General features: G+C 61.5%; 55 protein-coding genes (1 of these 55 running past the window's edge). 14 read left to right on the top strand and 41 right to left on the bottom strand.

From position 1 onward, the window contains the following. Window positions 1-110 precede the first annotated feature (110 nt). From lipA to leuS, 14 genes are all read right to left on the bottom strand, one after another. Complete coding sequence (gene lipA, locus I6L40_RS18325) at window positions 111-1076, bottom strand: lipoyl synthase (protein ID WP_041209955.1); 966 nt, start codon at window positions 1074-1076, stop codon at window positions 111-113. Further along, complete coding sequence (gene lipB, locus I6L40_RS18320; RefSeq protein ID WP_033112719.1) at window positions 1073-1750, bottom strand: lipoyl(octanoyl) transferase LipB; 678 nt, start codon at window positions 1748-1750, stop codon at window positions 1073-1075. Before lipB ends, lipA begins: the two co-directional genes overlap by 4 nt. 63 nt (window positions 1751-1813) lie before the next feature. Continuing rightward, window positions 1814-2077 carry a DUF493 family protein YbeD gene (gene ybeD / locus I6L40_RS18315; protein ID WP_005348100.1) on the bottom strand — a complete coding sequence of 88 codons (264 nt, stop codon included), beginning with the start codon at window positions 2075-2077 and terminating at the stop codon, window positions 1814-1816. A 282-nt stretch (window positions 2078-2359) separates the two neighbouring features. Then, window positions 2360-3556, bottom strand: coding sequence for a D-alanyl-D-alanine carboxypeptidase family protein (locus I6L40_RS18310; RefSeq protein ID WP_033112718.1), 1197 nt, complete (start codon window positions 3554-3556; stop codon window positions 2360-2362). Between the two features lie 187 nt (window positions 3557-3743). Then, on the bottom strand, window positions 3744-4730 hold the full coding sequence (locus tag I6L40_RS18305; protein WP_071912999.1) for a septal ring lytic transglycosylase RlpA family protein: 987 nt from the start codon (window positions 4728-4730) through the stop codon (window positions 3744-3746). Next, window positions 4669-5670 (bottom strand): lytic murein transglycosylase B, encoded by a 1002-nt coding sequence (mltB, locus tag I6L40_RS18300; RefSeq protein ID WP_216994681.1) that lies wholly within the window; start codon window positions 5668-5670, stop codon window positions 4669-4671. The genes I6L40_RS18305 and mltB overlap by 62 nt, the downstream gene beginning before the upstream one ends. Next, the gene (gene rodA / locus I6L40_RS18295; protein ID WP_041209958.1) at window positions 5670-6773 is read right to left on the bottom strand and encodes a rod shape-determining protein RodA; all 1104 of its coding nucleotides are present in this window, start codon (window positions 6771-6773) and stop codon (window positions 5670-5672) included. Before rodA ends, mltB begins: the two co-directional genes overlap by 1 nt. Further along, entirely contained in the window at window positions 6766-8688 is a 1923-nt protein-coding gene (gene mrdA / locus I6L40_RS18290) for a penicillin-binding protein 2 (RefSeq protein WP_041209959.1), read from the bottom strand. Before mrdA ends, rodA begins: the two co-directional genes overlap by 8 nt. A 99-nt stretch (window positions 8689-8787) precedes the next feature. Then, entirely contained in the window at window positions 8788-9255 is a 468-nt protein-coding gene (gene rlmH, locus I6L40_RS18285) for a 23S rRNA (pseudouridine(1915)-N(3))-methyltransferase RlmH (RefSeq protein ID WP_005335166.1), read from the bottom strand. A gap of 21 nt (window positions 9256-9276) precedes the next feature. After that, window positions 9277-9618: a ribosome silencing factor gene (gene rsfS, locus I6L40_RS18280; RefSeq protein WP_033112713.1), complete on the bottom strand. Its 342-nt coding sequence runs from the start codon at window positions 9616-9618 to the stop codon at window positions 9277-9279. A 97-nt stretch (window positions 9619-9715) separates the two neighbouring features. Next, window positions 9716-10366 carry a nicotinate-nucleotide adenylyltransferase gene (gene nadD / locus I6L40_RS18275; protein WP_041209960.1) on the bottom strand — a complete coding sequence of 217 codons (651 nt, stop codon included), beginning with the start codon at window positions 10364-10366 and terminating at the stop codon, window positions 9716-9718. Further along, on the bottom strand, window positions 10360-11397 hold the full coding sequence (holA, locus tag I6L40_RS18270; protein ID WP_071913003.1) for a DNA polymerase III subunit delta: 1038 nt from the start codon (window positions 11395-11397) through the stop codon (window positions 10360-10362). The genes nadD and holA overlap by 7 nt, the downstream gene beginning before the upstream one ends. Then, complete coding sequence (gene lptE / locus I6L40_RS18265) at window positions 11397-11879, bottom strand: LPS assembly lipoprotein LptE (RefSeq protein ID WP_043850182.1); 483 nt, start codon at window positions 11877-11879, stop codon at window positions 11397-11399. Before lptE ends, holA begins: the two co-directional genes overlap by 1 nt. Before the next feature lie 97 nt (window positions 11880-11976). Further along, window positions 11977-14553, bottom strand: a complete 2577-nt coding sequence (leuS, locus tag I6L40_RS18260) for a leucine--tRNA ligase (protein ID WP_216994680.1) — start codon at window positions 14551-14553, stop codon at window positions 11977-11979. Between the two features lie 145 nt (window positions 14554-14698). Between leuS and I6L40_RS18255 the strand changes: the two genes are divergently transcribed. Continuing rightward, on the top strand, window positions 14699-15187 hold the full coding sequence (locus I6L40_RS18255; protein ID WP_041209964.1) for a zinc ribbon-containing protein: 489 nt from the start codon (window positions 14699-14701) through the stop codon (window positions 15185-15187). Between the two features lie 74 nt (window positions 15188-15261). Here I6L40_RS18255 and I6L40_RS18250 read toward each other — a convergent pair whose 3' ends face one another. From I6L40_RS18250 to fldB, 3 genes are all read right to left on the bottom strand, one after another. Further along, entirely contained in the window at window positions 15262-16602 is a 1341-nt protein-coding gene (locus I6L40_RS18250) for a TldD/PmbA family protein (protein WP_216994679.1), read from the bottom strand. After that, window positions 16602-18002, bottom strand: a complete 1401-nt coding sequence (locus I6L40_RS18245; protein WP_216994678.1) for a TldD/PmbA family protein — start codon at window positions 18000-18002, stop codon at window positions 16602-16604. The genes I6L40_RS18250 and I6L40_RS18245 overlap by 1 nt, the downstream gene beginning before the upstream one ends. A gap of 243 nt (window positions 18003-18245) precedes the next feature. After that, window positions 18246-18764: a flavodoxin FldB gene (fldB, locus tag I6L40_RS18240; protein WP_033112705.1), complete on the bottom strand. Its 519-nt coding sequence runs from the start codon at window positions 18762-18764 to the stop codon at window positions 18246-18248. A 217-nt stretch (window positions 18765-18981) separates the two neighbouring features. Here fldB and xerD point away from each other — a divergent pair, with 217 nt between their 5' ends. Then, window positions 18982-19881 (top strand): site-specific tyrosine recombinase XerD, encoded by a 900-nt coding sequence (gene xerD / locus I6L40_RS18235; protein WP_216994677.1) that lies wholly within the window; start codon window positions 18982-18984, stop codon window positions 19879-19881. Window positions 19882-19956: 75 nt separating this feature from the next. Here the strand turns inward: xerD and mscL are convergent, their stop codons facing one another. Beyond that, window positions 19957-20367 (bottom strand): large-conductance mechanosensitive channel protein MscL, encoded by a 411-nt coding sequence (gene mscL, locus I6L40_RS18230; RefSeq protein ID WP_215801779.1) that lies wholly within the window; start codon window positions 20365-20367, stop codon window positions 19957-19959. Between the two features lie 318 nt (window positions 20368-20685). Here mscL and I6L40_RS18225 point away from each other — a divergent pair, with 318 nt between their 5' ends. Beyond that, window positions 20686-21333, top strand: a complete 648-nt coding sequence (locus I6L40_RS18225; protein ID WP_050490132.1) for a disulfide isomerase DsbC N-terminal domain-containing protein — start codon at window positions 20686-20688, stop codon at window positions 21331-21333. Continuing rightward, complete coding sequence (gene recJ / locus I6L40_RS18220) at window positions 21299-23029, top strand: single-stranded-DNA-specific exonuclease RecJ (RefSeq protein ID WP_216994676.1); 1731 nt, start codon at window positions 21299-21301, stop codon at window positions 23027-23029. The genes I6L40_RS18225 and recJ overlap by 35 nt, the downstream gene beginning before the upstream one ends. 99 nt (window positions 23030-23128) lie before the next feature. Here recJ and lnt read toward each other — a convergent pair whose 3' ends face one another. The 5 genes from lnt to miaB form a co-directional block, all read right to left on the bottom strand. Continuing rightward, window positions 23129-24673, bottom strand: a complete 1545-nt coding sequence (gene lnt, locus I6L40_RS18215; protein WP_216994675.1) for an apolipoprotein N-acyltransferase — start codon at window positions 24671-24673, stop codon at window positions 23129-23131. A 140-nt stretch (window positions 24674-24813) separates the two neighbouring features. Continuing rightward, a complete protein-coding gene (corC, locus tag I6L40_RS18210; protein ID WP_033112698.1) occupies window positions 24814-25698 on the bottom strand; it encodes a CNNM family magnesium/cobalt transport protein CorC in 885 nt (294 codons plus the stop codon). A gap of 99 nt (window positions 25699-25797) precedes the next feature. After that, window positions 25798-26262 carry an rRNA maturation RNase YbeY gene (gene ybeY / locus I6L40_RS18205; protein ID WP_041209973.1) on the bottom strand — a complete coding sequence of 155 codons (465 nt, stop codon included), beginning with the start codon at window positions 26260-26262 and terminating at the stop codon, window positions 25798-25800. Then, window positions 26259-27308 carry a PhoH family protein gene (locus tag I6L40_RS18200; RefSeq protein ID WP_208737832.1) on the bottom strand — a complete coding sequence of 350 codons (1050 nt, stop codon included), beginning with the start codon at window positions 27306-27308 and terminating at the stop codon, window positions 26259-26261. The genes ybeY and I6L40_RS18200 overlap by 4 nt, the downstream gene beginning before the upstream one ends. Window positions 27309-27362: 54 nt before the next feature. Beyond that, window positions 27363-28796 (bottom strand): tRNA (N6-isopentenyl adenosine(37)-C2)-methylthiotransferase MiaB, encoded by a 1434-nt coding sequence (gene miaB, locus I6L40_RS18195; protein ID WP_033112695.1) that lies wholly within the window; start codon window positions 28794-28796, stop codon window positions 27363-27365. A 267-nt stretch (window positions 28797-29063) separates the two neighbouring features. Here miaB and I6L40_RS18190 point away from each other — a divergent pair, with 267 nt between their 5' ends. From I6L40_RS18190 to I6L40_RS18175, 4 genes are all read left to right on the top strand, one after another. Next, the gene (locus I6L40_RS18190; RefSeq protein WP_216994674.1) at window positions 29064-30227 is read left to right on the top strand and encodes an FAD-dependent oxidoreductase; all 1164 of its coding nucleotides are present in this window, start codon (window positions 29064-29066) and stop codon (window positions 30225-30227) included. Window positions 30228-30359: 132 nt separating this feature from the next. Next, a complete protein-coding gene (locus I6L40_RS18185) occupies window positions 30360-30926 on the top strand; it encodes an isochorismatase family cysteine hydrolase (RefSeq protein WP_124241850.1) in 567 nt (188 codons plus the stop codon). A 119-nt stretch (window positions 30927-31045) separates the two neighbouring features. Then, on the top strand, window positions 31046-31696 hold the full coding sequence (locus I6L40_RS18180; protein ID WP_216994673.1) for an excalibur calcium-binding domain-containing protein: 651 nt from the start codon (window positions 31046-31048) through the stop codon (window positions 31694-31696). 197 nt (window positions 31697-31893) lie between these two features. Beyond that, window positions 31894-32832 (top strand): sensor domain-containing diguanylate cyclase, encoded by a 939-nt coding sequence (locus I6L40_RS18175; protein ID WP_216994672.1) that lies wholly within the window; start codon window positions 31894-31896, stop codon window positions 32830-32832. Window positions 32833-32919: 87 nt separating this feature from the next. On the opposite strand, the gene I6L40_RS18170 is transcribed toward I6L40_RS18175, so the two are convergent. After that, window positions 32920-33828, bottom strand: coding sequence for a LysR family transcriptional regulator (locus tag I6L40_RS18170; protein ID WP_216994671.1), 909 nt, complete (start codon window positions 33826-33828; stop codon window positions 32920-32922). A gap of 115 nt (window positions 33829-33943) precedes the next feature. Here I6L40_RS18170 and I6L40_RS18165 point away from each other — a divergent pair, with 115 nt between their 5' ends. Next, window positions 33944-34189 carry a hypothetical protein gene (locus I6L40_RS18165; protein ID WP_216994670.1) on the top strand — a complete coding sequence of 82 codons (246 nt, stop codon included), beginning with the start codon at window positions 33944-33946 and terminating at the stop codon, window positions 34187-34189. Between the two features lie 8 nt (window positions 34190-34197). Next, window positions 34198-34875 (top strand): HAD-IA family hydrolase, encoded by a 678-nt coding sequence (locus tag I6L40_RS18160; protein ID WP_216995451.1) that lies wholly within the window; start codon window positions 34198-34200, stop codon window positions 34873-34875. 82 nt (window positions 34876-34957) lie between these two features. Here the strand turns inward: I6L40_RS18160 and I6L40_RS18155 are convergent, their stop codons facing one another. From I6L40_RS18155 to I6L40_RS18140, 4 genes are all read right to left on the bottom strand, one after another. Next, window positions 34958-35560 (bottom strand): nitroreductase family protein, encoded by a 603-nt coding sequence (locus I6L40_RS18155; protein WP_005335120.1) that lies wholly within the window; start codon window positions 35558-35560, stop codon window positions 34958-34960. Window positions 35561-35744: 184 nt separating this feature from the next. Continuing rightward, window positions 35745-37106: a C4-dicarboxylate transporter DcuC gene (gene dcuC, locus I6L40_RS18150; protein ID WP_042029811.1), complete on the bottom strand. Its 1362-nt coding sequence runs from the start codon at window positions 37104-37106 to the stop codon at window positions 35745-35747. Between the two features lie 54 nt (window positions 37107-37160). Continuing rightward, complete coding sequence (gene rihC / locus I6L40_RS18145) at window positions 37161-38078, bottom strand: ribonucleoside hydrolase RihC (protein ID WP_338429206.1); 918 nt, start codon at window positions 38076-38078, stop codon at window positions 37161-37163. Between the two features lie 16 nt (window positions 38079-38094). Further along, window positions 38095-39909, bottom strand: a complete 1815-nt coding sequence (locus I6L40_RS18140; protein WP_216994669.1) for an adenine deaminase — start codon at window positions 39907-39909, stop codon at window positions 38095-38097. Between the two features lie 135 nt (window positions 39910-40044). On the opposite strand from I6L40_RS18140, the gene I6L40_RS18135 reads away from it, so the two are divergent. Beyond that, the gene (locus I6L40_RS18135) at window positions 40045-40986 is read left to right on the top strand and encodes a LysR family transcriptional regulator (protein WP_216994668.1); all 942 of its coding nucleotides are present in this window, start codon (window positions 40045-40047) and stop codon (window positions 40984-40986) included. A gap of 268 nt (window positions 40987-41254) precedes the next feature. Beyond that, window positions 41255-41731, top strand: a complete 477-nt coding sequence (locus tag I6L40_RS18130) for a YMGG-like glycine zipper-containing protein (RefSeq protein ID WP_071913044.1) — start codon at window positions 41255-41257, stop codon at window positions 41729-41731. 66 nt (window positions 41732-41797) lie between these two features. On the opposite strand, the gene I6L40_RS18125 is transcribed toward I6L40_RS18130, so the two are convergent. The 5 genes from I6L40_RS18125 to I6L40_RS18105 all read right to left on the bottom strand — a co-directional run bounded on the left by I6L40_RS18125 (window position 41798) and on the right by I6L40_RS18105 (window position 46746). Then, on the bottom strand, window positions 41798-42754 hold the full coding sequence (locus I6L40_RS18125) for a D-2-hydroxyacid dehydrogenase (protein ID WP_042029806.1): 957 nt from the start codon (window positions 42752-42754) through the stop codon (window positions 41798-41800). Window positions 42755-42886: 132 nt separating this feature from the next. Continuing rightward, entirely contained in the window at window positions 42887-43651 is a 765-nt protein-coding gene (locus I6L40_RS18120; RefSeq protein WP_071913046.1) for a DUF3530 family protein, read from the bottom strand. Window positions 43652-43785: 134 nt separating this feature from the next. Beyond that, the gene (efp, locus tag I6L40_RS18115; protein WP_005335100.1) at window positions 43786-44352 is read right to left on the bottom strand and encodes an elongation factor P; all 567 of its coding nucleotides are present in this window, start codon (window positions 44350-44352) and stop codon (window positions 43786-43788) included. A 45-nt stretch (window positions 44353-44397) separates the two neighbouring features. Next, a complete protein-coding gene (gene earP, locus I6L40_RS18110) occupies window positions 44398-45606 on the bottom strand; it encodes an elongation factor P maturation arginine rhamnosyltransferase EarP (protein ID WP_071913048.1) in 1209 nt (402 codons plus the stop codon). Window positions 45607-45702: 96 nt separating this feature from the next. Then, window positions 45703-46746, bottom strand: a complete 1044-nt coding sequence (locus tag I6L40_RS18105; protein WP_071913050.1) for a GMP reductase — start codon at window positions 46744-46746, stop codon at window positions 45703-45705. A 395-nt stretch (window positions 46747-47141) separates the two neighbouring features. Between I6L40_RS18105 and I6L40_RS18100 the strand changes: the two genes are divergently transcribed. Then, entirely contained in the window at window positions 47142-47636 is a 495-nt protein-coding gene (locus I6L40_RS18100) for an ATP-dependent zinc protease (protein ID WP_041209987.1), read from the top strand. A 38-nt stretch (window positions 47637-47674) separates the two neighbouring features. Here I6L40_RS18100 and I6L40_RS18095 read toward each other — a convergent pair whose 3' ends face one another. From I6L40_RS18095 to I6L40_RS18065, 7 genes are all read right to left on the bottom strand, one after another. Beyond that, on the bottom strand, window positions 47675-49111 hold the full coding sequence (locus I6L40_RS18095; RefSeq protein ID WP_071913051.1) for an ATP-binding protein: 1437 nt from the start codon (window positions 49109-49111) through the stop codon (window positions 47675-47677). Beyond that, window positions 49108-49794, bottom strand: a complete 687-nt coding sequence (locus I6L40_RS18090) for a response regulator (protein WP_071913053.1) — start codon at window positions 49792-49794, stop codon at window positions 49108-49110. The genes I6L40_RS18095 and I6L40_RS18090 overlap by 4 nt, the downstream gene beginning before the upstream one ends. A gap of 83 nt (window positions 49795-49877) precedes the next feature. Next, on the bottom strand, window positions 49878-50510 hold the full coding sequence (locus I6L40_RS18085) for a tetratricopeptide repeat protein (RefSeq protein ID WP_071913055.1): 633 nt from the start codon (window positions 50508-50510) through the stop codon (window positions 49878-49880). Between the two features lies 1 nt (window position 50511). Continuing rightward, window positions 50512-51372, bottom strand: coding sequence for an SDR family oxidoreductase (locus I6L40_RS18080; protein ID WP_071913058.1), 861 nt, complete (start codon window positions 51370-51372; stop codon window positions 50512-50514). 18 nt (window positions 51373-51390) lie between these two features. Continuing rightward, window positions 51391-52044, bottom strand: a complete 654-nt coding sequence (locus tag I6L40_RS18075) for a TenA family transcriptional regulator (protein WP_043850156.1) — start codon at window positions 52042-52044, stop codon at window positions 51391-51393. After that, window positions 52041-53519: an AMP-dependent synthetase/ligase gene (locus tag I6L40_RS18070; RefSeq protein ID WP_071913060.1), complete on the bottom strand. Its 1479-nt coding sequence runs from the start codon at window positions 53517-53519 to the stop codon at window positions 52041-52043. Before I6L40_RS18070 ends, I6L40_RS18075 begins: the two co-directional genes overlap by 4 nt. Next, on the bottom strand, window positions 53516-54187 hold the full coding sequence (locus I6L40_RS18065; protein ID WP_071913062.1) for a thermostable hemolysin: 672 nt from the start codon (window positions 54185-54187) through the stop codon (window positions 53516-53518). Before I6L40_RS18065 ends, I6L40_RS18070 begins: the two co-directional genes overlap by 4 nt. Before the next feature lie 133 nt (window positions 54188-54320). Here I6L40_RS18065 and I6L40_RS18060 point away from each other — a divergent pair, with 133 nt between their 5' ends. After that, entirely contained in the window at window positions 54321-54968 is a 648-nt protein-coding gene (locus I6L40_RS18060) for a class I SAM-dependent methyltransferase (protein ID WP_071913064.1), read from the top strand. A 31-nt stretch (window positions 54969-54999) separates the two neighbouring features. Here I6L40_RS18060 and I6L40_RS18055 read toward each other — a convergent pair whose 3' ends face one another. Next, window positions 55000-55287, bottom strand: partial view of an FAD-binding oxidoreductase gene (locus tag I6L40_RS18055; RefSeq protein ID WP_071913066.1) — the final stretch only. The gene runs 1101 nt beyond the window's last position; 288 of the gene's 1389 nt are visible here — the last part of the coding sequence; its start codon lies off the right edge, out of view; its stop codon occupies window positions 55000-55002.

The raw sequence follows: 55287 nt of genomic DNA, 5'->3' as shown, positions 1-55287 counted from the left end.
CCCAGAGATGAACCATAAAAAGAGCTGAGCCATAAAAAAGAGCGCCTCGGGGCGCTCTTTTTGTTGCTGCTGGCGAGAGGAGGTTTTTTTGACCCCTCTTTGCTGCGAGGTTATTTGACCTCTTCGCCCTTGGCTTGCAGATCCGCGTGGTAGGAGGAGCGCACGAAGGGGCCGCAGGCAGCATGGGTAAAGCCCAGCTCCATGGCGACATCTTTCAGCTCGTCGAACTCTGCGGGCGGCACGTAGCGCTTCACCGGCAGGTGGTGGCGGCTCGGCTGCAGATACTGGCCCAGAGTCAGCATGTTGACGCCGTGGGCGCGCAGATCTTTAAGCACCTCGACGATCTCTTCGTTGGTCTCGCCAAGGCCCATCATCAGACCGGATTTGGTCGGTACGTGGGGGTGCATCTCCTTGATACGGCGCAGCAGCTCCAGCGACCACTTGTAGTCGGCACCCGGGCGGGCAACGCGATACATACGCGGGGCAGTTTCCAGGTTGTGGTTGAACACATCCGGCGGGGTCTCGCGGAACACCTCAAGGGCCTGCTCCATCCGGCCGCGGAAGTCCGGGGTCAGGATCTCGATGCGGGTCTGCGGGCTGTGCTCGCGGATCTCGCGGATGCAGTCGGCGAAGTGCTGGGCACCGCCGTCGCGCAGATCGTCGCGGTCCACCGAGGTGATCACCACGTACTTGAGGTTCATCTCCTTGATGGTCAGCGCCAGCTTCTTCGGCTCTTCCGGATCGAGGGGGAGCGGACGGCCGTGGGCCACGTCGCAGAAGGGGCAGCGACGGGTACAGATGGCGCCCATGATCATGAAGGTGGCGGTGCCATGGTTGAAGCACTCCGCCAGATTGGGGCAGGAGGCCTCTTCACATACCGAGTGCAGCTTGTTCTTGCGCAGGGTGCTCTTGATGTGCTCGATCTTCTGGCTGGAGGGAGGCAGCTTGATCCGCATCCAGTCCGGCTTGCGAAGAAGTTCCTCGTTGGGATCCGGCATGAATTTCACCGGGATCAGGGCCATCTTGTCGCCATCGCGCAGCTTGACGCCCGGCTCCATACGAACGGGTTTGCTCATGATTCACTCTCGGTGTTTGTTATTGTTTGATAGCCAATCAGGCGGGCCAGCTCGGCCACCAGAATGGATTGCGCCTCGGCCACGCTTTGCGGGCCGCCCAGGGCGCTGGTCTGGGTCATGGCCATGCCCGCATAGCCGCACGGATTGATGTGCAGGAAGGGGGTCATGTCCATGTTGACGTTGAGGGCCAGCCCGTGGAACGAGCACCCCTTGCGGATGCGTAGACCCAGCGAGGCCAGTTTGGCCTCCATGCCGAGGTCGTTTTTCACATAGACCCCGGGAGCATCAGCCTTGGCGTAGGCCGCGATATCGCTTTTCGCCAGGGTGTTGATGATGGCCGTCTCCAGCGCAGTCACCAGCTCGCGCACCGAAAACTTGCAGCGGCGCACATCCACCAGCACGTAGAGCACCAGCTGGCCCGGGCCGTGATAGGTCACCTGACCACCGCGATCGCTCTGCACCACCGGGATATTGCCCGGGTTGAGCAGGTGTTCGGCCTTGCCGGCCTGACCCTGGGTGTAGACGGGGTCGTGTTCGACCACCCAGAACTCGTCCGGGGTGTCGCCGGTGCGGTTGTCGGTGAAGGCTTTCATGGCGTCCCATACCGGCTGGTAGGGGCGGCGACCCAGATGTCTGACGATAAGCGTGTTCTGGGCGGGGATCCCGGATGACATGGCTTCCTCACGGCGGCTCAATGGCCAAAAACAGTCGCCCCGCAGAACGGGGCGAGAGAGACATTACAGTACGTACTTCACCAGCTCGATCTTGCCAAGGGCGGTGTACATCGCTTCGATGTGCTCCTTGCTCTGGGCAGTCACGGTCACGCGAACCGAGTGGTAGTTGCCCTTGGAGCTGGGCTGGACGGTCGGGCTGTAGGTGCCGGGGGCGTGCTGCTGCAGCACTTCAACCACCATGTCCGGCAGCGCCGGGTCGGCAATGCCGAGTACCTTGAACGGGAATTTGCAGGGAAACTCCAGCAGTTCGTCAAACTTGGTATTCATTTACTCACCTTTGGGTGTCTTCATGGCGTCGTCACGGGATGACGCACTCTTGTTTGGCGCTTGGCCGATGGCCCGCGAGGGCCGCCATCTCAAGTCTATATGGGCATGGCCCGTGCCGGGATCAAGGCCCGGATCGTCAGACATGAGTGGGGGTGGTGCTTTTTACCACAAATCGGCATGGGGCGGAACCTGCAGTTTACAGGGTTATTCACTGGCTGGAGCCACCAGAAACAGCAGCGGCGCCTGTTGGCGCCGCTGTATGGTGAGGATTGTGCGTCCCGATTACTTGAACCAGCTGGAAACCAGCATCACCAGGTAGTCCCACAGACGGCTCATCAGGCCACCCTCTTGTACATCTTCCAGGGCAACCAGCGGAACCTGCTTGATCTCTTTGTCACCCTGTTTCAGGAACACGGTACCGACGCGCTGACCCTTGGCCAGCGGCGCTTTCAGTTCGCTCTCAAGCTGGAAGTCCGCTTTGAGGTTGTTGCCCTGACCGCGGGTGACCAGCACGGAGATATCCTTGTCGACACCCAGTTTCACTTCCGGCTTGTCGCCCATCCAGATCTTCTGGGTGACCAGTACGGTGCCCGCCTTGTAGGGGGTCAGGCTCTGGAAGAAACGGAAGCCGTAGGTGAGCAGCTTCTTGCTCTCGGCGGCGCGAGAGGCTTCGCTGTTGGCACCCAGCACCACGGCGATCAGACGCATGCCTTCGTTGTTGGTGGCGGAGGAGACCAGGTTGTAGCCGACCTGGCTGACGTGGCCGGTCTTGATGCCGTCAACTTGCAGGGATTGGTCCCACAGCAGACGGTTGCGGTTGTGCTGGGTGATGCCGTTGAAGACGAAAGACTTCTGGGAGTAAATCTTGTACTCCTCCGGCAGGTCGCGGATCAGCGCCTGACCCAGACGGGCCATGTCGTGAGCGGTACTGTAGTGACCTTCCGCATCCAGACCGTGCGGGTTCATGAAGTGGCTGTCTTTCATGCCGAGCTTGGCGGCCCAGCTGTTCATCAGGCTGGCGAAGGAGTCGGTGCTGCCGGCCAGGAATTCGGCCATGGCGACGCAGGCGTCGTTGCCGGACTGGATGATGATGCCCTTGTTCAGGTCATCGACGGAGACCTGCTTGCCCACCTCGATAAACATCTTGGAGGAGTCGGAGTAGTTCTTGGACCAGGCGTTCTGGCTGATGGTCACCATGTCGGTACGCTTGATGTTCCCCTTCAGCAGCTCCTGGCCGATGATGTAGGAGGTCATCATCTTGGTCAGACTGGCGGGCGGCAGGCGCTCTTCGGCGTTCTGCTCGGCCAGCACCTGGCCGGAGTAGTAGTCGATCAGAATATGGGCCTTGGCGGAGATCTCGGGTGCGGCGGGAACAACAACCGGGTTGCTGTTCGGAGTAGGAGCCGGCATCGGGGTATTGGCCTGAGCGGTGGCGCTGATCAGTGAGGCCAGAAGAACTGAACGGGCAAATTTGGACATCTTGAAATTCCTGCGATCCAGATGGGGATAAAATGCGGGCCTAACTATACCAGATGCGCCCGCAGGTTATAGCCCGACATGGCGATCAGAACTGGTTTTTTATCCATCACTTGACGCCAGCACGCCATAAAACGACGTGATGGCGGTAAGTAAGCGGTTAGTCACACCCGCAGCAAAAGGGTAACGATCAGGGAACGATAAAGGCCTGTTCGAGGCCACCCTGACGCACTTTTTCCAATGTTGCGGCTTGCTGGTCGGCCGCAACAGGGCCAATCAGAACCCGGAAAATGGCGCCATGGCTATCGATCCGGTAGGGGAGGCCATAACGCTGGGTCATCACCTTGCCCATCGCCTCGGCCCGCTGCTGGGAGCCGCTGGCCAGTACCTGGATCATCTTGCCGTCACCGCTGCTGGCAGGGGCTGCCGCCTTGGCCGGAGCCGGTTTGGCCGGTGCCACTTTGGCTGGTTTGGCGGCGGGGGCCTTGACGGGCGCCGCTTCTGCGGCCGGCGCAGCCATGGCAAGCTCGGTCGGTTGACCGATGAAGCCATCCTGTGACATCGCCTGAGGTGCAGCGGCGGCAGCCGGGGCGGTTGGCGTCATCTCGATGGGCTTCATCGGCTCCATGATCACCATCTGATCCGGGGTGTCGTTGATGAGTTCGAGCCGCACCCGCGCCTCGCCCCCCTCGATCATCTCGAGCTGTTTGGCGGCGGCGGGGGAGAGGTCGATGAGGCGGCTGCTGTCAAACGGGCCGCGATCGTTGACCCGCACTATGGTCTCCAGCCCGTTGTCCAGATTGGTGACCCGCACGTAGCTTGGCAGCGGCAGGTTGCGGTGGGCGGCGCTGAACAGCTTGCTGTCCTGCACGTCGCCATTGGCGGTCTTCTGGCCATCGAGGGAGGGAGAGAGCCAGCTGGCTGTGCCCTCTTCGCTGTAGTGCTTGATATCGCGCCACACCTCGAATTTCTCCTGGCCGCGCCAGTAGTCGCGGTTGCCGCTGGTGCTCAGGGGCTCGGGACGCGGGATGGCGCCGGTGGCTTGCGGGATCTCGATAACGGGCGGTTTGCTGGCGGGCGGCAGATCGACCGGGGCGGACTGTTCCGGCTGGCTGCTACTGCAGGCGGCCAGCAACAAGCTCAGGCTGAGCGGGAGGAGTTTGTGACGAAGATGCATACGCTTCCTGAATGGCTTGGCTAAGTTGATACACCGCCATCGCGTAGAGCGGGCTGCGATTGTAGCGGGTGATCACATAAAAGTTATGCCGTGCGACCCAGTATTCCGGTCCATCGGCTTGATCAAATGCCAGTAACTTGACCGGCGTCTGCGGGGCCAGCGGCGTGGCGAGCTCAATCCCTGCCGCCGCCAGTTCTGACCACTGTTGTGTCAGCTCGGGCTCTCGCCTGAGCAGGGGATCAACCGCCATCAGCCCGATCTGGGCCGGCTCGACCACCGCTTCGCCCCAGCGCCACTGGTGGCTGGCGAAGTAGTTGGCCACGCTACCGATGGCATCGGCCGGATTGGCGAAGAGATCCCGTTTGCCATCGCCGTCAAAATCGACGGCGTAGTGGCGATAGCTGGAGGGCATGAACTGCCCCATCCCCATGGCCCCGGCATAGGAGCCCTTGAGGGTATCGAGTTGCCACCCCTCCTCTTTAGCCAGCAACACCAGCTGGGCAAACTCCTTGGCAAAGAAATCGCTGCGCTCGGGGTAGTGAAACCCCAGGGTGTAGAGGCTGTCCAGCACCGGATGACGGCCCATCTGGCGACCGTAGAAGGTCTCGATACCGATGATGGCGACGATAAGCGAGGCCGGTACCCGATAGGTCTGCTCGGCTCGCGCCAGCGTGGCGGCATGCTGCTGCCAGAACTGCAGGCCATCCCGGATGCGATCCGGGGTGACGAACAGCGGCCGGTAGCGGTGCCAGGGCTTGGCCTCCCACGGCCGGCTGATGGTGTCGAGCACCTCCTGCCTTAGCCGGGCGCTGGCCACTGCCGCCTGCAACTCGGCTAACGGCACTTGCTGCTGTTCGGCAAGTCGAGCGAGCCCGGCAGGTTCGACGGCCGCCTCTGCCGTAAGGGAAACGAGCGAGAGCAAAAAACCAGCCAGACGCATCAGGCAAGCAGTCTTCTATGAGTCTGGATGGACATCAGTATGCCAAAACCGGCCATCAGGGTCACCATGGAGGTGCCGCCATAGCTCACCAGCGGCAAGGGCACCCCTACCACCGGCAGGATGCCGCTTACCATGCCCATGTTGACGAACACATAGACGAAGAAGGTGAGTGTGATGGCGCCACCCAGCAGCCGTTCAAAGCTGTTCTGGGCCTGCATCGAGATAAACAGGCAGCGGCTGATGACGTAGAGATAGAGCACCAGCAGCAGCGCTACACCCACCAGACCAAACTCCTCGCTGAATACCGCGAAGATGAAGTCGGTGTGGCGCTCGGGCAGAAACTCCAGCTGGGACTGGGTGCCCTGCAGCCACCCCTTGCCAAAGACGCCGCCGGAGCCGATGGCAATCTTGGACTGGATGATGTGGTAGCCGCGGCCGAGCGGGTCTTTCTCCGGGTCGATCAGCATCATGACCCGCTGGCGCTGATAGTCGTGCATCAGGAAGAACCAGAGCACCGGCATAAAGGCTGCAATCAGCAGCACCGCCAGTCCGATCAGCCACCAGCTGAGCCCCGCCAGGAAGATGACGAAGAAGCCGGAGGCCGCCACCAGAATGGAGGTGCCAAGGTCGGGCTGGGCGGCAATTAGCAGGGTCGGCAGCAGCACCATGATGAGGGCAATCACCACGTGGCTGAGTTTGGGGGGCAGCGAGTGACGGCTGAGCCAGGCGGCCACCATGATCGGCATGGAGAGCTTCATCACCTCGGAGGGCTGGAACTTCATAAAGCCCAAGTCGAGCCAGCGCTGGGCCCCCTTGCCAATATGGCCGAACACGTCCACCGCGATGAGCAGCAGCACTACCCCGACAAACAGCGGCACCGACCAGCGGGCGTAGAGGGAGGGCGGCAGCTGGGCCATGCCGATCATCAGGGCGAAGGCGAGTCCGCCGCGCACCAGCTGGCGCACGATGGAGTCCATATCCTGGCCGGAGGCGGAGTAGAGCACCACCATGGAGAGGGCAATGACGGCCAGCAACCCCAGCAGCAGGGGCAGGTCGATGTGCAGCTTGTACCAGATACTCTGCTGGCGGGCTGAATTACTCATTGGTAGCAACCTCACTCGGTTTGGACGGCTTTTCCGGTGCCGGTGGCAGTTGTGGTTCGGGCGGCAGCAGGAAGGCATCCATCATCTGGCGTGCGATGGGGGATGCGGCACGGCCACCACCACCACCAATGGAGTTCTCCAGCACCAGCGCAACGACCGCCTTGGGGGCTTCAAAGGGGGCGTAAGCGACGAATAGCGCATTGTCGCGATGCTCCGCCTTGACGGTTTTGATGTTGTAGACCTGGTTCTCTTTCAGACCGACCACCTGAGCGGTGCCCGACTTGCCGCCCGAGGAGTAGGGGGCCTTGGCAAACGACAGGCGACCACTGCCTTCGCTGCCATGGTTGACGCGCCACATCCCCTCTTGCGCCACTTTCCAGAAGCTGTCGTTCTTGAGCTTGAGGGCGATGTTGGGGTTGACCGGGGCATCGACCACGCCCGCCTGCGAGGCGGTACTCTTGAGCAGGTGCGGGGTGACGTCGTGACCGTTCTGGGTCAGGATGCTGATCGCCTTGGCCAGCTGCAGCGGGGTGGCGCTCCAGTAGCCCTGACCGATACCGATGGAGATGGTGTCACCCTGATACCAGGGCTGGCGCCAGCGAGCCATCTTCCAGTCGCGGGACGGCATGACCCCCTTGCTCTCCTCATAGAGGTCAACCCCGGTGTACTGACCGAAGCCGAACTTGGTCATGTAGCTGTGGATCTTGTCGATGCCGACCCGGTAGGCGAGATCGTAGAAGTAGGTGTCGGCCGATACCTCGATGGCGCGATAGACATCGAGCCAGCCATGACCCCAGCGGCGCCAGTCGCGGAACTTCTTGGTGGTACCGGGAATGGAGAAGCTGGGGCCACCGAAGTAGCGATAGCCCGGGGTAATGGCCCCTTCGTTGAGGCCCATGATGGACATCATGGGTTTGACGGTGGAGGCGGGAGCATAGATGCCCTGGGTGGTGCGGTTGACCAGCGGCCGCGCCGGATCGTTGAGCAGCGCCGAGTAGTTGGGGCCCGAGATACCGGTCACGAACAGGTTGGGGTCGTAGCTCGGGCTCGACTCCATGGCCAGAATGGCGCCGGTCTTGGGATCCATCATCACGATGGCACCACGCTGGCCGGCCAGCAACTGCTGGGCCTTGAGCTGCAGCCGCACATCGATGTTGAGGTAGATATCCTTGCCCGGAACCGGTGGCTGGAACTTGAGGGTGCGGACAATCCGGCCGCGGTTGTTGACCTCGACCTCCTGATAGCCCGCCACGCCGTGCAGCTCATCCTCGTAATACTTCTCCACCCCCTGCTTGCCGATATCCTTGGTGGCTGCGTAGTTGGCGAGTTTGTCTTCCTTGTCGAGGCGCTCCACGTCGCGGGTGTTGATCTTGGCCACATAGCCCAGCGCATGGGTGAGGGTGTCGCCAAACGGGTAGTAGCGCTTGAGGTAAGCCTCGATGCTGGCACCCGGGTAGTTGTGCTGGTTGACCGAAAAGAGCGCCACCTGATACTCGGTCAGCTTCTCGTAGAGGGCGACCGGTTTGAAGCGGCGCTGGCGCTTCACTTCGGCCAGAAACTTCTCTTTTGTCCCCTCCGGCAGACCCAGCAGGGCGACCAGCTCATCGGCGGTTTTGGCCAGATCCGGCGTCTCTTCGGGGACAATCTCCAGACTGTAGACGGGGCGGTTTTCCGCCAGCAGCACGCCGTTGGTGTCATAGATGAGGCCGCGCGGCGGCGCCACCGGCACCACCCGGATGCGGTTGGAGTTGGAGCGGGTCTGGTAGGTGTCGTAGGACTCGACCTGCAGGTAATAGAGATTGCCCAGCAGCACCAGCATCAGCACGACGATGCCGATGTAGGCTACCAGAGTGCGCCGGAAGAACAGATTGCCCTCGGCACTGTGATCGCGCATCTCGATGCGTTGTTTCAGCATGCCTTTACCTCAGAACCATTGGGGCAATAACAGCAGGAGCGGCATTGTTCACTCTCTGTGATTCGCATGTGTGTCGGGGAGGGTGAGCCACATCCTGGCTCACTCCCTGTGATACGGGTGATTGGTGGTAATGCTCCAGGCTCGGTAGAGGCTCTCTGCGACCAGTACCCGCACCAGCGGGTGGGGCAGGGTCAGCGGCGAGAGCGACCAGCTCTGCTCGGCGGCTGCCTTGCACTCCGGTGACAAGCCTTCCGGCCCGCCTACCAGCAGGGCGACATCGCGGCCATCGAGCTTCCACGCCTCCAGCTGGGTAGCCAGCTGCTCCGTGGTCCATGGCTTGCCCGGAATATCGAGGGTGACGATGCGCGAGCGGCCAGCGGCAGCCAGCATGGCTTCCCCCTCTTTTTGCAGAATGCGGGGAATATCGGCATTTTTGCCCCGTTTGCCGGCGCCAATCTCCACCAGCTCGAACGGCATGTCTTTCGGGAAGCGGCGGCGATACTCTTCAAAGCCATGCTCTACCCAGGCGGGCATCTTTGTGCCCACCGCGATCAACTGAATCTTCATGTCGGTACTTTGCTGCTCTCGTTATTGCGTGTTCACTTGAGCGGCACCGCCCCACAGTTTTTCCAGCTGGTAGAAGTCACGATGTTCATCCTGCATCACATGCACGATCACCGATCCCATATCTACCAGTACCCACTCTCCGCTCAGCTCGCCTTCCACGCTCAGCAGGTCGAGCCCGGCATGACGGGCTTCACTGGCCAGATGGTTGGCGATGGCGCAGACGTGACGGTTGGAGTTGCCGGAGCAGACGATCATGGTGTCAGTGATGCTGGATTTGCCGCGTACATCGAGGGTGATGATATCGCGGCCTTTCATGTCATCAATCTTGTCGATGATAAAGGCGTGAAGTTCTTGGCCTTGCAATGAGTCTCTCCTGTATTCCGGCGCCTGACAGCGTGAGGGCGGCGGATTATATCATGGTCACTCCCGTTTCATACCGGAACGGGACAGCTGGGAAGTCTTACCGGCAGATGGCGCGGTAGAGCCCCTGTTGATCAATATAGTGCGCAACCGGCTCGGGCAAGAGGTAGCGGGGATCTTCTCCCGCCGCCAGCAGCTCGCGCAGCCGGGTAGCAGACAATTCAATGGGTTGGTTGCTGGCCAACCAGATATGGCCTGCCCGTTGCCGGTGCAGTGCGGCTACCTCTTTGACCTGATGACGGGCCAGCAGTTCAGCCAGTTCGGCCGGATAATCGGGTTGCCAGCCGGGGCGGGTGCTCACCACCAGATGGGCGTAGTCGAGCAGCTCCCGCCAGCGGTGCCAGCCGGGCAGGCCAAGCAGCGAGTCCATCCCCATCAAAAAGCAGAGCGGCGTATCGGGCAGCTCCTGACGTAGCTCGATCAGGGTATCGATGGTGTAGGAGGGCTTGTCACGCCAAAGTTCCCGCTCATCCACCACGAAGTGGCGGTTCTCTGCCGCCGCCAGCCTGACCATGGCCAGACGCTGCTCGCTGGAGCAGTGCGGGTTGGCGCGGTGGGGCGGTATATGGTTCGGGATCAGCCGCACTTCCGCAAGACCAATGGCATCGCGCGCCTCGATGGCGGGGCGCAGATGGCCGATATGGATAGGGTCGAACGTGCCCCCCAGCAGGCCAATAGGCGCCTTTAGCATGGCGCACTCTCCATCGCCAGCGGCAGGGGCGTGCCGTCACGAAAGCCGAGGGCTATGGTCTGCAGCATCAGCCAGGCCTGCTCGGTATCAAAGCGGCGCTGGGCGTCATCCAGTTGTGCCATCAGCTGCCACAGCTGCTGCAGCTTGGCAAACGGCAGTCGGGTCAGCGCCTGTTGAATGAGCTGCTGGCGGCTTTGCCAGATGCGCAGGCGGCTGAAGTGTTCCCCCAGTGGCTGGCCGTTGCGCATCGCCAGCGACAGTTCGGTCAGCTGCTCCAGCTCGCGACAGAGGGTCCATGCCAGCATCCCCGGCTCGGTGCCTTCGGCCCGCAGAGCGGCCAGAATGCGCTGGGCCCGGTTCACTTTCCCTTCCAGCAGGGTATCGACCAGCTGGAACGGGGTGAAGTGGGCGTGGCGGATGATGGTCTCCTGCAGATAGGTGACGCTGATGGGCTGGGGCGGCGAGAGCAGGGTCAGCTTCTCGATCTCCTGGCTCGCGGCCAGCAGGTTGCCCTCGTAGGAGTGGCACATAAAGTTGATGGCATCGGGCAGCGCCTTGAGGCCAAAACGCTGGAAGCGGGCGCTCATCCAGCGTGGAAAGAACTTGGGCTCCGGGTGGTTGACCGGCACATAGGTGCCGATCTGGTAGAGCTTGTCGAACCAGGCTGCCTTCATCTGGGTCTGGTTGAGACGACCGCCGCTCAGTACCAGCAGCAGATCTGGGTGGAGCTGCTTGCCAATGTCGCTGATACGGGCAGCGAGATCCTTGTCGACCTTGGCGGGCAGTTCCAGTTCAATGATTTGGCGGGCAGAAAAAAGGCTCATCGCCTGACAGGCGTCGTAGACCTGATTCCAGTCCAGCCCCTGTTCCACCACGAAGGTGTGGCGTTCATCGAATCCCTGCTTGCGGGCGACCTGACGGATGGCGTCGATGGCTTCCAGTCGCAACAGGGGCTCGTCACCAAAAACGAGATAGCAGGGCCGAAGCCCTGCTTTGAGGTGGTCACCAAACTGTTCAGGGTAGATCCGCATCAGAAGCTGACCTGACTCAACTGCCGGATCACCTGATTGGCCGCCTGCTCCTGCATCTCGCGGTTGAGCTGCTCCTGCTCACGGGAGGAGGCGAGGGCTGCATCGGGCTTGTTGAGGAAGCTGCGGTTGAAGTTGATGGGGAAAACCTGAGTCGGTTTGCCCGGCACCGAGACGGTGAACTGGGTGCTGAAGCCCATCACATACTCGGTATCGACACCCTGTGCGTTGACCGAGGCGACCTGATTGCTGGCTCCGATACCACCCAGGGTCAGTACCGGGATCCCCTCCTTGTCGGCCAGGGTAACCCCTGATGCCTTGAGGCGGGTGGTGACCATCCGGTAGAAGTCGCTCTTGTTGTCGCCCACGACCTTCATGGTCTTCAGCTCGGCCGGAATGCCGGTGCCACGCATGTGAAAACCGCAGCCTTGCAGCAGTAGGGCTGCCAGCATGATAGCCATCCAGCGGGTGAAGATGGTGCCCATAGAAAATCCTCTTTGCATTAAGGGAAAGCGGCGGGCGCAGGGCCCGCCGTTATCATCCGTTTGCTGTTACAGATTGGCAACGCTCGTTGGCGACCGATCAGTTGGCGACAATGTTGAGCAGCTTGCCCGGTACATAGATCACCTTGCGCACGGTCAGACCGTCGGTGAACTTCTGCACGGATGCATCGGCCATAGCCAGCTTCTCGACATCAGCTTGGCTGATCTCGGCCGGAACGGTCAGCTTGCCGCGCATCTTGCCGTTGATCTGCACCACGACCAGCTTCTCGGTCTCGACCATGGCCGCTTCATCGGCCACCGGCCATGCAGCGTGATCCACGTCGTCGCCCTTGCCCAGCATCTTCCACAGCTCGAAGCCGATGTGCGGGGTGATGGGGTAGAGCATGACCACCACCGCTTCCAGCGCTTCCTGCATCAGAGCGCGGTCCTGCTCGTCGTTGCCAAGTTTGGAGAGATTGTTCATCAGCTCCATGATGGCGGCAATGGCGGTGTTGAAGGTCTGACGGCGACCCACGTCGTCGCTCACCTTGGCGATGGTCTTGTGCAGTTCGCGGCGTACCGCTTTCTGCTCGTTGGAGAGGGCAGCCAGATCCAGCGCAGCAACGGCGCCACCGGAGACGTGCTCGAAGGTGGTACGCCACAGGCGACGCAGGAAGCGCTGGGCACCCTCTACGCCGGAGTCGGACCACTCCAGGGTCATCTCGGCCGGGGAGGCGAACATCATGAACAGACGGACGGTATCGGCGCCATAACGCTCGACCATCAGCTGCGGGTCGATGCCGTTGTTCTTGGACTTGGACATCTTGGTCATGCCGGAGTGGATCACTTCGCGGCCTTCATTATCGATGGCCTTGGTGATGCGACCCTTCTCGTCACGCTCTACCTTGACGTCGGTCGGGCTGACCCAGACGTTACCGCCTTTTTCGTCCTTGTAGTAGAAAGCGTCGGCCAGCACCATGCCCTGACAGAGCAGACGCTTGAACGGCTCGTCGCTGTTCACGAGACCTGCGTCACGCAGCAGCTTGTGGAAGAAGCGGGCGTAGAGCAGGTGCATACAGGCGTGCTCGATGCCGCCGATGTACTGATCCACCGGCAGCCAGTGGTTGGCAGCCGCCGGGTCCAGCATGCCCTTGTCGTAGTCCGGAGAGCAGTAGCGCGCGTAGTACCAGGAGGACTCCATGAAGGTGTCGAAGGTATCGGTTTCGCGGAACGCTTCCTGACCGTTGTAGGTGGTCTTGGCCCACTCGGCGTCGGCCTTGATCGGGCTCTGGATACCATCCATCACCACATCTTCCGGCAGCAGTACCGGCAGCTGGTCTTCCGGCGTCGGCACCACTGTGCCGTCAGCCAGAGTCAGCATCGGGATGGGAGCACCCCAGTAGCGCTGACGGGAGACACCCCAGTCGCGCAGACGGAAGTTGACGGTGCGCTTGCCCTTGCCCAGTGTTTCCAGCTTGTTGGCGATGGCATCAAAGGCGCCCTGGAAGTCGAGACCGTCAAACTCGCCGGAGTTGAACAGTACGCCCTTCTCGGTGTAAGCGGCTTCGCTCACGTCGACGTCGCCATCAACCGGCTTGATGACCGCCTTGATGTCGAGGCCATATTTGGTGGCGAATTCGAAGTCACGTTGATCGTGGGCCGGAACCGCCATCACGGCGCCGGTGCCATAGTTCATCAGCACGAAGTTGGCGACCCAGACCGGTACCTTGCGGCCATCCAGCGGGTGCATGGCGTAGAGGCCGGTGGCCATGCCCTTCTTCTCCATGGTGGCCAGTTCGGCTTCGGCTACCTTGGTGTTCTTGCACTCTTCGATAAAGGCGGCCAGTTCCGGATTGTTTTCGGCGGCCTGCAGGGCCAGCGGGTGGCCAGCGGCGATACCGACATAGGTGACGCCCATGAAGGTGTCCGGACGGGTGGTATAGACCTCCAGCTGATCAGCATGACCCTCGATATTGAAGCTGATGTTGACCCCTTCGGAGCGGCCAATCCAGTTGCGCTGCATGGTCTTGACCATCTCTGGCCAGCCTTCGAGGTTGTCGATATCGTTCAGCAGCTCTTCGGCGTAGTCGGTGATCTTGATGAACCACTGGGGGATCTCTTTCTGCTCCACCGGGGTGTCACAGCGCCAGCAGCAGTTGTCGACAACCTGCTCGTTGGCCAGCACGGTCATGTCGTTCGGGCACCAGTTGACGGAGGAGGTCTTCTTGTAGACCAGACCCTTCTCGTAGAGCTTGGTGAAGAACCACTGCTCCCAGCGGTAGTAGTCCGGCTTGCAGGTGGCGACTTCACGATCCCAGTCATAACCCAGACCCAGCATCTTCAGCTGGTTCTTCATGTATTCGATGTTTTCGTAGGTCCAGGGGGCCGGCGCCGTGTTGTTCTTGATGGCGGCGTTTTCCGCCGGCAGACCGAACGCATCCCAACCGATGGGTTGCAGCACGTTCTTGCCATTGAGGCGTTGATAACGGGAGATCACATCACCTATGGTGTAGTTGCGAACGTGCCCCATGTGTAGACGACCAGACGGATAGGGGAACATGGAGAGGCAGTAGAACTTCTCTTTGTCTACTTTTTCCACGGCCTTGAAGGTTTTCTTGGCATCCCAGTGCTTCTGCACTGCTGGTTCGATTGATTGGGGAACGTATTGCTCTTGCATTGGTGACATCCGGATCTGTGAAATGAATAGATAAATCAGCTGGGAAATCGCAATAGAATACCCATATCCTGCGGCGGCAACAACCGCCAGCATCCGTCAAGCCTGAAGCCGGGCCAGAAAGGGATTTAGCAGAGGAGTAACAGCCATGGACAAACGTCAAAAAGGGTATGAAACCTTCATTGCCGAACTGCAAAAGCAGTGGCAAGAGACAGAGCAGTTCCAGGGGGAGCGCCTCAACCGGATGATTGCCCGCGTTCAGGCCTATCTGGAAGCGGCCAGCGACCTCACTCAGGACGAACTGGCGCTGATCGCCGAGTATGTGAAGCGGGATCTGGGCAACTATGACGAGGGGCGCAAGGATGAGCAGGTGGAGGAGTCTGCCTTTATGCTGGCGCTCAAAGATACCGCCTGGTCCTGGTTGGCGGATGTGACTGACCGTGCCCAGGTGGAGTGGCGCGAGCTGGCCGACGAGCTGGAGCACAAGGGCGTCTATGAGGCGGGCGACTGGGTGGGGCTCGGGGTCATGGTGTGCGACCAGTGTGGTTGGCGCCATACCGTGCTCCATCCCGAGCAGCTCGATACCTGCCCCGAATGCGGCTGCGCCGAGTATCACCGCGAACCGCTCTCACCCTGAGTCATGCCATCAATGCGGACGAGATAACAAGCAAAAAGGCGCCATCAGGCGCCTTTTTCTATTGATGGGCTGGATTACTTGCCCGCGACGGAGAGTCCGCCAAAACGGATAAGCGGGGCGTAGAAGCCCTTGCCATCGTTGTGGTGCAGAGTATCGCCGACCGCTTCCAGCTCGCCCAGCAGGCGGTAGAAGTTGCCCGCCACCGTGATGCCGCGTACCGGCTGCAGGCGAACCCCATCGCGGCAGAGGAATCCTGACGCGCCAAAGGAGAAGTCGCCGCTCACCGCATCGGCCCCCGAATGCAGACCGTCCAGCTTGACCAGCTCCAGATAGTCGCCGCTCTGCACCTCCGCTTCGCTGTGGGGGCCGGCGCCAAATACCAGATGGCGAGCGGTCACATCGAGGGCACTGCGGGCGCCGCGGGCGGCCGAGCCGTTGCTGGCGACTCCAAAGTGGCGAGCGGTGGCGCTGTTGTGGAGCAGGGTTTGCAGCTCACCGTCGCCAATCAGCAGCAGATCCGAGGTGGCAGCTCCCTCGCCATCAAACGCCTTGATGTTCATGCCGCCCGGCATATAGACCCGGCTTTCCAGAGTGAGCCAGCGTGACGCCACGCTCTGCCCCACCTTCTCCCGCCAGGGGTTGATCCCCTGCTGGGCCCACTTGCCCGACAGCACCCCCTGGAAGCAGCCAAACAGACTGGCGAAGCAGTTGGTACTGAAGATGACGCTGTAGCGACCGCTCGGCACCGCTTCACCGGGCAGCAGACCATCGGCGATGGCGTAGATTTGCTCGATCAGGGCCTGACTGTCCAGCTCGTCGAAGCGACGGCCATACTGCCCCTGCGAGTGCATCGACTGGCGGCCATCCCGTTCGACCAGAGCCGAGGTGTAGCAGCCGACGCTGAACTCGCCGTGCTGGCAGAGGGTGCCCTGACTGTTGGCGAGCCAGAGCTGGCTCTCCCCTTCGAAGAAGCTGTTGTAGGGCGCGCCGCTCACATCGGGCATGGCCAGCATGTCTGACTCCAGGCGCAGGGCCAGGGCGATCTTCTCCTCAACCGGCGTGGTATCGGGCTGATTGATCTCGGCGCAATCTGTGGTGAGCCGGCTATTGGCCACCGAGATGCGCTGATCCGGATCCACCTTGGCAAAGCGGCTGGCATCGAGCGCATCTTGCAGCATGGCATCGAGCGCCGCCTCATCGAGCGCTTCCGAGTAGGCGATGCCGACCCGGCCCTCTTTTATCAGGCGAATGCCAAGCTGCTGACTGCTGGTCACCTTGTATTCGCCGAGCTCGCCCTTGTCGGCCTTGAGGGAGAAGGCTCTCTCCTGATTGGCGATGATGTCCGCTTCGGCGTTGAGATCGGCCACCTTGTCCAGCAGGCGGGTGAGCAGTTGGTTCATGTCGATGGTGCTCATCAGGCGTTCCCTCCCACCAGAATATTGTCCACTTTCAGCGCCGGCTGGCCCACCGAGGTGGGGACCGAGCCCGAGACCGAGCCGCACATGCCGGCGGCCAGCGCCAGATTGCTGCCCACCATGGAGATCTCTTTCAACACCTGCGGGCCGGTACCGATCAGGGTGGCCGACTTGAGCGGTCTGGTGATTTTGCCGTGCTCGATGAGGTAGGCCTCCTGCACGTTGAAGTTGAATTCACCGGTGCCGGGCTGTACCGAGCCGCCCCCCATCTTTTTGGCGTAGATGCCGTGCTCCACCGTGGCCAGCATGTCGTCGAGGCTGTGGTTGCCCGGTTCGATATAGGTGTTGCGCATGCGCGAGGTGGGGGCGTACTTGTAGGATTCACGCCGACCCGAGCCGGTACGGGCATAACCGGTTTTGAGGGCGCCCATTCTGTCCACCAGAAAACCGGTCAGCACGCCGTCCTTGATGAGCTGGGTATGCTGGGCTGCCATCCCCTCGTCATCGACGTTGATGGAGCCCCAGACGTTGCCTTGCAGCCCTTCGTCCACCGCATTGACTACCGGATTGGCGATGAGTTGGCCCATCTTGTCGTGGAATACCGACGCTTTCTTGGCCACCGAGGTGGTCTCCAGCAGATGGCCGCACGCCTCGTGGAAGATAACGCCGCCAAAGCCGTTCTCCATGATGACCGGCAGGGTACCGCTCGGGCAGGGGGCTGCCCCCAGTTTCACCAGTGCCTGACGGGTGGCGGTGAGCGCCAGCTCGCGCGGATCGATGCGTTCGGCATGCTCCCACCCCATCAGGGCGCCCGGTGCCTCATAGCCGACGCTCTGCTCGCTCCCTTCGCGGGCGATGGTCTGGGCCATGATGCGGTTGTAGTGGCGGCGATCGGCCACCTGCAGCCCTTCGCTGTTGAAGATCTCCACCTCCTGCTCCCAGCCCAGCACGTTGCCGGAGAACTGGCTCACCTTGTCGCTCTCGGCGCGGGCCACCGCATCCATGGCGTGCAGATAGGCGATCTTCTGCTCCAGCAGCTTGTCGGCCGACAGCGGCAGGGCGACCGGGTTGCGATCGGTCAAGCGGGTAAAATCGAAGGCGGTGGCGGTCACCACCGGGTCGCGGCGGTCTTTGGCTGCCAGCAGGGTGACGATACGCAGCAGCTCATCGCGGCTGGCCAGATTGGTGTAGCCGTAGAGCACCTTGTGGCCATAGCAGAGGCGCACGCCGATGCCGAAATCGAGGCCACCGCTGATGTTCTCTATCTGGCTGGAGAGCAGGCTGAGCTGGCTGCGGCGCTTGCGCTCGACAAACAGCTCGGCGAAATCGGCCCCGAGTGCCAGTGCGTGATCGAGCACGTCGCGGGCGATGGCGGGGGCCAACAGGGAGAGTGGCGTCATAGGATCTCCTTTTCTGGGCGGGTCTCAGCCTTCGCGACCCGGATTCGAGCGTGATGGTGTAGCAGCCCCATTGTTGCAGAGCGTTACTCAAATGTCGCTATGGCGTCAGCGGATGATACCGATTGAAAAAATCGATGCGATAACTGCGACCGCATTGGCGGCAAAGGAGGATTTAAGAGAGCGGAGAGAAGGGGGAGGAAGCCGGCATCCGCACAGGCTGGGATGCCGGACAGGCAGCGCGGGTCAGAGCAGCTCGTGAATTTCAGTCAGGATCTGGTCGACCCACTGCTCGATGCGGGAGTCGGTCTGGTCATACTGGTTGGCATCGTCGAGGGCCAGGCCGACGAAGTGGCGGCCATCATCGATCAGCGCCTTGGAGGCATCGAACTCGTAGCCTTCGTTGGGCCAGTAACCCACCAGCTTGACCCCTCTGGGCACCAGCTGATCGTGCAGCATGCCGAGGGCATCCTGGAACCATTCGCCATAACCCAGCTGGTCGCCGAGGCCAAACAGGGCGACGATACGCCCCTCCAGATGGAGGTCGCCAATATCTTCCCAGCGGGACTCCCAATCCTCCTGCAGCTCGCCGAAATCCCAGGTGGAGATGCCGAGGATCAGCACCTCGTAATCCTCCATCAGGCGCAGGGAGACATCCTTGATGTTGTGGATATCCACCAGCTCGGGGCCGATAAGGGCGCGGATCTTCTCGGCAGCCATCTCGGTGTAGCAGGTGGTAGAACCGTAAAACAGACCAATCTTCATCGCTCTTTATCTCTTTTGGCGCTTTCTCGCTTGCTCGTGTGGGCTGCACCTGTTGGCAACACGATGGGCAACATAAGGGGAGGGCGCCAGTCTAGCAGATTGGCTGCGCTCCTTCACCGCCCGATATCACGGGCAGATCAGGTCGCGGCAAGCGGCTTGCGCATCCGGCAAGCAGAGGCGTTACAATGGGCCACTGTTCTTCTGACTGCGACCGACCATGAGCAAGCCCGAGCCACATCCCCTGATTGAACCCTTTCTCGATGCCCTCTGGCTGGAGCGGGGCCTCTCCGACAACACGGTCAGCTCCTATCGTACCGATCTGGAAAAATTCTCCCTCTGGCTCGATGGGCAGGGCAGCTCCCTGCTGCTGGCGGGGATGGACGAGATCCAGCACTACCTCGCATGGCGGGTCGATCATCAGTTTGCCGCCAGCAGTACGGCCCGCTTTCTGTCGGCCCTGCGCCGCTTCTATCAGTACCTCAACCGCGAGAAGCTGCGCAGCGACGACCCCACCGTACTGCTGGAGGGGCCCAAGCTGCCCAAGAAGCTCCCCTCCGATCTGAGCGAAGCGGAAGTGGAAGCGCTGTTGACGGCGCCGCTGGTGGATGATCCGCTGGAGCTGCGGGACAAGGCGATGCTGGAGCTGCTCTACGCCACCGGCTTGCGGGTTTCCGAGCTGGTGGGGCTGACTGCCGAGCATGTCAGCCTGCGGCAGGGGCTGGTGCGGGTGGTCGGCAAGGGCAACAAGGAGCGACTGGTGCCCATGGGCGAGGAGGCGATGTACTGGCTGGAGCGCTACTACCGGGAGGGGCGAACCTTGCTGCTCGGCGGTACCAGCTCGGATGTGGTCTTCCCCTCCAAACTGGCCCGGATGATGACCCGCCAGACCTTCTGGCACCGCATCAAGCTCTATGCCCAGCGGGCCGGGATCAACGGCGAGTTATCCCCCCATACCCTGCGCCACGCCTTTGCCACCCACCTGCTCAACCACGGCGCCGATCTGCGGGTGGTGCAGATGCTGCTGGGCCATGCAGATCTCTCCACTACCCAGATCTACACCCATGTCGCCAACGAGCGGCTCAAGGCGCTGCACGGCGAGCATCACCCGCGGGCCTGAGCGGGTTGGGTGGCCAACAAAACAAAAAACCGCCTGCGGGCGGTTTTTTTATGAATACACGACGGGAAGTGACGCTTATTTGCCTTGCTGGGCTTTCAGCAGGTCGCGGATCTCGGTCAGCAGCTCCTGCTCCTTGGTCGGTGCTGCGGGGGCGGCTGCTTCCTCCTCCTGCTTTTTCTTCAGGGTATTGATGGCCTTCAGCCCCATAAAGATGGCGAAGGAGATGATCAGAAAATCGATGATGGTCTGGATGAACTTGCCGTAGGCAATGACCACGGCAGGAGCGCTGCCTTCGGCAGCCTTCAGGGTGACTGCCAGGTCGCTGAAGTCCACGCCGCCCAGGATCAGGCCGATAGGCGGCATGATCACGTCACCGACGAAGGAGGAGACAATCTTGCCAAAGGCGGCACCAATAATGATACCGACCGCCATATCGATCACGTTGCCTCTGGATGCAAAGGCCTTGAACTCTTGTATCAGACTCATTCTTTCCTCCGAAATTAAGCACGCTAGCGTAGCGGTCGCGCCTTGTTCTGGCGGCGATCCGCTATCGGGAGCAGGGTAGCAAGAGCACATGCCACCTGTTCTCCCTGACTAGCTTGCTGAGGTTGGCTCTGCTTGGCAATCAGGGGGGCGTGATTTTTTGGTTCAACCTGATATTAATTTTTCGATAAATAGCAGGTTGAATGCTGAACTGTGCTGCTGTACTTTGTTGAGTCCATTCATTCATGCCACGTGAGTAAAAGAGTGAAGTATTTACTACTGGGAATGATGCTTTTGTGCACATTTACTGCCAAAGCGGGGATGGATCCCCAGGCCTTGAAAACAGCCATATCCACCAGGCTGGGGATATCCGTATATACGGTGGATCAGACGCCTATTGCGGGCCTGTATATGCTGGGCACCTCCAAGGGGGTGCTATATAGCGATGCCAAAGGGGATTATCTGGTACAGGGGGTCATGCTGGACATGACCCGGGACATGAAGAACCTGACCATCTCCGGCATGCGCACTCAGCGTCGACTGGGATTGGCGCAGGCAGCCCATGATCCCATTGTGCTCAAGGCCCGGGATGAGCGTCATCGGGTCGCGTTGTTTCTTGGCGAGAAGGATGCGGCACGGCGTCAGCTACCCGGGACTCTGCAGCATCTGCAGGCATCCGGGGTGAGCATCGCGATCTATCCGGTCATTGACCATGCCGAGCGAGCCACCGACTGGTGCAGCGATCCCCTGCTGCAAAATTCGCCCTTCAAAGCTTATTTGCCTCAAAAGGAATGTAGTGAGACCCTTATCCAAAATATTGGCCTGAGCCAATGGTTGGGGGTAAAGGTACTGCCGGCCTGGATCTCCTCTGAAGGAGATCTGGTGCGGGGTTACCAGAGCCCTGAACAACTGCTCAAGATACTGGATAATTTTGATGCCTCTGCACATTCGTCGTCGTCCGCGAGTTGATGATTCCCATCTGCCCGCCAACCTGCATCCGCTGCTTCGCCAAATCTTCGCCAGCCGTGGCGTAGACGATCCCGTCCTGCTCGAGCGCAGTGCCAGCTCGCTGCTGCCACCCCAGCGCCTCTATGGCATGGAGCAGGCGGTGCCGCTGCTGGCCGACGCGCTGGCCGCCCAGAAACGGATCCTCATCGTCGGTGACTTCGACTGCGACGGCGCCACCAGCTCGGCGCTGTGCGTGCTGGCCCTGCGCGCTATGGGTGGCCGTCACATCGATTTTCTGGTGCCCAACCGCTTCGAGTTCGGATACGGCCTTACCCCCGAGATCGTCGAGTTGGCGGTGGCCCGCGGCGCCGAGTTCCTGATCACGGTGGATAACGGCATCTCCAGTATCGCCGGGGTGGCGGCGGCCAAGGCGGCCGGCATGCAGGTACTGGTTACCGATCACCATTTGCCGGGTCAGGAGTTGCCTGACGCCGATGCCATCGTCAATCCCAACCAGCATGGTTGCGACTTCCCCTCCAAGTCGCTGGCCGGGGTCGGGGTCGCCTTCTACCTGATGGCGGCGCTCAACACTCACCTCAAGCAGTCCGGCTGGTATGAGCGGTTCGGCATCGTGGCCCCCAATGTGGCGGATTACCTCGATCTGGTGGCCCTCGGCACTGTTGCCGACGTGGTGGCGCTCGACGGCAACAACCGCATTCTGGTCCATCAGGGCTTGCAGCGGATCCGCGCCGGTCGCTGTCGCCCCGGCATTCAGGCGCTGGTGGATGTGTCGGGCCGCGATGGTCGCCGCCTCACCGCCGCCGACCTCGGTTTTGCGCTGGGGCCGCGCCTCAACGCGGTGGGACGCCTCGATGACATGTCGCTCGGGGTCGCCTGTCTGCTCTGCGATGATCTCAATCTGGCGCGCCAGCTCGCCTCCGAGATGGACAGCCTCAATCAGGAACGCAAGGAGATCGAGCAGGGGATGCAGCAGGAGGCGCTTGCCACCCTGGAGCAGATCCGGTTTCGTGATGGCGAGGTGCCGTCGGGCATCGTGCTGCACCGCAACGAGTGGCATCAGGGAGTAGTGGGGCTGGTGGCCTCCAAGGTGAAGGAGAAGTACTACCGCCCGGTCATCGCCTTTGCCGAGAGCAGCGACACCGAGCTCAAGGGCTCCGGTCGCTCCATCCCCGGGGTGCATCTGCGCGATGCGCTGGAACTGCTCGACACCCGCCACCCGGGGCTGATGGGCAAGTTTGGCGGCCACGCCATGGCGGCGGGGCTGACCCTGCCCAAGGCCAATATCGAGGCGTTCGGTCGGGCTTTCGAGGCAGTCATCAGCGAGCTGGTGACCCCCGAGCTCTTAACCGGGGTGTTGCTCACCGATGGTGAGCTGCTGCCGGATGAGCTCAATATCGAGCTGGCGGAGCTGATCCGCGCCTCCGGCCCCTGGGGTCAGGCCTTCCCCGAGCCGCTGTTCGACGGCGAATTCGTGCTGGTACAGCAGCGGCTAGTCGGGGAGAAGCACCTCAAGATGATGCTGACTACCGATTCCGGTCACGCAGTGGATGCCATCGCCTTTGGCGTCGATCTCAAGCGTTGGCCCGATGCCTCGGTGAAACGGGTGCGGCTGGTCTACCGGCTCGACGTCAACGAGTGGCGCGGCAACCGCAGCGTGCAGCTGCTGGTGGAGCATCTGGAGGCCGCCGGTCTCTGAGCTGATAACTTTTTGGCTGTAGATAGCGGTAGGTAAGCAGAAGCTGGTAAGAAAAAGAGGCGCCCATGGGCGCCTCGTTTGTTATTCAGTGCAGATGACTCAGAGCTCGCGGGCCCAGGGGTGCGCCTTGGGGCGCAGCGCCAGGGCCAGACCCAGCAGCAGCACGGTCATGCCGTAGAGGGGCCAGTTGCCAAAGCGCATATAGGGGGTGGCACCGTGAGCCGGGCGTACTTCGCTGCGCAGTACACCCGCTTCGAACTGCGGGATCTGGCCGATGATGCTGCCATCGATCTCGGTAACGACAGTGATGCCGGTGTTGGTGTCGCGCAGCAGCGGACGAGCCAGCTCCAGCGCACGCATCCGGGCGATTTCCATATGCTGCCAGGGGCCGATGCTGGTGCCGAACCAGGCGTCATTGGAAACGGTCAGCAGGAAGTCGGTATCCGGGTTGACGTTGCGGCGCACCTCTTCCGGGAAGATGATCTCGTAACAGATGGCGGCGGCAAACTTGAGCCCCTTGGCGATCAGGTTCGGTTGCACCTCGTCACCCCGGCTGAAAGAGGACATCGGCAGGTTGAAGAAGGGGGCGATGGGGCGCAGCAGATCTTCAAACGGCACGAACTCGCCGATAGGCAGCAGGTGGTACTTGTTGTAGCGGTTGGGGTGGCCGTAGAAGTAGGACTCCTTGCCATCCGCATCCTGTACCCCCATGCCGAGCACTGTATTGTAGAAGCGTTGCTGCTTCTCGTCGTAGTGGATGATCCCCGCCAGCAGGCCGGTCTCGTTCACCTTCATCGCCTTGTCGAGGTTCTCCAGATAGGGGCCCATGGTCTTTTCGAGGGCCGGGATCGCCGATTCCGGCCAGACGATGATATCGGCATCCTGATTGTCGCGGCTCAAATCCTGATAGGTACGCACCGTGGGGGCCAGCGCCTCCGGATCCCACTTGAGGGACTGGGCGATATTGCCCTGTACCAGCGCCACCTTGACCGGTTCGCCACGGGTGACCCAGTTGAGCTGCATCAAGCCGTGAGCGCCGGCAGCCAGCAGGGCGGGCACCGCCAGCCACAGTGGCGAGCGGGACTTCCACACCAGCCAGATGGCGGAGGCGGAGAATAGCAGTGCCAGGGTAATGCCCTGTACCCCGAGAATGGGGGCGAACCCCTTGAGTGGGCCGTCGATCTGGGTGTAGCCAAACCAGAGCCAGGGGAAGCCGGTCATCACCCAGCCGCGCAGCCAGTCGGCCAGCAGCCAGAGTGCCGGGAAGGCGAGCAGCCAGCGGCTCCAGTGACGACCGCTGAAGAAGCGGGCAAAGGCCCAGCAGGCCAGCGTCGGATAGAGCGCCAGATAGGCTGACAGACCAGCCAGCAGCACGAAAGCGACCGGCAGCGGTATGCCGCCAAATTCGGTCATGCTGACATGGATCCACCACAGACCCGGCAAGAACAGCCCCATGGCGTAGCCAAAGCCGCGCCAGGCCGCCTGTTTGGGGCTGGCCTTGTCCAGCAGGGCGTAGAGGCCGAGCAGGGAAGGAATAACCAGCGGCCAGTAGCCGAAGGGGGAGAAGGCCAGCACAGCGATGGCACCAGAGGCCAACGCACTGAGGCTTAACAGAATTTTTGAAGTAACAGGGGATAATCTCACGGGCGATGGTGCTCGTCTTGGTCTGCAACTGGGTCGAATGGCCGGTATCTTACCCTGTACGGTTGCCAACGGCGAGCCTCCTGCCGTCCGGATAGAACAACGCCCCGAGGTCGGGGCGTAGTTCAATGCACTCAGGCGACTTACTGGGGTTCAGATTGCGCCACTGCATGGTTCTCGGGGATCTTCACCTGCAACTGCTGCAGGCGGCGCTTGTCGGCGTGCATCACCTTGAACAGGTAGCCGTCCAGCTCGATCTCCTCGCCCTTCTTGGGCAGGTGGCTGAAAGCGTGCATCACCAGACCACCGACCGTATCCACCTCTTCATCGCTGAACTTGGTGCCGAAGAAGTCGTTGAAATCCTCGATCTCGGTCAGGGCGCTGATGGAGAAGACCCGCTTGCTGAGGCGGCGGATCTCGTCCGGCTCATCCTCGATGTCGTCAAACTCGTCGTCGATCTCGCCAACGATAAGTTCCAGTATGTCTTCAATGGTCACCAGACCGGAGACGCCACCAAACTCGTCGACCACGATGGCCATGTGGTAGCGCTCTTCGCGAAACTCCTTGAGCAGGCGATCAACGCGCTTGCTCTCGGGGACGATCACCGTGGGGCGCAGGATCTTCTCCAGTTGCAGTGGTTCGCTGGCATGGTGACCACCGAAACCGAAGGGGAGCAGATCCTTGGCGAGCAGAATACCCTCGACATGATCCTTGTCCTCATTGATCACCGGGAAGCGGGAGTGACCCGACTCGATGATCACCGGCAGGATCTCGTCGATCGGCTGGGACTTCTCGATGGTGACCATCTGGGAGCGGGGGATCATGATGTCGCGTACCCGGAGATCGGCGATCTCCAGCACCCCTTCGATCATGTCCTTGGTGTCCTGATCGATAAGGTCACGCTCTTCGGCATCGGCTATCACTTCCACCAAATCATTGCGGTCTTTTGGCTCGCCCTGGAAGAGTTGGCTGAGCTTGTCGAGCCAGGTTTTCTTCGGCGAGCCGGTACTAGGGTGATCGTCGGTCATTTTTTCTCTTGGTTACTCATTGAATATACGGGGATTTCACTTCAGCTATATGAGGATGGCAGCCATCTGTTTCAAGCCGATGAACCGCCATGCTGCACATTACTCTTCGTCGCTCTGATAAGGGTCGGCAAAGCCCAGCTCCTGCATGATGTCGCGCTCAAGCGCTTCCATCTCTTCGGCTTCCTCATCCTCGATATGGTCATAACCTAGCAGATGCAGACTGCCGTGCACAACCATGTGGGCCCAGTGGGCCATGAGGGGCTTGCCCTGCTCTTGTGCCTCGCGCTCCACCACCTGACGGCAGATCACCAGATCGCCCAGCAGCGGCAGCTCCAGACCGGGTGGCGCCTCGAACGGGAAGGAGAGCACGTTGGTAGGCTTGTCCTTGCCGCGATAGGTGAGGTTGAGTTCGTTGCTCTCTGCCTCGTCGACGATGCGCACCGTCACTTCGGCCTCCTGCTGGAAGCCGAGAATGGTGCCGTCGAGCCAGCCCTGCAGTTGGGCCTCGCTTGGCAGGCCGTCGGTGCTGGCACTGGCCAGTTGCAGATCCAGGGTTACGCTCATTGCTCGCTCTCTTTGCTGGTGTTGACTTGGCCGGCCACCTTCTCGGCTGCCTGCTTGGCGTCGAATGCTTCATAGGCCTGCACGATGCGGGCCACCACCGGATGGCGTACCACGTCGGTGGACTGGAAGAAGTTGAACGACAGACCATCAACGCCCTGCAGCACTTCCAGCGCGTGGCGTAGGCCGGATTTGGCATTGCGTGGCAGGTCGATCTGGGTGATGTCGCCGGTCACCACGGCCTTGGAGTTGAAGCCGATGCGGGTCAGGAACATCTTCATCTGTTCGGTGGTGGTGTTCTGGGCCTCATCGAGAATGATGAAGGCATCGTTGAGGGTACGGCCACGCATGTAGGCAAGCGGCGCCACCTCGATGATGTTGCGCTCCATCAGCTTCTCGACCCGCTCAAAACCCAGCATCTCGAACAGGGCGTCGTAGAGCGGGCGCAGGTAGGGGTCTACCTTCTGGGAGAGATCGCCGGGCAGGAAGCCGAGCTTCTCGCCCGCTTCCACCGCCGGACGGGTTAGTAGAATGCGGCGGATCTCCTGACGCTCCAGCGCATCCACAGCCGCCGCCACCGCCAGATAGGTCTTGCCGGTACCGGCCGGGCCGATGCCGAAGCAGATGTCGTGGCGCACGATATTGGCGATGTACTGGGCCTGATTGGGGCTACGTGGCTTGATGAGACCGCGCTTGGTCTTGACCGTCACCTCCTTGCCATAAGGGATGGAGGGGGCCGGTTCGTCATCCTGCTCCAGCACTCGCGACTCCAGAATGGCCAGATGAACCATGTCGGGGGTGATGTCGGTTACCTTGCCACCCTTGAGGGGCTGGGTTTCCACATAGAGGTGCTTGATGATGACGGCGGCGGCATCCACCTGGGCCTGCTTGCCCAGCAGCTGGAAGTGGTTGTCACGGTAGCTGATCTCGATGCCGAGGCGGCGCTCCAGCTGCTTGATGTTGTCATCGAAGGGGCCGCAGAGACTGGCAAGACGCTGGTTGTCGGCGGGTTCGAGATGCAGGTTCAGGGTCGAGAGGTGTCGGCTCACAATATCCTCGTATCAGGGCGCTCCCCATCCGCCGGGCGGATGGGGAGGGGGAGATTAATGGGGAGTGAAGGCGGCCACGCCCAGCTCGTCCGGCACGTTGTCGGGACGACGGGCCAGAATGTCGCTCGGGGCGGTGGCGATGCGCAGGTTCATCTCGCTCTCGCCGCGGATGAATTTGCCGCGCAGGGAGTTGGGCAGCACTTCGGTGATTTCCACGTCGGCAAAGCCGCCAATCAGGGTATGGGCCCCTTCGAAGTTGACCACCCGGTTGTTCTCGGTGCGGCCGCACAGCTGCATCGGGTCGAGCTTGGATGGCCCTTCCACCAGAATGCGCTGGGTGGTGCCCAGCATGGAGCGACCAATCTGCATCGCCTGATTGTTGATGACGTGCTGCAGGCGGGCCAGACGGGCTTTCTTCACTTCCATGTCGACATCGTCGGGCATGTCGGCGGCCGGCGTACCGGGGCGCGGACTGAAGATGAAGCTGAAGCTCATGTCAAAGCCCACATCCTCGATCAGCTTCATGGTGGCCTCGAAATCCTCATCGGTTTCGTTCGGGAAGCCAACGATGAAGTCGGAGCTGATGGTGATGTCGGGACGGGCGGCGCGCAGACGACGGAGCTTGGATTTGTACTCCAGAATGGTGTGCGGGCGCTTCATCATGGTCAGGATACGGTCGGAACCGCTCTGCACCGGCAGGTGCAGGAAGCTGACCACTTCCGGCGTGTCCTTGTAGACCTCGATGATGTCGTCGGTGAACTCTATGGGGTGGCTGGTGGTGTAGCGGATACGGTCGATGCCGTCGATGGCGGCCACCAGACGCAGCAGCTCGGCGAAGGTGCAGATGCCGTCATCATGGGTCGGGCCACGGTAGGCGTTGACGTTCTGGCCGAGCAGGTTCACTTCGCGCACCCCTTGCTGGGCGAGCTGGGCGATTTCATAGAGCACGTCGTCGAGCGGACGGCTCACCTCTTCACCGCGGGTGTAGGGCACCACGCAGTAAGTACAGTATTTGGAGCACCCTTCCATGATGGAGACGAAGGCGGTTGCCCCTTCGGCGCGCGGCTCGGGCAGGCGGTCAAACTTCTCGATCTCGGGGAAGCTGACGTCCACCTGGGCGCCACGCCCCTCCTGAACCTGTTTGATCATGGTGGGCAGGCGGTGCAGGGTCTGCGGGCCGAACACGATATCGACATAGGGAGCGCGTTGGCGAATGGCATCGCCCTCCTGGGAGGCCACGCAACCACCGACGCCGATCACCAGACCGGGCTTGTTTGCCTTGAGCTTTTTCCAGCGGCCCAGCTGGTGGAACACCTTCTCCTGCGCCTTTTCGCGGATGGAACAGGTGTTGAGCAGCAGCACATCTGCCTCTTCCGGCTCCTCGGTAAGCGTGTAGCCATTGCTGGCATCCAGCAGGTCGGCCATCTTGGACGAGTCGTACTCGTTCATCTGGCAGCCCCAGGTTTTAATGTGAAGTTTCTTGCTCATTGCTACTCTTGACTGGTTTTGAATTTGGCATGGTCAAAGGACCGGGCATTTTACTCCGCAATCGTGAGACTGCCTAGCGAATATCCAGTCCGGCCCCTTTGCCAGCGGGGGCGCCACGTGCGGGAGAAAATCGGCTTTCCCCTTGATTTGACGCAGCAATTCTCCACCCCCTTCACTGTTTATCCCGCCCCCTTGCGGTATCATGGCGCCATTCGGTTTGGCCCCGGCCACCCATGAACGGGGCGCCCCTTTTGCAGGAATAAAGTTATGGAACAGTGTGATATCGCCATCGTCGGCGCCGGCATGGTGGGGGCGGCTACCGCCTGTCTGCTGGCGGCCCAGGGCCTCTCGGTGCGGGTCATCGAAACCCAGCTGCCGGAGCAATACGCGCCGGAGCAGCCGCTGGATCTGCGGGTCTCCGCCATCAGTCAGGCTTCGGTGGCGCTGCTGGAGCAGGCTGGCGCCTGGCACCATCTGCAGCAGATGCGGCTCTGCCCCTATCGCCGGCTGGAGACCTGGGAGCTGGATGGCTTTGCTACCCGCTTCAACGCCGCCGACCTCGGCCTGCCCCAGCTCGGTTACATCATCGAGAACCGGCTGGTGCAGCTCGCCCTGCTCAAGCGGATGGAAGATTTCCCCAACATCCAGACCCACACCCCGGCGGCGGTGACAAGCCTGCGCCAGAGTGCGGATGAAGCTGTGCTGACTCTGGACGACGGCACTGAACTGGCCGCCCGCTGGGTGCTGGCCTGCGACGGCGCCGAATCCCACACCCGCAAGCTGGCTGGCATCGGGGTATCGCGCTTCGAGTACCGCCAGCACTGCATGCTGATCAATATCGACACCGACTTTGCGCAGGAAGATATCACCTGGCAGCAGTTCACCCCGAGCGGCCCGCGCGCCTTCTTGCCGCTACCCGGCCAGCACGGCTCCTTGGTGTGGTATGACAGTCCGGCCCGGATCCGGGCGCTGGCGGCCATGAGCAATGAGGCGCTCGCCGCCGAAGTGCGCCGCCACTTCCCAAGCCGGCTCGGCGGCTTTACCGTCACCGGCAAGGGGAGCTTCCCGCTGGTGCGCCGCCACGCCAACGACTACCACGCCGGCCGGGTGGTGCTGCTTGGCGATGCCGCCCACACCATCAACCCGCTGGCGGGGCAGGGGGTCAACCTCGGCTTCAAGGATGTGGCCTGCTGGGTCGACTTACAGCAAGGGGCTGGCGCCGACTGGCATCAACTTGTGCTGGCCGAGCGCTACGAGCGGCGCCGTCGTCCCGACAACCTGCTGATGCAGTCGGGGATGGATCTCTTCTACGGGGTATTCAGCAACGATATTGGCCCGCTCAAGCTGGCTCGCAATCTGGCCCTCAATCTGGCGGACAAGGCGGGCCCCCTGAAGGAGATGGCCCTGCGCTACGCGCTTGGACTGGTGTAAGCGGGGAGGATGCAGAAGGCCAATTGCCGTGCCTGCGCTGTTCATGTCAGTAAGGTTGGCTGGATGGGCTGTGCAGGCGCGAAAAAGCGAGTATAACAGGTCGGCTATCAACCACGATTTGGGAGAGAAGGGATGAACAAGGCACTACTGGTGATCGATTTTATCAACGACATCGCCCATCCTGACGGTCGCATTGCGACCACGGCCGACCATGTGATGGAGCAGAACGCCATCGCGCATGCCAATGAGGCGATGGCTTATGCCCGCGCCCACGACTGGCTGGTGGTACTGATCAAGGTCGGTTTCGACAGCCGTTATCAACTGCAACCCAAGGGTTCCCCCATGTTTGGCCGGGCCCATCAGCTTGGCGCCCTCTCACTTTGCGACAGCGGCACCGATTTTCATGCGGACCTCGATGTGCAGCCCGGTGATCTGGTGCTGGCCAAACCCAGAGTGAGCCCATTCTATGGTACTGCGCTGGAACCCGCCTTGCGGGCCAACCACATCGACCACCTCTATCTGTGCGGCGTAAGCACCAGCTGGGCCATTCAGTCGGCGGCGCGAGATGGTCACGATCGCGACTACGCCATCACCATTCTGGAGGATGCCTGCGCGGCGGCGGATGCCACCGAGCATCACACCTCGCTGCGGATGCTGAGCCGTATCGCCGAGGTTATCAAGGTGTCCCAGCTCGACTGACCCTCCGGCAGCAGGCTGCGCTTGTTCACTGTTTTGACATTTATATCTGCGGCCCTCTGTTGGGCCGCAGCTGTTTTGGGCAACATGGACAGATTGCCTGTGGCCACAAGGATGAGGACATGCGTTATCAGGGACGGATCGTGCGTTGGAACGAGGAGCGCGGTTTTGGTTTTATCGTGCCCGAGCAAGAGGGCACGCAGAAAGGTGCCGAGCTGTTCGTGCACATCACTGCACTGCAAACAGATGGTTTGAGCCCGATGGCGGGAGAGCGGGTCTCCTATCTGATGGGGAGCGGTAAAGATGGCAACCCCCGCGCCGAGCAGGTGTTCTTCCCTGATCGTCCGTTGTCGCTGGCGGCGAGCCATAGATCTTCGCGCTCGGAGTCGGCTTCAAGCCAAGGTCGTTCGCATACTCCTGCCAGTACGTATCGTCGTCCGCGCCCTGCCTATCAGCGCCGTAGCCGCTGGCGCAGCACGTTTGTTCCCCTGCTGTTGGTGGCACTGTGCCTTTTCAGCTATTCCCGCTTCTCGGCCAAGTCGGTGACGTCCGCGTCTGCCACTCCTGCCAGTAGTGGTGAGAGCAGTATGGGATTGTTTTCCGACACAAACGCATCGCTGCCAACCCACAGCTATCACTGCGATGGTCGCCAATATTGCTCCCAGATGACCTCTTGTGAGGAGGCGACCTGGTTTTTACAAAACTGCCCTGATACCAAAATGGATGGAGAGGGAGATGGCATCCCCTGTGAAAATCAGTGGTGCAGGAATTAAATACTATTTCTGAATAAAAAATTGATGATTTGTCCTCTTTTTATCCGGTTCGGGAGCTGGCCTGAAACCTTGCCGGATGGTGTGACATGGTGACATTTGGTCTCAGTTGGCTAAGTGAGAATTGGGTGCTTTACTCTACCTGCTGACTTGATTGTTAATAGCTGGCGAGGCGCCACTTTTGCCACAGGATGGCCACCATGATTGATAACATGCCGGGGGGGATGCGTCGCTTTGCCGAGCGAGCTCAGGATCTGGTTGCATTGCTGGATTCACTGGATGACCAGTTTGCAGTAATAGACGGCAACGGGGTGATCCATTATACCAACCTCGCCTGGAATCGATTCGCCGAGCAAAATGGTATGGCAAAGGGGTATAACTGGCGTGGCGTCAATTATTTAAGCGCTTGCGATGGCTCTGCTGAGCCTTCGGCGCTGAGCGCTATTGAGGGGTTGCGACGGGTCTTGCTGCGCCAGCAGGAGAGCTTCTATCTGGAATATCCCTGCCACAGCCCGGATACCCAGCGCTGGTTCATGATGCGCATTGTTCCGGTCAAAGGAATAGATGCCGAGTTTTATGTCATCACCCATTCCAATATTACCGAACGGAAATTGCTGGAGCTGGAGGTGGAAAGTCTTTCGCTCCATGACCCGCTGACCGGTCTGGCAAACCGCAGACTGTTCAACAGCTTCCTGCACAACGAGTGGCGCCGCAGCGTGCGCGAGCATACCCCCCTCTCCCTTATCATGCTCGATCTCGATAACTTCAAGGCGTGCAATGACCATCTTGGCCATCAGATGGGGGATGGTTCCCTCCAGCTGGTGGGCCATCTGTTGCAATCCTTTTGCCAGCGACCGGCCGATCTGCCCTGCCGCTTTGGCGGTGACGAGTTTGCTCTGATCCTCGGTAATACCAACAGAGAGGCTGCACAACGGATTGGCGAGGAGATCCGCCAGGCCATCCACGATCTCGACATCGTGGTGGCGGACAATATCCAGCTCAGCGCCAGTATTGGCATTGCCACCTACACGGCAGAGCAACCGCTGGAGGGGGAAGGGGAGTTGCTGGCTGCGGCCGATGCGGCGCTCTATAGCGCCAAGGGGGCGGGTAAGAACCGTAGTTATTGCACCAACTGTTGAGCCTGACCGCCGCTTTGGTTGTTAATGCGCCCCCTTCCGGGGGCGCACTGTTTTGGCTGGGTATTGAACAACCCATAGCCGCAGCCATCAGCGCTCGGGCGTGGCCGAGATTGGCGTAGGGTGCGTGGCGATCACCAGCTTGACGAAGCTGTCGCGGATGGGATCGGCAAAGAGGGGATTCCATACCAGACTGACCTCCCACTCGGAATTGGGGCCGGAGAGAGGATAGAGGGTGACGTCAGGGCCGGCGATAAAGCTGACGCTGCGCGGCAGGATGGCGTTGCCGATCCCGGCGGCTACCAGCGCTACCAGCGTCTGAATATCTTCGGCCTCCTGGATCATCCCGGTCAGCCGGTTGGCGCCGAGAAAGCTGGCGATCTGCTGGCTGAGGCCGGGGCAGCGATGGCCCACCATCTGCAGCAGCGGCTGGCTGGTCAAGGCCCGTTGGAGATCAAACGCAGCCGGATCTGGCAGGGTCATCCGGGTTGGCACCGCCAGCACCAGCCGATCAATCAGCAACCTGTGCTCGCGCAACTGCGGCAACTGCGGGCGGCGCATAAAGCCAAGCTGGAGTTGACCGGAGAGCAGTTGCTCCTGCTGGATAGCGGAAGGCATGTCCTGCAGATGCACCATCACATCGGGCACCTGCTGCTTGAAGCGGGCGACCAGCGAGGGGGCCAGCGCAAAGCTCGACAGACCAAAGCCAATCTTGAGACGACCGGCAACTCCGCTCGCCACCGCCAGCGCATGGCTCTCGAACTCCCGCCCGTGTTCGACTAGCGCACTCGCCTGGGTCAGCAGCTGGGCGCCGACGGCGGTCAGTTCGGCACCGTGACGACCGCGATTGAACAGGGTGCTGCCGAGGGTCTGCTCCAGTCCCTGGATCTGCTTGGTGAGGGCGGGCTGGGTAATGAAGAGGCGATTGGCCGCTTCCCGGTAGTTGGCGGTCTCGGCCAGCATCACGAACGCCTGCAGTTGTTTAAGGTCGAATTTCATTCCGTTTGATTATCGAAAGTGGCTATTTACTCATTATAAATTATCTAAACGCCCTGTTCTAATGGCGCTGAAAGGGGAGCCGAGTCCCCTCCGGTCTGGAACAAGGAGCCATATCATGTCGACCCAACGCTATCTCTTTTTGATCAAAGGCACCCTGGTGCTGGCCCAACCGCTGGCCGCGCCAGAAACGGGGGAGCTGCTCGCCAGCCTGCTGCAACAGGGGTTTGTGGTCGGCCCGCTGCAGGTGTGGGCAGGCAGCGCCGAACAGGCGCTCGCCTGTTATGAACGTGCCGCCCAGCAGCAGGCCTTTGCCGATGCGCTGCAGGGGGTTCAGCCAGAGCTTACGGGAGTATCGGCATGATTACCGGCATGAGTCGCGAACCGGTCGTTTGTACAGGCGACACAAAAACCGTGGTGGTCGCCGCCCTGCTGCTCGATATGGATGGCACCCTGGTCTGCTCGACCGACGATGTGGAGCAGGTATGGCGGATCTGGTGTCGTGAACATCAGCTGGAGCCCGAGCCGGTGCTGGCGATGTGCCACGGCATGCGCTCGCGGGAGGTGATCCGGGCGCTGGCCCTGCAACTGGATGTGGAGCGGGAGGCGGCGCGGCTCGACGAGCTGGAGATGCTGCATACCGGGGGCGATGCCATCGCCGGGGTTGGCGAGTTGCTGCGCCGCTTGCCATCACAGCGCTGGGCCATCGTGACCTCCGCCAGTGAGCGGGTTGCCCGTCACCGCCTGCATTGTGCCGGTTTGCCGCTGCCCGCCGTGCTGGTGGGGGCCGAAGCTGTGGTCAATGGCAAACCCGATCCCGAGCCCTATCTGCTGGGGGCTGAACGGCTTGGTGTCTCGCCCGCTCGTTGTCTGGTGTTCGAGGATGCCCCTGCCGGTATCGAGAGCGCCCTGAACGCAGGCTGTGCCGTGGTGCAGGTGGGTGGCGATGCGCCGCTCAATCCGGCAGTGGTGGCGGTGATCCGCGACTGGCGCGAGGTGAAGGTGGAGTTGGGGGAAGACAACTCCCTGCTGGTGACCCTGTCCGCCTGAGCGATGGAGAGATCACGTTGCAGCCACAGCCAGCCGCAATAAAAACGCCCCCGAACTACGGGGGCGTTTTGCCATCTGACCGTTATTTGAAAACGCGGAAACGGGTGGCGTCGTCGATAAAGGTCTTCTCTCCGGCCGGTTGCTTGATGCTGCCAAAGGGCATCTGGGCGCGCAGTAGCCAGCTGGCGGGCAGGTTCCACTCCTTGCGTACCGCCTCGTCGATAAGCGGATTGTAGTGTTGCAGGGAGGCGCCGACCTTCTCCTGCGCCAGCGTCGTCCAGACCGCAAACTGGGCGATGCCGGTGGCATGTTCCGACCAGATGGGGAAGTTGTCGGCATAGAGGGCGAATTTTTGCTGCAGATCCTTGATGACGTCGGTGTCCTCAAAGAACAGCACAGTGCCAAAGCCTGCACGGAAGCTGCCATCCACCTTGGCCTCACTCTGGGCGTAGGCCTCCGGTGGCACGATCTTTTTCAGCTCGGCTTTGACGATATCCCACAGCTTGTGGTGCTGGGCGCCAAACAGGATGACGGCGCGGGAGCTCTGGGAGTTGAAGGAGGAGGGGCTGTGTCTGATGGCATCCTGGATCAGGGCCGTCAGCTGCTCCGGCGTATGGGAGACCTGGTCACCCAGGGCATAGATGGTACGACGTGCTTTGATCTGCTCGATAAACGGACTGCTCATAACATCTCCTTTGCTTGATAGTCACCGGGCGCCAGCCTTGTGGCCAGCCAACCCCTGTTGTTCAAGCTATAGACTATACCACCCGATTATCTTCCGGGCGTTTACATGCAGTGGGTTCACTTTCAACCGGGGGTAAAAAACCATCTGCAGGCGACCGGATCGATCGCCTGCAGATGGAGCCGGGTTAGCTGAACAGCAGGTAGGAGAGGGTCATGCAGCAGATGATGCCCGAGATGATGGGCACCGAGGTGCGCTTGATGATCTCGATGGGGTTGCTACCGGTGATCGAGGCGATAACGATGATCACCGCGGCGACCGGCGACATGGAGCGGATCAGGTTGGCAGTGAGCTGCATCGGCAGGGCCACTGCGACGCTGTTGACGCCGACCTTCTCGGTGATCTCGGGAATGATGTTGATAAAGGAGTAGAAGACCGCCAGCCCGCTGCCGCTGATAAAGCCGATCAGCGCCGCCGTACCGGAGAAGAAGAACATAAGGATGGAGCCGACGCCGTCGATGTGTTTCACGCTATCGACCAGGGTATCTATGATGCCGATGGCTTTCAGTCCCTCCACCAACATGCTGGCCGCTACGATGAGCGAGACCACCTGAGCGAGCCCCGTGCCCATGCCGGTGAAGAAGATGGCGAACTCCTTGCTGGTCTCCTTGATATTGCCTTTGCGCAGCAGCTCCACCCCTATGGTGAGCAGCAGGCAGACGAAGGTGATCTCCACCAGCCCGAGGGAGATATGGGTGAAGCAGATGCCGAACAGCAGTACCAGCACCAGTGGCAGCACCGGAAAGAGGCCGTAGTAGGCGGGCGGCAAGCCGGTGGGCACGGCGAGCGACTCCTCTTTTTCCTCCAGTCCGCCGCGCGCCTGCTGGCGTTTGTCCATCGCCTTTTGCCAGAAGTAGTGCACTACTGCCATCAACGCCAGCGTCGGCAGCGAGATGGGAGCGTGGTAGGAGACGATGTACTCCACCAGCGGGATCCCCAGCTTCTGGGCGGCCAGCACGTTATCGGCCCCCAGCGGGCTGGGCATGATGGTGGCAGTGGTGGCAATGACGGCCCCCGCGGTAAGGGAGGACATGTTTGACGCCTTGAGCACCGGATAGAGGGTCGCCATCAGCAACACCGCCAGACTGGCAGCGCTTGGCACCACCAGCGAGAGCAGGTTGCCCAGCAGGAAAATCACCGGCACCAGCAGGTAGGGGGAGCGGATGCGGCTCAAGGGGCGGGTCAGCAGCATGACGGTGACATCGTTGGCACCGATGTGGCTCATGTAGCTGGAGAAGCCGAACAGCACCATGATGGTGAGCCCGACATTGCCCATCTGGCTGATGAAGATCTGCTTGATCTGGACGAAGGGATCAAGCCAGCTGAGGCCGCTGCTCTGCGCCGCAGGCAGCAGGGGGTGGCCCAGTCCAACGGCGGCAAACATCAGCAGTAACCCGGCGCCAAACAGCACTATCTTGGCATCGTAGTTTTTGGCGATGAGATAGCCGCAGATGACCAGGATCAGGGTGCTGACAATTATTTCCAGCATGTTTCCAACACTCTCTTCTTGATGTGAATGGGCCAGCGAGCTGGCGGTTCGGGATCAGATGGCGCGGGCAAGGGTCTCCATGCACCAGGCCCTGAATCCGGGCACGTCGATATCGAGACACACCTCGGCGTTGGGCGGGCGTTTGAGCCGGTTGTTGATATCCACCGAGGTGGTGCCGAGGGTGTGCTCACCCCGGGTCTCGATAGCCACATTGCAGGCCCGGGTGATAAAGAGGTCGGGGCGCACCAGATAGGCGATGGCGCAGAGATCGTGCATCTTGAGCCCGGTCTGCATGCTGCCACCTCGATAGTGGCCGAACAGGGCGTGGAGCATGGCGCCAGTGCGGTTGAGGGCGGGCAGCGCCGCAATCATCTCGCCGGTCAGGGTGGCCCGGCTGGTGACATCGAGTCCGCACATCACGATGGGCAGGCCGCTGCTGAAGACAATGTGGGCCGCCTCGGGATCCACGTAGATATTGAACTCGGCATTGGGGGTGTGGTTGCCCCGACCGGCCGAGCCGCCCATCAACACGATCCGCGCGATCTTCTCCCGACACTCGGGGTGCAGGGTGAGCAGCAGGGCGATATTGGTCAGCGGCCCGATGGGCACCAGCGTCATGGGTTGTTCGCTGGCGAGCAGGGTGGCCTTCATGGCTTCGACGGCATGCATCGGCAGCGGCTGTTGGCCGGGCTCGGCAAACTCGTAACCATCGAGGCCGGAGTGGCCGTGGATGTGGCTGGCATTGTCGAGGGGGCGCACGAGGGGCTGGCTGGCCCCCTGTGCCACCGGCACCTCTTTGCCGAAAAAGTGCAGCAGGCGCAGGGCGTTGCGGGTGGTCTTGCTGGCATCGACATTGCCGGCGACCGTGGTGATGAGCGCCAGCTCGATCCCGGGGTGAAACAGGGCGGCGGCGATGGCAACGGCATCGTCGATGCCGGGGTCGGTGTCCAGAATAATGGCGACAGGGTTCACGCTGTTCTCCTCGGTGTTAATCGGCTTGGCGGGCATCGGCTTGGCTGGCATCGTGGGGCCAGCAGCAGATGAAGGGGTCGACAATCTCGCGGGTCAGGCCATCGGTGAGGCCGAGATCGGTCAGATGGGGCCCCGCATTGCAGGCAAGACAGGTCCCCTCGATGGCCTTGAAGACCCGATAGGGGGGCTCCCACTCCACCACCTTGCCGCTCACTTCGCGCAGGGCGTGGAAGCTGGCAGCCAGCTCGCTGGCCGGCAGGTCGGAGAGCATGCCGGCGATGGGCATGGCAACGTGGGCAAGCACCTCACCCTGCTGGATGACCGCCATGCCGCCTCCGCTGGTGATCAGGGTGTTGGCGGCCAGCATCATCTCTTGCGGGTCGCGCCCCAGCACCACCAGATTGTGGGAGTCGTGGGAGTAGCTGGTGGCGATGGCTCCTTGCAGCTCGCCCCACCCCTCCAGCAGCGCCAGCCGGGTGCCCCCCTGATGGCGGCCGTGACGGTGTTGCACCGAGATGAGGCTAAATCCCGCTGGTACGATGACCTGACCATCCCGAACCTCAACTTCGGTTTCACTCCACTGGGTGAAGCGAGCCCCCTTGATGGTCTTGAGGCGGGCACGACCCGCAGTCAGCCCGGGCACCCGGATGATGAACTCCTCCAGCGTGCGCAGGGGGATCTGCATGGTATCGCGTGGCGCCTGACAACCTGCGACAGGCTCGGAGGGGCTGAGAATGGCGCCATGGCGGGCGACCCGCTGGCCACCGCTGTAGACCCAAATCGGGTTGAGATCGGTGAGGTTGTCGAACACCACCAGATCGGCGCAGCGGCCGGCGGCAACCAGCCCCAGATCGTTGCGCTGCAGCCGGATGGCGGCATTGAGGGTGGCCATTCGCAGCACATCGGGCACCGCCAGCCCGAGTTCAGCCAGCAGCTTGACCAGCGCAATCATGCCCCCTTTCTCCAGCAGCATGTCGGGCGGCACATCGTCGGTACAGAGGGTGATTTGGGAGGAGAGGTGGGGCAGCTGTTTCAGCGCCGCGACGATCTCCGGCAGCAGATAGGGGTGGGAGCCACGCAGCTGCAGGGTGAGCCCGGCCCGCAATTTTTCCAGCGCATCGGCAGCCGAGGTGAGTTCGTGATCCGAGCTGACTCCAGCCGCCAGATAGGCTTGCAGCCGGTGACCAGTGAGGCCCCGGGCGTGTCCCTCAATCAGGGCATTGCGCTGCAAACCGGCGTGCAGAATGCCGGTCATCCGCTCGCTGCCGCCCAGCACACCCTGCATGTCCATCACCTCGGCGATCCCCGCCACCTCCGGCCACTCCAGCATGGTGGCCATCTCGGGGCCGTGGAAGTCGGCGCCCGACATCTCGAGACCCGGCGTCGAGGGAACGCTGGAGGGGGCGGCGCAGATGACTCGCAGCGGCAGATTGCGGCTGGCGTCGATGGCGTAGCGCACCCCCGCCAGCCCGAGCACATTGGCCAGTTCGTGGGGATCCCAGAAGATGGTGGTGGTGCCCTGCGCGACCACCACATCGGCGTAGCGCTCCGGCGTCAGGTGGGAGCTCTCCACATGGACATGGCTGTCGATAAGACCGGGCGAAAGATAGGCGCCGGCCAGATCGTGGGTCTCGCGTGCCTGCTGGAAGGAGCCGACCGGATGGACGCTGGCGATCAGCGGGCCGACCAGCCCCACGTCGACGGGGCGGATCTCGCCGGTCACCATGTCGATCAGGTTGGCGTTGGTCAGCAGCAGATCGAAGGGGGCTTCGCCGAGGGCAGCCTGCACGGCGCGGCGGCGCAAGTTGAGGGATGCATCTTGTTCACACATGAAGGAGATGGCCTGACAAGGGGAATAATGGGCCCACTTTAGGGAGGGGATTGGCCCGTGCATAGCGCAAAGAATTTATAACTGGATAAGAAAGGGTTATGCTGCTGCAAACGTTTTTCTCCGGTTGTCGATTTCATGTCCGAACCCTGGCGCCGTCTGCCTGCGCTCTCTCTCAAGCAGATCCAGTATTTTGTCACGCTGGCCCAGCTGCGCCACTTCACCGAAACGGCCAATCAGATGGCCATCAGCCAACCCGCCCTGAGCAGTGCCCTGCGTCAGATTGAATCTGTGCTTGGCGGCAAACTGTTTCACCGCACCGCGCAGGCGGTCACCCTGACCGAACAGGGGGAGGCGATCCTGCCCCACGCCAAGGGGCTGCTCAATGTGGCCCACGCCGCTTTTGCCGATATGCAGCAGGTGATGGCAGAAGGGGGCGATGGCACCCTGCGCATCGGTCTGATCCCGTCGGCCTGCACCCTGATGTTTCCGCTGGCGGCCGCCCGTCTGCAGCAGCAGTTCCCGGGCTTGCGGGTCGAGTTTCAGGATCACACCAACGACGGTCTGTTGCAGGCGCTGGCCGAGGGGTCTCTGGATGCAGGGATTGGCGTGCTGGATGGCGAGTTGCCCGACTCGCTGGAGGTAACGCCGCTGCTGGACGATGCGCTGGTGGCGGTGATCAACCGGCAGGATCCGCTGGCAGCGGCGGAGGCCATCAGCTGGCAGGCGCTGACCCGCCGCGACATCGCCCTCTTTGCCAGAGGCAACGTCAGCCGGCAGGTCAACGGACTGGCCCAGAGCCAGCTGCCCGGGCTCAAGCCCAGATACACCACAGATTATGTCGAGACACTCTACGGCCTGGTGCGCTCCGGGCTGGCGGTTGCCATCCTGCCCGGGCTCTATGCCGCGAACCAGTGCGATCCCCAGCTCAGGGTTGTGGCGCTGCACGAACCGGTGCTGAGCCGCACCCTAGCCCTGATGTGGGCGAAGGGGCTCTCCCGTTCAACCCGCATCGATGAGGGGCGCGTGCTGCTGCGTCAGGTCATCATGGCGCAGTACGCCGCATCCTCCTCTCGCTAATCGGCTGCAGGGCTGGTGACAGGAGCTGTCCGATGGCCGCTTGACCCTGACGGGCGAAAGCGGTGGCAACTGCCTTTGGCTGCTCGCCTCCACTTCTGATATTTCACCGGTTTCCCCTTCTGATTCAATTCGTTGCATCGATGGCTCTGCCTGCATTCCTGATTTGACGCGACTTGAGCTGCATGGGTGGCGATTGTCCCCCATCTGGCGCTGGCCCCGCTGCTTTGTATAGTGCCGGTGGAATTAATCAGGTTTGGCAGGAGTACCCATGGAGATGAATTCGCGCGCGCTTCGCGCACTGGCCCTGTTGGGCGCCTTGCTCGCTGGCAGCACGACCGTGCACGCCTCCGAGACCCTCAATACCATTCTCGGTGGCGGCGCAGGTGGGGTGGCGGGCACCATGATCGGCAAGGAGTTGGGGGGTGATACCGGTGCGCTGGTTGGTGCGGCTATTGGCGGCGCAGCTGGTGGCGCTGCGACGGCCAACAAGGGCAACAAGAATGAAGCGGCGCTCGGTGGGGCCGTGGGGGCGCTGGGTGGTGCTGCGATCGGCAAGAGTGTCGGTGGTGATACCGGCCAGCTGATCGGCGCAGGGGTTGGCGGGGCGAGTGGCTCGGCCATCGGTGCCAAGACCGGCGATGGCCACCAGAGTCAGGATCGCTATTACGATGATGATGACCACCATCACAAGCACCACAAAAAGCACAAGAAGCATAAAAAACACAGATGGCATGACGACGATTGATCGCCATCTGTCGTGAGTGGTGGGGATGAAACAACGGGGCCAGTGGGCCCCGTTTTGCATGTTTGCTCAGACCAGCCGGTGCTGGCGGCGACCGGCGGCAAAGGCGTTGATGTTGTCGATCAGCTGGTCGGCCAGCCGCTGCATCGACTCCTCGCTGGCCCACGCTACATGCGGGGTGAGGATGAAGTGGGGGTATTGCAGCGCCTTCATCAGGGGATGGTCGGGGGGCGGGGGTTCGACGCTCGCCACATCGAAACCGGCGCCGCCGAGGCGGCCGTTGGCCAGCGCCCGCAGCAGCGCCTCTTCATCCACCAGACCGCCGCGGCCGACGTTGATCAGCAGGGCGCCCGGTTTCATCAAGCCCAGCTCCCGCTCGCCAATCAGGTTGCGGGTGTAAGGGGTGAGCGGGCAGTGCAGGCTGATCACATCCGAGCTTTGCAGCAGCTCGTCGAGGGGCAGGCGATCCTCGTCGTGGCTGCCACCGATCTGGCTCTGGGCGTAACGTACCGTCATCCCCATTCCCTTGGCCCGCTCGCCGAGCGCCTGACCCAGGGTTCCCTTGCCGATGATGCCAAGCTGCTTGCCGTGCAGATCCATGATGTTGTGGTCGAAGAAGCAGAACTGACCGCTCTGTTGCCAGCGCCCCTCCAGCAACGACTGGCGCCAGCAGAAGAGGTTGCGCGACAGGGCCAGCATCAGCGCCATGGCATGTTCCGGCACCGAGGGGCCCGAGTAGTTGCGGATATTGCACACCCCGACGTTGGCGGCGCGGCACGCCTCCAGATCCACGTTGTCGCTGCCGGTAGCGGCCAGGGCGATGAGTTTGAGTTCCGGCAGTTGGGCCAGCTCGGCGGCGCCGATGCGCACCTTGTTGATGATGGCGATGCTGGCATCTTTCAGCCGTTCGACCACCTGTTCCGGGGCTGTGCTGGGATAACTCTGCCAGTGGTGGGGAAAGTCGGGATGATGCAGGGTGATGCCCGCATCCAGGGTATCGCTGTCGAGAAACACAATCTGCTGCATGTACCTTCCTGCCATATTCGGGTTTGAACCGTCATGATGCCAAAAAGGGCGCCATCAGAGCCAGTGTGCCGCGCCATGGCGGGTGGGCTTTCTCCGGCAGATGTGATGTTGCGCGTGCTTTGTGGCCCGAGGTCAGAGCCAGCCCAGATGGTTGAGCCACCCCTGAATGCGGGTGGGGGTTTCGCCCAGTTCCATCAGGGCGTAGGGACGATAGTTGAGCTTGTGGCTGCGCCGGCTCTCGGTCTGGCGAGCCTCGGCCGCCAGCAGCGGCCAGCGGCCGCCATCCTCCTGATAGAGATCCAGAGTAGGGATGGTGCCCTGCGCTATCTCTTTTGCGAGGATCTGGTTGCTCTGCTGGTCGGGGAAGAAGCCATCAAGCAGCACCAGCGCATCGGGGGCAGGCAGCTGTTCGCTGGCGATAAGGTTGGCGGTCCAGGCGGCGCCGGTGCCTTGCGCCAGGATCAGCTTGAAGCCCCCCTCCTGCAGTTTGGCATCAGCCAGCTTGCTGATCCGCTCGGCCAGTTGCTTGCGAAAGGCGTCACTCTCCTTGGCTTTCTTCTCGGCGGCAGGGTCGAGCTCGGTTTGCTGGGGAGAGGGGAGCAGCAGCAGGGTATCAAAGCCCAGCTGGCTGAGGGCACGGGTCAGTTGCCAGAGCTGGCCGCTGCGCTGCCAGTCGGGCAGCAGGATGGCGAGCCCCACATAGTTGTCGCTATCGTGCTTGGCAAACAGCACCGTCTGTTTGTCGATCTGGGTGGCTTCGGGTTGCCCTTTCCAGTCGCTCGCTTGCCAGTGATCGAGTGGGAGTGGCTCTGCGATGGGGGGCGCAACGTCGCTCGCCTCTGCCCCATGGCCAGCCAGCATGGTCAATAACAGCAGTGATAAGGATAATCTGGCCATAGTGTGCTCCCCCGGTTATCTGGGTTAGCGGCGGCGGCGCGATTTTCTGAAGGAGGTTGGCGTTATAGCTGCAAACAGGCAATAAAAAAGCGAGCCGGAGGCTCGCTTTTTTGCAATCAATTCAACGTGGTCAATTAGTTGACGCGACGCTTGAATTCACCGGTGCGGGTATCGATTTCGATCTTGTCACCGATCTCTACGAAAGCGGCAACAGCCAGCTCGTAGGTAGTGCCTTTCAGACGGGCAGGCTTGGTCACTTTACCGGAGGTGTCGCCACGGGCAGCCGGTTCGGTGTACTCAACTTCGCGCACGATGGTGGTCGGCAGTTCTACGGAGATGGCTTTCTCGTTGTAGAAAGTCACTTCACACAGATCTTCCATGCCGTCTACCAGGTAGTTCAGCACGTCACCCAGGTTGTCTTTCTCTACGTCGTACTGGTTGTACTCGGTGTCCATAAAGACATACAGGGGGTCGGAGAAGTAGGAGTAGGTGCACTCTTTACGCTCCAGCTGAACAACGTCCAGCTTGTCGTCGGCCTTGAAGACAGTCTCGGTGGCGCTGCCGTTCAGCAGGCCTTTCAGCTTCATTTTGACCACGGCGGAGTTACGGCCGGATTTGTTGAATTCAGCCTTCTGGACCACCATCGGCTCGGTGCCGATCATGACTACGTTACCAGCGCGGATTTCCTGAGCGGTTTTCATGTAAAAAATTCCTGTTCGTGAAACGGACGGATAAAAACTGCCAGATTATATACGGCTTTCCAGAAATTTCACCAACCTCGTGACGAGATCCCCATCCCGGAGCAGCTTCTGTGACCAGAGTCGCCCATGTTGCTGCCAAATCGCGCTGTATTGCGGCCATTGGGCCCAGAGTTCGCGGCAATCTTCACCACGGTTGAGAGCCAGATTGAAGCAGCGCAGCCATTGGGCGCAATCGGCAGGCAGATCAGCAAGATAGTGGTCGAGGAACTGCTCCAGCTTGATCAGATGGGCCTCCTCCTCCTGTTGGTAGATATGCCAGAGGAAAGGACGTGCTGCCCACTGGGCCCGCACGAAGGAGTCCTCCCCGCGCACCAGATTGAGATCGCAGCTCCACAGCAGTCGATCGTAACCAGCCTGATCGGTCATCGGCAGCAGCTTGATGGTGAGGTTGCCCGAGTGGAGCAGATCCCCCGCCTTGGCGGTGGTGATGGTATCTTCAAGGCTTGCGCCGCGCAGCACATCTTGCAGCGAGCGCCCCAGCGGCAACAGCAGGGTGACGGGCGTGGTGCTCTGGCACCAGCTCTCGACCAGGCTTTGCAGCGCATCGCTCTCGTAGGTAAAGAGGCTGACCCGCAGCTCGTTCTCTTGTCTGGGCGGCAAACCGAGGCTGGCCCAGTAGGCTGCCAGTCCCGCATCATCTTGCTGCCACTGCTCCCGTTCGGCGATGAGGTCGTGCTCGCACAAAAGGCCGCCGGTTTTAGCGGTAAAGCCCGGGAAGAAGAAGTATTTGTTGAGGCTCTGGTTGCCAACTCGCTGGGGCGAGGCGAGGCCGTGGCAATCCTCGACCCAGCTCTCCGCCGAGAGGTACTCCAGATTGATCCAGCAGGAGGGCTTGGGTTGGCTCGCCATCAGTTCGGCCATTCGTGCAATGAAGGGGGCGGGCAGTTCGCAGGCAAAGGCCTCGATCACCACTCTGGCCGGGGTCATGTCGGTCGGCAGGGTCTCATGCCAGTGCTGGATATAGATGCCATCGACCCACTGGCCATCCTGCGCCGGGTCGAGCCCGGGGCAGATGCGGGCGAAACTTGCCAGATCGTCCACCCAGAGCCGCACCTGAACCTCATCGCCATGTGCCGCAATATTCCCCTCCCGCTTTAGCTGGCGGGCAAGTCGCCAGGTGACACCGATGTCACCGAAGTTGTCGACGACGCAGCAGAAGATGTCCCAGTCAAACGGGGGCAGGGGAGTTGTCATGGGTCAGGGTTCCAAATGCAAAAAAAACCGGTGCGCAGGGTAGCACACCGGTTGACTGGCTTCTAACCGTCAGCGTGTGACGGTCGCTGCGGCAGGTTACTCCTTGCCGTAGACGTTGTTCTCTTGCTCGCGTACCCGGATAAAGGTGGTGCGCTTGGTGAGCTCTTTCAGCTGGCTGGCTCCGACGTAGGTACAGGTGGAGCGCACGCCGCCCAGAATGTCGCGCACGGCGTTCTCGACCGGGCCGCGGTAGGGCAGCAGCACGGTTTTACCCTCGGAGGCGCGGTATTCGGCGACGCCACCGGCGTGCTTGTCCATGGCGCTGGAGGAGCTCATGCCGTAGAACTTCATGAAGGGTTCGCCGTCTACATCGATGATCTCGCCACCGCACTCTTCGTGGGCTGCCAGCATGCCGCCCAGCATCACGAAGTCGGCACCGCCGCCGAAGGCTTTGGCGACGTCGCCCGGGCAGGTGCAGCCGCCGTCACCGACGATCTGGCCGCCGAGGCCGTGGGCCGCATCGGCACACTCGATGATGGCGGAGAGCTGCGGGTAGCCGACGCCGGTCTTGACGCGAGTGGTGCAGACCGAGCCCGGGCCGATGCCGACCTTGACGATGTCGGCGCCGGAGAGGATCAGCTCTTCGACCATCTCGCCGGTCACCACGTTGCCCGCCAGGATGACGTGGTTGGGGCAGGCTTCACGAATTTTGCGCACGAACTCGACGAAGTGTTCGGAGTAGCCATTGGCCACATCGACACAGATGAAACGCAGCGCTTCGGACATGGCGAGGATTTGGCGGGTCTTGGCGAAATCTTCAGCCGAGGTGCCGGTGGAGACCATCACATGGCCCAGCAGCGCCGGATCGGTCTCGTTGACGAAAGCTTGCCATTGCTCAAGGCTGTAGTGCTTGTGTACCGCGGTCATCATCTCGAAACCGGCCAGCGTGCGCGCCATGGCAAAGCTGCCGACGGTATCCATGTTGGCGGCGATAACGGGTACGCCTTGCCATTGGGTCTGAGTGTGTTTGAAGGTGAACTGACGGGTCAGGCTTACTTGGGAACGGCTCTTGAGAGTAGAGCGCTTGGGGCGGAACAGGACATCCTTGAAACCGAGCTTCAAGTCTTCTTCGATACGCATTACAAATTCCTTATTGAGCCTTGTTGAAAGTCACTTTTGCAGTGGCAAATTTTCGGCAGGCGCAAAAAAACCGGTGGTTTTCAGGCCCTCCGGTTTACAACAGTGTAGGCAAAAATCCCTTCAGAACAAGACTGATAATTCGCTCATTGTTGTGGTAGCCTTTGGCGTCACAACCTGAGGTTGGCCACAAGCTTCATCCAGCACCTTATCTTGCCTCCCGTTTACCTCTTTTCTCCCTGTTTTCAACTCTATGCAATCGGCGTCGCAGCTGCCACCGACTGTCGTCTGCCGTTGCGGTTTGCCGGGCCGGTTGCTGCTGGTCATAACAAATCGGGTTGACCCCCGGGGTGGCTGTGATAGATCTGGGCGCAATATCGACAATGCGAGAGATCGTGATGGGCAAAAGATTGTTGAGTGCCGCCATCCTGTGGGGGCTCTGTGGCAGCGCACTGGCGGCAACACCGACCAGCTATGGTTGGGTCGAGAAGGGGCTCATCATGCCGATCGGTGTGGCGGTGAAGATGAAACTCGATACCGGTGCGCTCACCTCCTCTCTTGATGCGCGCTCCCTCGTCCACTTCAAACGGGATGGCAAACCCTGGGTGCGCTTCATGCTGGATGTGACCGATGCCGACAGCGGTGAGCGGGTCAAACAGCAGTTCGAGCGTCCGGTGGAGCAGAGCGTGACCATTCGCGGCGCCGGTGGCATCGAGCAGCGGCCGACCGTCACCATGTCCATCTGTCTGGGGGACAAGGTGTACGAGGAGTGGTTCACCCTGCGGGATCGCAGCGACATGATCTATCCGGTGCTGCTTGGCCGTCGCCTGCTGGCGGATCTCGGCCCGGTGGATGCTGGTCGAACCTTTACCGTGCAGCCAAATTGTCATTGATAGCAAACAGCCCGCATTGCGGGCTGTTTGTTTATTGCTTATCTTGCCAGCGGAAGTGGGAGGAACACACTCACTTCGAGCCCTCCCTCCGGCCGGTTGTGGACATCAAGCTCGGCGCCATGCAGCTGGGCGATGCGCGAGACAATCGCCATGCCAAGGCCGACGCCATCCCCCTGCTGGGGATTGACCCGAAAGAAGCGTTCGCACAGCCGTGACAGCGCAGCGGTTGGAATGCCGGGGCCGTTATCGCGGATATCGACCCTGACCCTGTGTCCCTCCTGTTGCACATCGACGGTGATCTCCCCCTTGGCCTGGGTGTAGCGCAACGCATTGTCGATGAGGTTGCTGAATAGCAGATCGAGCAGGGTGCCCTGACCCATCACCATCAGATTCTCATCCCCCTCCAGCGAAAGTTGCTGATCCTTTTTCAGGGCAATGGGGGCCAGTGTTGCCAGCGAGGTTTGCAGCAGTTGGCTCAGGTTGAGCTCACTCTGCACCACCCCTTGCTGGTTGTCGATGCGAGCCTGGGTCAGCAGCTGGCGGATCAGCCGGTCGCTGCGATCGAGGGCCTGCAGCATCTTGTGCATCGATTGCTGGCGGCTCTCCTCATCCTCGGCGCTCAGGGCATTTTCACTGTGGATCCGCAGTACCGCCAGCGGGGTGCGCAGTTCGTGGGCTGCCTCGTTGGTGAACTGTTTCTCCCGCTCGATGGTTTCGGCCAGCGCATGCATCAGGCGGTTGATCTCGTTGGTGAGCGGAGTCAGTTCGTGGGCGCTTGTCTTGAGGTTGAGCGGGCTCAGGTTGGCGGGGTGGCGCTCGCTGATCGCTTGCGCCAGCAGGCGCAGGGGGGCCAGACCGCGGGTGATGAGCCACCAGAGCAGCACCAGCAGAAAGGGGAGGGTCAGCAGCAGGGGCAGCATGGTAAGAGCCGCCATCTTGCTGGCCAGTTCACTGCGTTCGTCATCCCGCTCGGCCACCACCAGCCAGGTGCGGCCATCCTCGTTGTAGAGAGTGAAGGTGCGCCACTGATGGTGATCCTTTTTCACTGTGCTGAAACCGCGGGTGAGCTCGACCAGTGGCTGATCCGGGGCACTGGGGGAGCGCAGCAGCATTACCCCCTTGTCGTTGAGCAGCTGGAAGTAGAGGTTGCGCTCGAACTCGTGACCATAGGGGGTGAGTTCCCGATCCTCACCGCTCAGATTGAAGCTGGGATCCTTGGTCCACTCGTCGGGGTTTTGCACCTCCCAATCCTGATAGATGGTGCCATTGGCTGGCAGAGCCCCTTGCTGGGCCAGATAGCGCTCCAGCAGCTGGTCGGTGATGCGGGCGGACTGGGCCAGCCGTGCGTCGAACAGCTCCTCCATCTCGTGGCTCGCCTCCAGATAGCCGATGACGGCGCTGATGGTGAGGCTGAGCCCCACCAGCGTGAGAATGCCGGTGAGCAGAAAGCGGCGGATGGAGCGCGGTTTTTTCATCGGGGGGCACTCCGGCTGGCCTGATCAAGCTGAGGAATGATGTAACCGACACCGCGAATATTGCGGATAAGGTCGCTATAGAACTTCTTGCGCAGGTGGTGGATATGCACCTCCACCGCGTTGCTTTCGGCCCCCTCGTCCCAGCCGTAGAGGCTTTGTTGCAGCTGCTCCTTGCTGAGCACCCGGCCGCTCTGGCTGATGAGTTCTTGCAGCAGCTTGTATTCGTGGGGGGTGAGCTTGACCGGCTCGCCCCGATAGGTGACCTGTTGCGCCTCGGGGTAGATGAGGATCTCCCCGTACTCCAGCACGGCCTGCACCTGCCCCTTGCTGCGGCGCACCAGCGCGCGCAGGCGGGCGTTGAGCTCCTGCAGGGCGAAGGGTTTGACCATGTAGTCGTCGGAGCCGGCATCAAGGCCGATGACCCGATCATCGAGGGCATCGCGAGCGGTGAGGATCAGCACCGGCAGCTGGTGTCCTTCGCGGCGCAGCTTGCGCAGCAGGCTGAGGCCGTCGATATCGGGCAGGTTGAGGTCCAGAATGAGGGCGGCAAACTCGTCGCTCTTGAGTGCCGTCAGGGCGGGCAACCCCTGCTGCAGCCAGTCCACCGTATAACCGCTGTGGCGCAAGGCATCCTGCATGCCATCACCCAGCATCACATCATCTTCAACCAGCAGGATCCGCATTGTTATTCCCCTTGAAACGACTCTGCCCACCAGTATGCAAGCTGGTGGGCAGAGTTTAAATAGATCTCTGATACGGCAGAACTTTACAGCTTGGCGAGCCGCTCGCGGATCTCCATTTTGCGGCCCTCGTCCGCCACTTCCCGGCCCGGGCGCGCTGGAGCTGCCATCGCCTTGTCGAGATAAGTTTTGGCCTCAGCCTTGCGGCCCTGATCCAGCAGGAAGTCGCCGTAAAAGAAGTTGGGGTCGATGCCGGTCGGGTTGATGGCCAGCGCCTGCTTGAGCAGCTGCTCGGCCTTCTCGTCATCGCCGAAGCCGACTGGCCAGCCGGGTACCTGATAGTAGAGCGAACCCAGGCTGGTGTAGGCGGAGCCCTCCAGCGCCTTGGGATCCTGCTTGATGGCCAGCTCCAGTTTGGCCTTGGCCTCTTTCACCAGCCCCAGCGCTCCCAGCCCGCCCTTGGCACCAGCCCAGGTGCTCTTGACGATGGCTGACCAGATGAGCAGGTCGGTGCGAAATGGCTCCTTGGCACTGGCCGCTTCGGCCTGGGTGCTCAGGGTTTCGAGGCAGCTCTCTTTCGCTTTGCCGTTCTGCTGGTATTGGCAGACGGCCCACTGCTGCTGGATGGGGGCGAGAGCATCTGTGGCTGCCTGGGCGCAGGTCGAGCCAAGCAGGAGGGCGATGACGCAGGAGGTGGCGGATTTTAGCGCAACGTTCATATCAAAGTTCCTTTTTGGTCGGGATGGGGCGTGAGAGATCGGGCTGCAGCGCCGCGCCGCTCTCGGCCATGCCCGGCTGTTGGCGGGCATAGCGTTTAATGATGGGCAGCTGTTTGGCCAGCGCCTTGTCGACGATGCTGGGCAGCAGGGCATTGAGTCGCACGAACAGCTTTTCCGGCCAGCCGAGCCAGCTGCGGCGGGTCTCGTTGCACAGGGCGATGATGGCCGCTTCGGCTACCTCCTGCGGGCTGTCGGTCTGGGTGCCGAGCGCCGCATTCATCTCGTAGGCAGCTTCAGAGTTGAGTTTGGTACGGGTGGCGCGGGGGGCAAAGTGGAGCACCTTGATGCCGCTGCCCTCCAGCTCCCGCCCCAGCGCCTCGCTAAAGCCGCGCAGGGCGAACTTGGTAGCGCAGTAGACGCTGTAGCCCGGGTAGCCGATGCCGCCAAACCCCGACCCCATGTTCATGATGATCCCCGGTTTGCGCAGGCGGGGCAGCAGGGCGCGGGTCAGCTGGATCGGCGCCTCGATATTGAGCAGCAGTTGGCGCTCGACCTGCTCGCTGCTCTGATCTTCCAGCCAGGCAAACTGGTTGCAGCCGGCGTTGTTGATCAGGATGTCGAGCCCCTGTTCCAGCGCTGGATGCTGCAACAACTTGGCCCGCTCGTGGGGCACGCCAAGGTCGGCGATCACCACCTGATGGCGCTCGGGGTGCGGCAGCGACTTGCACAGGCGCTCCAGCGCCGGAGCGCGGCGGCCGTGCAGCAGCAGATGGGCGCCCTGGGCGGCCAGCTCCTGGGCCAGCTCCTCGCCAATCCCGCCGCTGGCGCCGGTGAGCAGCACCGTTTTTCCTTCAAGTTTCATGATGCGGATTCCTTCTGGTCACGGCGTGGCGGTGAGGTTGTAGAGCATCTCGCCGTAGAGGCGATAGACCACCTTGGTGGAGTGGATGATGGCGGCCTGATCTGCCGGGCTCTCGACCTTATCCATCAAGGATTCAAAGAACTTGAGGTGCTCCTGATCCAGGGTGCCGTGGGAGCTGAGATAGCTCATCGCCTGCGGGGGCAGCCCGAGGCCGCTTTTCAGCTGGTCGGCCACAGTGAGGGCGATGGCGACGCTGGTGCCTTCCAGCACCTGTACCATGCCGAAGAAACCCATGGGGTTTCCCCGCTGGATCTGGTCGTAGAGGAAGGCGACCATCAGCTCGATGGGCAGCCCGGGCTGGCCATGACGCACCGCCTCGGCATCGCCGCCACAGGCGCGGATGTCATTGAGGATCCACTCCTGATGGCCGTACTCCTCGTCGATGTACTCAGCAATGGCGCCGCGTACCCACTCATACTCCTGACCCAGCTTGCCGCCGGTTGCCATTAAAAGCGGGACAGTGTGGCGCACGTGGTAGTAGGCCTGCGCCAGAAAGGCGAGATAGGTGTCGCGACTGATGTCACCACGGCGGCAAGCTTCAATGATGGGGGCCTTGAAAAGGTGCTCGCGCTCAGTGGCAGTGGCTTGTTGCAGAGTCTGATAGAAGCTCATGAGGATTCTCCTGTGGTGCCGGTTGCAAGGCACTGGCTGATCTGTTGGGCAAACTGGCGATAGGTCTCTTCCCGGCGCACCCGCCCGTTGGCGGTGAGCAGCCCGGGATGCTGGTCGAGTGCCACCGGCAGCCAGTGGTGCAGGCGGGCGTAGTCGGGGAGACGACGATTCAATACTTCGATCTGTTGTGGCAGTTCTGCCTCTTTGCCCGGCAGGGGCTGGATCAGCGCCACGTTGGCGGGCTGGCCATCGCCGAACACCACGATACGGGCGATGGCGGGGCAGAGCTGGGCTTCAGCCTCGACCCACTCGGGGGAGAAGTTGCGGCCAAAGGCGGTGATCTGGACATTCTTCTTGCGCCCGGTGATGTGGAGGTAGCCCTCTTCATCGAGGCGGCCCAGATCTCCCGTGGCAATCAGCTCGGGGATTGACTCATCGCTACCCAGATATCCCAGCATGGCGCTGCCGCGTACCAGGATCTCGCCATCGTCGCCGATGGTGACCCGGGTGTGGGGCAGGGGGCGGCCAACGCTGCCTGGCTTGTCAGTACCCATGGTGTTGAGGGCCACCACCGAGCAGCACTCCGAGAGGCCATACCCCTCGTAGACTGGCAGACCAAGCTGGCGGGCATGGGCGATAAGATCGGGGGCAACCTTGCCACCGCCGACGGCGATAAAGCGCAGACCGCGCAGCTGCTGGGCCAGCACCGGGGTACTGGTACAGAGCGCCAGCAATAGGCGCAGCAGCTCGGGCACCAGCACCAGACTGTGAGTTGACCAGCGCAGCAGCGCCTCCCCCAGCATGGCTGGATTGAGCGAGCTGGAGCCGGTGAAGCCGAGTTCTGCCAGCGATGGAATGCGGCTGCAGGCACCGGTCAGCAGCGGTACATAGAGGCCGGTGAGGTTCTCAAGCAGGGTGGCCAGCGGCAGCAGGGTGAGGTGTTTTTCCACCTTGGCTGGCGCAACACGCTCGGCCAGCGATTCGCACACCGCCATCATGCTGGCCAGCGAGAGGCAGACCCCTTTGGGCTGGCCCGTGGTGCCGGAGGTGTAGGTGATCTTGGCAGTGCCCTGTGGCAATACCGGGAGGTTTGCCGGTTTGCGGCGCCAGAGTGGCAGTTCGCCGCTGACCAGCAACAGCGGCTCGGCAGCGTGCCATCCCTGATGGGCCGGGCCAACCAGCGCATCGGCGCCGCTGCTCTCCAGCAGCCACTCTTGCTGCTCAAGGCTGAAGAAGTGGGGTACCGGGATCACCACGATCCCGGCTTTGGTGCAGGCCAGATCCATCAGCGCCCATGGCAAGCCGTTGTCGAGTTGCAGGGCAAGGCGCTTGATGCCGGCTTGCTGCAGTTTGCCAGCCAGATGCTGGATCTGCTGCCAGAGGCTGTGGTAGTCGAGCCGCTGCTGGCTGCTCAGCAGCGCAGGTGATTGCGGATTCTCGCGGGCATGTTTGGCGATGGCGTCGAACAGGCTCATTGGGCGCACCTTTTCTCACTGGTCAGGGTTGCATCGGTAAAAAGCACTGGCATGGGGGCCAGCAGGTTGAGCAGCAGGCTGCTCTGGGCGAGCACTGCCCGCCCCTGATTGATATCTCCCACCATCACCTTGGGCTGGCAGCGGTAGTACTCGCCCCAGGCAGCGGCGTCGGCACCGACCTGATGGGCCTGGGCGGGGGCCAGTTCGACCGGATTGAGGCGCAGACGGGTGAAGCTGTTGCGCAGCTTGGCGGTGCCGGTAAAGACCACATAGTCGAGGGCGTTGTCACACAGCATGCGGCAGAGAGCGGCAAACATCAGGCGGGCATTGCCCGGCTCGCGACAGGCGAGATTGCCCACTTCGATGATGCGCTGGCGGTCGGGACGAACACCAAGGCTAGTCTCGATGGAGGCTTCGATCGGTTGCTCCAGATACTGCTCCAGATAGAGGCGATGCTCGCCGGCCTGGCTGCTGGCACGGTTGAGGCCACAGGCACCAACCAGCGTCCCGTCGGCGCGATATAGTCCGATCAGGCAGGGCAGAAAATGGGGAATGCGGGCATTGAACTCCAGGGTGTAGGCATCCTGGATATAGGCTTGCAGCGCCATGACCTGCTGCTCTGATTCGGCCAGGATCAACCGGTATGGGGCTTGGATCTCGGTGGTCATGGGGAGGCTCCTTCTCTTGCGATGGATTCAGAGTAAAAGCCCAAACTTAAGAAACCCTTAAGCGGCAAAAAAAAGTTGTCAGCATCCGGTACGGCAGGCAAGCTGCCCCCCTGTCGCCATCCCGAGGTATTCCATGTCATCGACTGCCTGCTGCCCCCTCTGTGCCAGCCATCACTCCTATCCCCTGCCGGTGGCGGGCAAGCGCTATCACCGCTGTCGCCAATGCGAGCTGGTCTGGCTGGATGCAGGCGATCATCTGGATGAGGCGGCGGAGAAGGCGGTCTACGACGGCCACGATAACCGGGTGGATGATCCCCGTTATCGCACGTTTTTGATGCGGGCTTTTGGCGAGGTGCTGGTGCGGGTGCCGCTACCTGCCAGCGGCCTTGATTTTGGCTGCGGTCCCGGCCCTGCGCTGGTGGCGATGGGGCGTGAAGCGGGTTACGACATGGTTGGATATGACAAGTTCTATGCCGACTTTCCCGAGTTGCTGACGCGTCAGTATGACTTCATCACCAGTACCGAGGTGATAGAGCACATTGCCGAACCGCGCGCCGTGCTTGACCGGTTGTGGGCCTGCCTCAAGCCCGGCGGTATGCTGGTGCTGCAAACCCAGCGGGTGCTCGGCGACGAGCGGTTCAAGAACTGGCGTTACCGCCACGATCCTACCCATATCGTCTTCTTTTCCGAGGCGTCGTTTCGGGTGCTGGCAGCTCGCTGGCAGGCCAAGCTTGAGTTGCCTCATGCCGATGTGGCGGTATTGCACAAAGGCACGCCTTGAGGCGTGCCTTGTTCTGTTGCTCGTTGGTCAGTTACTCGTCGTAGCCCTTGTCCTGCCACTGGTAGTACATCAGGGCTGACTTGACGCCGATTGACTTGAACGGCTCCGGCGGCAGCCACATTGGCAGCGTCTGCTCGGCGTGGTTGAACCAGGGGTGCTCCTTGCCCTGATAGAGGCTGGCCACGATGTCGCCAAACAGGAAGGAGAGGTTGATGCCGTGGCCGTTGTAGCCGAGGGCGTAGTAGATGTTCTTGTGATCCCCCATCACCCCCACCGCTTCGGTGCTGTCGCCGGTCATGCCGAGTACCCCGTCCCACAC

Source organism: Aeromonas sp. FDAARGOS 1410 (genome assembly GCF_019048745.1).
Taxonomy (GTDB): domain Bacteria; phylum Pseudomonadota; class Gammaproteobacteria; order Enterobacterales; family Aeromonadaceae; genus Aeromonas; species Aeromonas jandaei.
This window is presented reverse-complemented; position numbering and strand designations above follow the sequence as displayed.

What these genes read in the sequence shown, in the direction of transcription:
- lipA (WP_041209955.1), bottom strand. Translation starts at nt 1,076, where the DNA reads ATGAGCAAACCCGTTCGTATGGAGCCGGGCGTCAAGCTGCGCGATGGC.
- lipB (WP_033112719.1), bottom strand. Translation starts at nt 1,750, where the DNA reads ATGTCATCCGGGATCCCCGCCCAGAACACGCTTATCGTCAGACATCTG.
- ybeD (WP_005348100.1), bottom strand. Translation starts at nt 2,077, where the DNA reads ATGAATACCAAGTTTGACGAACTGCTGGAGTTTCCCTGCAAATTCCCG.
- I6L40_RS18310 (WP_033112718.1), bottom strand. Translation starts at nt 3,556, where the DNA reads ATGTCCAAATTTGCCCGTTCAGTTCTTCTGGCCTCACTGATCAGCGCC.
- I6L40_RS18305 (WP_071912999.1), bottom strand. Translation starts at nt 4,730, where the DNA reads ATGCATCTTCGTCACAAACTCCTCCCGCTCAGCCTGAGCTTGTTGCTG.
- mltB (WP_216994681.1), bottom strand. Translation starts at nt 5,670, where the DNA reads ATGCGTCTGGCTGGTTTTTTGCTCTCGCTCGTTTCCCTTACGGCAGAG.
- rodA (WP_041209958.1), bottom strand. Translation starts at nt 6,773, where the DNA reads ATGAGTAATTCAGCCCGCCAGCAGAGTATCTGGTACAAGCTGCACATC.
- mrdA (WP_041209959.1), bottom strand. Translation starts at nt 8,688, where the DNA reads ATGCTGAAACAACGCATCGAGATGCGCGATCACAGTGCCGAGGGCAAT.
- rlmH (WP_005335166.1), bottom strand. Translation starts at nt 9,255, where the DNA reads ATGAAGATTCAGTTGATCGCGGTGGGCACAAAGATGCCCGCCTGGGTA.
- nadD (WP_041209960.1), bottom strand. Translation starts at nt 10,366, where the DNA reads ATGCTAAAGGCGCCTATTGGCCTGCTGGGGGGCACGTTCGACCCTATC.
- holA (WP_071913003.1), bottom strand. Translation starts at nt 11,397, where the DNA reads ATGCGGATCTACCCTGAACAGTTTGGTGACCACCTCAAAGCAGGGCTT.
- lptE (WP_043850182.1), bottom strand. Translation starts at nt 11,879, where the DNA reads ATGGGCACCATCTTCACCCGCTGGATGGCTATCATGCTGGCAGCCCTA.
- leuS (WP_216994680.1), bottom strand. Translation starts at nt 14,553, where the DNA reads ATGCAAGAGCAATACGTTCCCCAATCAATCGAACCAGCAGTGCAGAAG.
- I6L40_RS18255 (WP_041209964.1), top strand. Translation starts at nt 14,699, where the DNA reads ATGGACAAACGTCAAAAAGGGTATGAAACCTTCATTGCCGAACTGCAA.
- I6L40_RS18250 (WP_216994679.1), bottom strand. Translation starts at nt 16,602, where the DNA reads ATGAGCACCATCGACATGAACCAACTGCTCACCCGCCTGCTGGACAAG.
- I6L40_RS18245 (WP_216994678.1), bottom strand. Translation starts at nt 18,002, where the DNA reads ATGACGCCACTCTCCCTGTTGGCCCCCGCCATCGCCCGCGACGTGCTC.
- fldB (WP_033112705.1), bottom strand. Translation starts at nt 18,764, where the DNA reads ATGAAGATTGGTCTGTTTTACGGTTCTACCACCTGCTACACCGAGATG.
- xerD (WP_216994677.1), top strand. Translation starts at nt 18,982, where the DNA reads ATGAGCAAGCCCGAGCCACATCCCCTGATTGAACCCTTTCTCGATGCC.
- mscL (WP_215801779.1), bottom strand. Translation starts at nt 20,367, where the DNA reads ATGAGTCTGATACAAGAGTTCAAGGCCTTTGCATCCAGAGGCAACGTG.
- I6L40_RS18225 (WP_050490132.1), top strand. Translation starts at nt 20,686, where the DNA reads ATGGATCCCCAGGCCTTGAAAACAGCCATATCCACCAGGCTGGGGATA.
- recJ (WP_216994676.1), top strand. Translation starts at nt 21,299, where the DNA reads ATGCCTCTGCACATTCGTCGTCGTCCGCGAGTTGATGATTCCCATCTG.
- corC (WP_033112698.1), bottom strand. Translation starts at nt 25,698, where the DNA reads ATGACCGACGATCACCCTAGTACCGGCTCGCCGAAGAAAACCTGGCTC.
- ybeY (WP_041209973.1), bottom strand. Translation starts at nt 26,262, where the DNA reads ATGAGCGTAACCCTGGATCTGCAACTGGCCAGTGCCAGCACCGACGGC.
- miaB (WP_033112695.1), bottom strand. Translation starts at nt 28,796, where the DNA reads ATGAGCAAGAAACTTCACATTAAAACCTGGGGCTGCCAGATGAACGAG.
- I6L40_RS18190 (WP_216994674.1), top strand. Translation starts at nt 29,064, where the DNA reads ATGGAACAGTGTGATATCGCCATCGTCGGCGCCGGCATGGTGGGGGCG.
- I6L40_RS18185 (WP_124241850.1), top strand. Translation starts at nt 30,360, where the DNA reads ATGAACAAGGCACTACTGGTGATCGATTTTATCAACGACATCGCCCAT.
- I6L40_RS18180 (WP_216994673.1), top strand. Translation starts at nt 31,046, where the DNA reads ATGCGTTATCAGGGACGGATCGTGCGTTGGAACGAGGAGCGCGGTTTT.
- I6L40_RS18175 (WP_216994672.1), top strand. Translation starts at nt 31,894, where the DNA reads ATGATTGATAACATGCCGGGGGGGATGCGTCGCTTTGCCGAGCGAGCT.
- I6L40_RS18170 (WP_216994671.1), bottom strand. Translation starts at nt 33,828, where the DNA reads ATGAAATTCGACCTTAAACAACTGCAGGCGTTCGTGATGCTGGCCGAG.
- I6L40_RS18165 (WP_216994670.1), top strand. Translation starts at nt 33,944, where the DNA reads ATGTCGACCCAACGCTATCTCTTTTTGATCAAAGGCACCCTGGTGCTG.
- I6L40_RS18160 (WP_216995451.1), top strand. Translation starts at nt 34,198, where the DNA reads ATGAGTCGCGAACCGGTCGTTTGTACAGGCGACACAAAAACCGTGGTG.
- I6L40_RS18155 (WP_005335120.1), bottom strand. Translation starts at nt 35,560, where the DNA reads ATGAGCAGTCCGTTTATCGAGCAGATCAAAGCACGTCGTACCATCTAT.
- dcuC (WP_042029811.1), bottom strand. Translation starts at nt 37,106, where the DNA reads ATGCTGGAAATAATTGTCAGCACCCTGATCCTGGTCATCTGCGGCTAT.
- I6L40_RS18140 (WP_216994669.1), bottom strand. Translation starts at nt 39,909, where the DNA reads ATGTGTGAACAAGATGCATCCCTCAACTTGCGCCGCCGCGCCGTGCAG.
- I6L40_RS18135 (WP_216994668.1), top strand. Translation starts at nt 40,045, where the DNA reads ATGTCCGAACCCTGGCGCCGTCTGCCTGCGCTCTCTCTCAAGCAGATC.
- I6L40_RS18130 (WP_071913044.1), top strand. Translation starts at nt 41,255, where the DNA reads ATGGAGATGAATTCGCGCGCGCTTCGCGCACTGGCCCTGTTGGGCGCC.
- I6L40_RS18125 (WP_042029806.1), bottom strand. Translation starts at nt 42,754, where the DNA reads ATGCAGCAGATTGTGTTTCTCGACAGCGATACCCTGGATGCGGGCATC.
- I6L40_RS18120 (WP_071913046.1), bottom strand. Translation starts at nt 43,651, where the DNA reads ATGGCCAGATTATCCTTATCACTGCTGTTATTGACCATGCTGGCTGGC.
- efp (WP_005335100.1), bottom strand. Translation starts at nt 44,352, where the DNA reads ATGAAAACCGCTCAGGAAATCCGCGCTGGTAACGTAGTCATGATCGGC.
- earP (WP_071913048.1), bottom strand. Translation starts at nt 45,606, where the DNA reads ATGACAACTCCCCTGCCCCCGTTTGACTGGGACATCTTCTGCTGCGTC.
- I6L40_RS18105 (WP_071913050.1), bottom strand. Translation starts at nt 46,746, where the DNA reads ATGCGTATCGAAGAAGACTTGAAGCTCGGTTTCAAGGATGTCCTGTTC.
- I6L40_RS18100 (WP_041209987.1), top strand. Translation starts at nt 47,142, where the DNA reads ATGGGCAAAAGATTGTTGAGTGCCGCCATCCTGTGGGGGCTCTGTGGC.
- I6L40_RS18095 (WP_071913051.1), bottom strand. Translation starts at nt 49,111, where the DNA reads ATGAAAAAACCGCGCTCCATCCGCCGCTTTCTGCTCACCGGCATTCTC.
- I6L40_RS18090 (WP_071913053.1), bottom strand. Translation starts at nt 49,794, where the DNA reads ATGCGGATCCTGCTGGTTGAAGATGATGTGATGCTGGGTGATGGCATG.
- I6L40_RS18085 (WP_071913055.1), bottom strand. Translation starts at nt 50,510, where the DNA reads ATGAACGTTGCGCTAAAATCCGCCACCTCCTGCGTCATCGCCCTCCTG.
- I6L40_RS18080 (WP_071913058.1), bottom strand. Translation starts at nt 51,372, where the DNA reads ATGAAACTTGAAGGAAAAACGGTGCTGCTCACCGGCGCCAGCGGCGGG.
- I6L40_RS18075 (WP_043850156.1), bottom strand. Translation starts at nt 52,044, where the DNA reads ATGAGCTTCTATCAGACTCTGCAACAAGCCACTGCCACTGAGCGCGAG.
- I6L40_RS18070 (WP_071913060.1), bottom strand. Translation starts at nt 53,519, where the DNA reads ATGAGCCTGTTCGACGCCATCGCCAAACATGCCCGCGAGAATCCGCAA.
- I6L40_RS18065 (WP_071913062.1), bottom strand. Translation starts at nt 54,187, where the DNA reads ATGACCACCGAGATCCAAGCCCCATACCGGTTGATCCTGGCCGAATCA.
- I6L40_RS18060 (WP_071913064.1), top strand. Translation starts at nt 54,321, where the DNA reads ATGTCATCGACTGCCTGCTGCCCCCTCTGTGCCAGCCATCACTCCTAT.